Source organism: Cohnella herbarum, assembly GCF_012849095.1.
Taxonomy (GTDB): Bacteria; Bacillota; Bacilli; order Paenibacillales; family Paenibacillaceae; genus Cohnella; species Cohnella herbarum.
In genome coordinates this window covers 7624801-7670000 of sequence record NZ_CP051680.1, presented here as the reverse complement: position 1 = coordinate 7670000, position 45200 = coordinate 7624801, and the positions used below count along the sequence as shown (strand labels likewise).

Genomic DNA, 45200 nt, shown 5'->3' with positions numbered 1-45200 from the left:
TCCAGCGTGCCCGTGCCGTTGCCGTCCGGATTCTCGATGACCAACTTACCTTCCGCGCCTTCGCGGTTAAACTCTACTCTGAACACGTTGTCCGCGACTTGAACGATGTCCAGCACGACCGGTTTAACGATGAACGGCGGAGTCACCGACTTGTCTTTGAACTTCACGTTAAAGGAGTGCTTGGAAGAAACTTCGATGTTGCCCGCCAAGTCGGTTACCCCGACGAGATAGAATCCATAGTCGATTCCCGTTGCGAAGTACTCCTTGTATACCGATCTGACTGCCGCTTCCGCGTCCAGCGTGGCGACCTTCGAGCTCGCGTAGGTCGAATCTTCGGCCATGTCGAACGTCAGATAATCCTGAAGGTTGCCGTTGCTTGTCGAGGCGACCTTGTTGCCGTTCACGTACAGAACGACGTCTCTCTTGCCTTCCAAGTCGGACTTATCCAGATCGTGCGTGTCGAACACCGGCTCGGAGTAAACGAATTGCAATTGTTCGCCGATATGACCAACGCCGGCTCTGAACAATTCGAAGTTGCCGAGATTTTCGCCGAGTCCTTTTGCGCTAAGCGACGATACGCTTGGAGCGGTCGAATTTACCTTGTTGACCGCGAGCAACTCCGGATTCACTTCGTCCAGAATTCGGATCGGCTTCACGGCCGTATTAACGGTGAATTTGCCAGTGGCATCCTTCACGTTACGAACGGCTACGTTGACGGAAACGTCCTTCGTCAAATACTTATACGTAGTCGGACCCGTCTTCGACGTCTGAAGCTCGACCGCCAGCGTTCTTTCGGCATCCTCGGAACTTACCGGATTCGGGTAGCTGCCCAAGTCCGTATCCACGAGGTTCGTAAAGCGCGCATCTTCCGGCAGATTGATCGTGACCACCGTCTTGTTGTTCTCGGTATTGGCGACAATGTGATCGTCAAGCCACCATTGCGCTGCGCCGCCAGGATACGTCGTCTCGATCTTGCTGAGCTGATTGCTGTCCTGCAGCGTCGGAGGAGCGGCAAGCCTATACTTCGAATCGCCGTCGATGATTTCCATGTAGTAATTGTTTGGATTCGTTGCGCTAGCTCCGTCTACGACTTTGTTAAAGGTAACTTTAATATTGCGGTAATCTACGAACTCGATCTTCTCGACCGCCGCTCCGCCTACTTGCACGGGCGGGACGTAATTGACCGTTACTTCATACTCTTCTTCCAGGTACGTGATCGTCCGCGTGTTAGATCCCGCCGTGAGCGGAGGAGAAACCTGAAACTCCTTCGTTACTTCGTCTGAAAACGTGACGCTGATCGTCGTGGAGTTAACGGCCGCCGCGCTGACAACCGTAATCTCTTCGCCCGGATCCTCCTCGTTCTGAACGTCGAAGCTGTCCCATTCAATCGCATTGCCCTCGGCATCGTAATAAGTGATGTTGCCGAGTTCGCCTTTCTGAGCTTGCGTAATCGCCTGACCGTTGAACAATCCTTGAAACCCATTCGTTTGGCCTTCCAGATTAAAATACAACTTCCCATCCGCTTCATCCAATGCCCGCTGGATGCCGTCAACCCCATTGAAAAGCGCTTGAACCGAATAAGCTTTCTTGCCGATGACTACGGTGTTTGCAGGCAATGCCATTGCCGTTGAGCTGAATAGCATTGTGGCTACTGCAGTTAGAGTTGCGACCTTGGTTGCTCTTCGCACGAAAATATCCTCCCTGTTATACAATGATTTTTTATAATTAAATGTACGATGACATTTAATCCGAAGCTTTCTACGCGTCGTAATCCTGAGTACGGTCCGCGCTTACATCAATCGTGAACGAGTTAATGACGTTACCGGAAGCACCCAGGATCGAAACGATCCTCGTACTGGAGCCGGTATTGAGAGCGATGCTCTCTCCGAAGCCTTTCGTCAATGAGGAGCCTTCCACTTTGAATTTGACGCCTGCCGAAGCAGAATTCACGGTGATATTTTTCAAAGTAGGCAAGTCTTCCGCGACGTCTACCGTCACGTTCGCCGTCAAAGACGCCGGCTCTGGATTCGGAGCCTTGAATACGTAGTCCTTTTGATTATCGTTGGCGACGTCGGCATTTACGGAGCCCAGTTCGTTGGCGTCGGCATCCAAGATCGTCACTATAAGTGCGGCTTGCCCAGTTACCAAGGTGATCGATTCTCCAAACGGTTTGACCAGATCCGAGCCTTCCACCCTAAACTTCGCACCGACCGTCGACGATTTCACGGTGATGTTCTTAAAGGTCGGCAAGTCTTTCGCGACTTCTACCTTAATGGTTGCAGTTTGCTCCGACTCTCCCGGCTCTTCGCCTACATATTCAAACGTATAGGCTTTGCTGTTATCGCCGTTTACGTCAGCCATAACAAACCCTATTTCATTCCCGTTCGTATCCAGGATCGTGACCTTAAGAGTAGTTGCGCCAGCGTTCAGAGCGATGGACTCACCGAACGGCTTAACCAGAGCGGAGCCTTCTACTTTGAACTTTGCGCCGACCGTCGCCGAATCTACCTTAATATTTTTCAGGGTTGGCAATTCTTCAGCCACGTCAACCGTAATGTTCACCGTTGCCGAGTTTGCCGCTATCACTTTGACCGTCACTTTGCGTTCAGCTGCCGCGAGACCACGCGAATCCGATACGTTATAAGTAAGAACGTAGTCTCCGACTTTGGACGTATCCACTAGATTCTCGCCGGTCTTCACGATCCGGCTCGTGATATCCCCATCCTCGGGATCATTTGCCGTTACTGCGGGAGCCTGGAAGGCCCCCCCTACCCGAATCGTAATGACGCCATCGTTCTTGCCGTCCGGTTCAACGACCGTAATAACAGGCTTTTGGTTTTCCACCTGGAGCGTGTAGTTCTTCCTGTTGTCGCCTGCTACATCAACGATGACGAAGCCGAGCTCCTTGCCTTCGTTGTCCAGAATCGTGACCTTGAGAGTAGCGGCTGCGGTATTCAACGTAATAGACTCCTTGAAGGACTTAACCAAAGTCGATCCTTCCACTTTGAACTTGGAGCCGACATCCGCCGAATGAACAGTGATTTCCTTAAAGGTCGGTAAATCCTCGGCCACGTCTACCTCTATGTCCGCCTTGACGACATTCGGCGCGGGCGCTTCTACTTTAACCCTCACTATGCGTTCCGCCGCGGCCAGATTGCGGCTATCCGTTACGTTATATTTAAGGACGTACTCGCCGACTTTGGATGTGTCGACTAGATTTTCGCCGGTTTTCACGATCTTGCTCGTAATATTGCCATCTTCCGCATCAACAGCGGTTACTACGGGAGGCGTGAATTTGTCTCCGACTTTCAGCTTTATCCACCCGTCATTCGATTCGTCCCGTTCATCGACCGTAATAACCGGTCTTTGGTTCGGAGTAGGCGTTGGAGTTGGACCAGGACCTCCTCCTCCTCCACCATAGTTAACTTTGACGTCGAATGTAAGCTGGCCATCGGCATAACCGTCTTTCTTCGCGGTTACGGTAATTTTGACCGCACCCGATTTCAAGCCCTTCACTTCGATATTCGGGCCGTTCACGGTAGCCGTCGCCACTTTGTCGTCGCTGCTCTTTACCGTAACCTTCGCGTCTTCCGGCTTTGTTTTCACGGCGACCTTAGTCGTGAAATTCACGATCACGCTTTGTTCCTTAATAGCTTCGATCGTTACTTTTTCCTTCGGCGCCTTCGCCTTCAACGCGCTTTTCAAAGCGAACACCGTTTCCGCTCTCGTGATCGACTGCTTCGGCTTAAAGCTTCCGTCGGAGTAACCCTTAATGAAGCCGGCCTTGGCTACAGCGCCTATGTACCCTTTGCTCCAACCGGAGAAAGCGGTAAAATCGGCAAGCTGGGAAGCTTCTTCCTCGTCTTTCTCCAATGATGCAAGCCGGGATACGATAGCGGCCGCTTCTTCGCGTGAAATGTTGGCGATCGGTTTGGCCGTTCCATCCGAATAACCATTCAAATATCCGGCTTTGCTCGCAATCGCGATTTCCTTGTAGTACCATGCGCTTTCCTTAACGTCTTTGAACGATATCGCGGCAGGTTCGGTCAATTGGAACGACCGGTTTACCAAAGCCGCGAATTCCGATCTGGTGATTCCATCATCCGGTCTGAACGAGCCATCCGAATACCCTTTCACCAGTCCCGCTTCATACCATTCGGAGATATCCGCTTCTGCCCAATGTCCTTCGATGTCGGACAATTCGGACGATTGGGCGTTTGCAAATCCCGTGGGAATCGCAACCGCAAGTAGCAATGCTGCCAACAGAAGTAAGGGAATACTACGTCCTGTCCTTTTCCTCATGCGTTTCATTCTTAAAGCTCCTCTCGTAGGTTTGATACTCAAAATGATACAAAAAGTATCATCTGGAGCCATATTAATATACAAACTGTAACATCGTCAATCTGTCACGGGTCACTAAATTTTTCACTTAATGTCATGTATTACCACAAAAAAGTCATGGTGACTACCGTCACTTGACATATAGCTTACATATTACTTTTTGCATGACTTTACTCATGACTTGTCATATAATCATGCAAAATACTGCGAATTACCGATTGACGAACAGGACACTCCAAAGCCTACGTAGAAGTAATATGGTTTTAATTGACTGAGGACTTTCTTGGAGTGAAACGAACGAACGCCTTTTAAATGTCAAAAAACCCGGCATTTAATAAATGCGCGGGTTTCTCTTTGCATTTTATTGGATAATCAACCAAAGCAATAAATAGTAAACTCGTAATATCCCAGTCAACATCGTTCCTGATTACCCCTTGTTAACCGGTAATTCAACTTCCATGGTCGTCCCCACGTTTACGATGCTCCGAATCTCGATCTTCCCTTTGTGCGCTTCAACGATTCGATGGCAAATCATAAGACCTAATCCGGTTCCGCTTTCCTTCAGCGAGAAGAAGGGTTCGCCGATTCTCTCCATCCGATCCGCGGGAATTCCGACTCCTTGATCGGCAATTTTAGTCGCAATCGTATCCTGATCCTTCATATATATCGTGATTTCGACCATCCCGCCATTCGGCATAGCTTCTATTGCGTTTTTCAAAACATTCATGAACACTTGCTTAATCTGGTTGGGTTCGCATTCTATGGAGAATCGAGGGGAAAGTAACGTCAAATTCATCTGCACGTTAAACATTGTCGCCTGAGGTTGCATGAATACAAGGACTTGTTCGATCAAATCCCGAAGGTCGCATACGACGAAATGCATAGTTTGAGGCTTGGCCATCCCGATAAACTCGTTCACGATATCATTGATCCGATCGATTTCCCCGAGCATGATATCGACGTAATCCGTATTTTTCTCGCGAAGAAGCTGCATGAATCCTCTCAGCGATGTCAGAGGATTCCGAATCTCGTGCGCGACTCCCGCGGCGAGCTCCCCTGCGATCGATAGCTTGTCGGATCTCCGTATCATTTCCTCCGTTTTTTTCCGTTCCGTTAAATCACGAATAACGACTTGCACGATAGGATGTCCGATGTGCCTATGCACGCAGACCGACGAAACCTCGACATCTACGATCTCGCCATCTAAGCATTTAATCTTCATCTCGATAAAATCCATATAATCATTGGTTTGAACGACTTTTTCCATCCGTTCTAATATGAGGGGGAGGTAGCTGGAGCAAAAAAAATCGATCACCGGATATCCGACGAAATCTTGCGGCCCTGATCCCCGCAACAATTTAATCCCTCTATTATTAATGAACGTAACGATGCCGGCTTGATGCAAAATAATCGGTTCAGGGGATAGCTGAAGCACGCGGCTGTATTCCCGCTCCTTAACCTCGAGCTCTGACACCGCCTTCTTGCGATCCGTTATATCGCGACATAATAATTGAACCGACTTAACCCCTTGGAATACGATCTGAACCATCGTGCTGTCGACATAGATGATTTCGCCGTCAAGCCGGATGAGCCTTTCTTCTTTTCTTTCCGGAACTTTACCTTCATTAAGAAACTTATGAACATCATCCGCCAGACTTTGCCGATCATCCGGATGTACGAAGCGCTCAATGCGTTGGCCAATGATTTCATCTGGATGGTTAGCTCCGATAAGTCGTACCGCAGCCGGATTAACGAAAACAACGACGAAACCCTGATGGACGACAATCGGCTCCGGGGAACATTCTACTAAGACACGGTAGCGTTCCTCGCTCTCCCTAATCTTTTCCTCTGCTAGCTTCCTGCAAGTAATGTCCCTCTCGATAACGATAAGAGCAATCAATGCGCCATCCGCATCGTTTACGGGAGAGATCGTAACGTCCGTATAGAACGCCCCGCCGCTCTTGGTGATTTTCTTGGCTTCTATGACCGTTACTTTCTCTCCCTTGGCAATCCTTTCGAACACTTGTAGCGCCTTTATCCGCTCTTCGGGACTTAAAGGCATTTCATTGCCGATAATTTCATCCCGGGTCCAGCCGTGAAACTCCTCGAACTTCTTATTAACCTCCAATACTTTCCCAGCCGTATCAATCACGTACACGGCATCGGAAGTAAGGTTTAAGAAGGAATCTAGCACAAGCAACTTGTTTCTGACATCGGAGAGCAGATTGTTGTTGTTAATTGTCATCACCCGTGACATAGATTGGTATAATAGACTATTAATTCACCAATCTTCGACATAATCCTTGTCGATCTCCTTAAGATGATGAAATAAATTCCAATTATTTCTTGTAGCTGATCAAAATAGCATTACTGATTTTCCGTCCAGGCGTCGTTAAATACTTCCCGTCCGCGTACAATCCGCTCGATGCCCCTCCATCCAGATTCATGGCTTGGTGGGCTCCCGCCTGCTTCATGATTTCCGCGAGTTGAGGGATGGTCGCTCCGCCCAACGTAAGAAGAATAAGCTTATGGTCACGGGTAATGCCTAACGCGCTGCGCGCGCCCCCGCCCGTTAATATTTTCGGATCTCTAAACCCTTCCTCCACGACATTAAGCGCGACAATCCCATCCTTCACCAACCGAGGGCCCGCTTGTACGCCGCCTTCGATCTTGATTTGCTTATAGTCTTCCTTATATTCCGTTCCTGAGATGAGCTTAACGAGCTTGTTCATATCGAAAGTGAACATCGTTCTCCGATCGCTTAAACTCTTGTGCTTATGCTCGCCTTCGCTAATCACGTTACCGTAAGGAACCTTGAAGGCCTGTTCCGTATACGCATCGAAGAAACTGCCGTTAATCGCGACTACAGCACCGTTTTTCTTCGCAATGCTATTAAGGTCTTCGACTTTACCGATTTCGTCCTGCGCCAATCCGATACTTAAGCCGATGCCGGGGTGAAGCAAGGATATCGTAACCACTTGAGCGCTAAACGTATTGCGTCCAACCTTAAACGTCCTCTTCTCGGTCTTGATCGGTTTGTCGCGATTCGGATTTTGAGTTTGCTTGACGACGGGTATTTCTTCCGTTTGTTCTCCCGAGGTCACGCTAACGGACGCCGAGTTCGCGTTCCACGTCGTCTTCATATTCAGTTTCTCGGCAACGAATTTCAACGGCACGTATTTGACTCCGTCCGCGATATAAGCACCATCCGTCAGCGCGACCCCCTCATTGTTGACGATAGCTTCTTTATTTCCTATCGATAGAACAAGATTGGTTTCTCCATGGGTGATTCCCAATCGTTTATCCGTGGAATTCCACTTTATATTCGCTCCCATTGCGGTAAGGAAAGTAGTTGGTACATAAATAGAAGCAGTCGCGGGATCCAAGTAACCGAATGATTTGGTCCCGGTAGAGGCCGAGCCTGTAGAAACGAAACAGAAGCAAAACAAAAGCAAAACGCTAGCGAAAAACTTGTTCATGATCATATAACTCCTTGTTCTCTTGTTGTTGGTCACTCCTTTTCTATCGGATTTTCTGAAAATACATTGAACATCGGCATAGAAAAACCCCGACACTCGGCTTGAGATGTCGGGGCTGGCCTTGCTCTATCAGTGAGAATATTTCGAAATAACCGAATCCAGGATGTCCGCAATCCGCGAATAGCCGGCATTTAACTCGTTAGCGTTAAGCGATATCCTTACGAAGCTCTCGTCCACGTCCATCGACTCAGCGAGCATGCTCATGAAACCGGTAGCCTTGCGATCGATTTGCAACAGCAAATCCACTCCATCAGGCCGATTGTTAAGGAAGATAAGTTCGAGCTCATCCAATCTGCCGCGGTAACGTCCGCTCGTCGGCACCCATTCGAATTCTTGAACGAAAGGCAACGCGGCGCGCATGCGAGGAGCGTACAACGATTCGGCATTTTTCAACCGGAACCCGAGGGTATCGATCGCATCCAGCACGGTTTGCTGATGATCCGAAGGTTCTACTTGAATGTGGTCCGCATCGGTAGGATCTACTGCGGATTGAATGTCCGCCGCCGTCTTGATCCATACCGGAGTCCGCCCCAGAGTAAGCGGAGTATTCCCCGGAAGGACGAAAGTAAACGGAATTTCCTTGAACTCTTCGACGCCGATCGTTATAGGCTGGGAAACGCGGATGCTGCTGATTTCCGAATTTTTGTGTATTTTCGTGTCGTTCATTTCTTGGAGATACGTGGTCATTACCGATAACAGGATGCCATCCACTTTTTGCTCGATCGATCCGCCCTGAATCCGGACGACGCCGCGTACTTCTTCTCCAGGATAGTAGGATGATTTCTCAAGCACCGTATCCACTTTCGCCGAACCGATTCCTACGCTTGCCAACATTCTTCCGAAAAATGACATCCTTCTCATCCCGACCCTTCATAAGTATTGGTACATGAAAGGATATACGAATCAATTCGCCAAAGGATTCGCACTATTAAAAAATCGAAACTATAAATTAAACAGCCTTGAAAACCGATTCCACGGGACAAAAACGAACGGGAACGGAAGGGAAAAGAACGCCTAGACGATCAGCCAGCAGCCTCATCCCCGGTTGTTCGCTTTCTAGATGGCCCAGAACGAGTAACGCCTGGCGACGTCCGATCTCGATTGCATCCCTCACGTACTCCGGCGTCTCCCATTCCGGTCCTTCTCCGTAGGCAACCAAATCCACGTTATGCTTCTCGAACAGGGGAACAGAATGCTCAATCCCGCCACGATATCCCACTAATAGACCGACTCGGCGGCATGGCATCGCTAAGTCGCCTGCAAGGCGAAGGGTAGCGAGACCTAACCGTTGCTTGACATGTTCCGCGACGACTCCAACGGTGCTAGCCGGCAGATGGACCACTGATGCGGCGGGAAAATGTTCGATTTTATGCTCCTGCCAATCCAGCGCTTGAATGAGCCCTTCCATGATCCCGTCCGGGCTAGCCCTATGCAATGAATCATGCAAACGATAAATCGCGATCCCGCTATCTTCGATGAACCGCTTCTTATCGGCATGCACAGACTCATGATCCGAACAGGTTTCTCCTGTTTCGCGATGACTATAGAACACTCCTTCGTGCGTAACGACCAGATTGGCCCCCCATATCCGGGCTTGCTCCAAGACGCGCCGAGTCGCCATGAACGCCACGACGATTCCCTTAACTTCCGACAACGGGTTCCCAGCGATCAACCGGTCAACGCTGTTGGGGATCTCTCCGATCTGCGCGGCGAGCGCATGGATGACGTCTTGAATTCGGATGTTCATCCTGCCGCCTCCTATACTCCGGAATAAGCCATAAATCCGCCGTCAACCGGGACCGTTATGCCGGTGACGAATGCTGAAACGCTATCGTCCGCGAGCCAGATTAGCGCACCGAGCAAGTCCTCCGGCCGGCCGAACCTGCGCATCGGCGTATGCGCGAGAATCTTATGCGACCGCTCCGTTAACGAGCCGTCTTCCCGCGTTAATAACTTTCGGTTTTGCTCGGTTAGGAAAAAGCCCGGAGCGATCGCGTTAACCCGAATCCCTGAGTCCGCCATATGAACGGCCAACCACTGCGTGAAGTTATCGATAGCGGCTTTCGCCGCGCTATATGCCGGCACTTTGGTCATAGGGCTGGGAGCGCTCATCGAGGACAGGTTGATAATATTCGCTCCCGGGCGGCCTAGCATTTGTTTGGCGAAAGCCTGCGTCGGGAGGAGCGTCCCGAGGAAGTTCAGATCGAACACATAACTGAAGCCCTCCTCGGTCAAGTCGAAGAAGGTACGGATATCCGTTCTCTCCGTATCTCCCGGTTGAAACGTCTCGTTCGTCGTACTGCCCCCCGGATGGTTGCCCCCAGCCCCATTAACGAGAAGGTAGCACGGACCTAACTGCTCTTGAACGAGCTTCGCCGCACCGTTCACGCAGTCGGCATCCAGCACGTCGCAGACGAACGCTCGCGCTTCTCCCCCCGCCAGGCGAATCTCCTCCGCTACTCTTTGCCCTTTGTCCTCCGTCCGGTTCAGTATCGCCACTTTCATTCCTTGGCGGCCTAACTCCTTGGCCATCTCGGAGCAGAGAACTCCGCTCCCGCCCGTCACGACGGCTACCTTGTCTCGTAAATTCTCATGGATTGGAATGCTCATGGTAACTTCCCCTTTAGCTCGCGTTCATGGAATCCCAAACTCCCCACAAATACATAATGCCTAGCGCTCTGTCATATAAACCGTAACCAGGCCGGCACTGCTCATCCCAAATATGCCTTCCGTGATCCGGTCTGGCATATCCGGTAAATCCGGTTTCATGGTAAGCCCGCACGATACCGGCAATGTCTACCGTCCCATCCGACGTCCGGTGAGACGTTTCGATAAAATCCCCGTTATCGTAAACGCGGACGTTCCGAATATGGGCGAACGGGATATGACCCGCGAATTCCCGCACCATTGCCGAAATATCGTTCCGCGGATTCGCTCCAAGCGAGCCGCTGCACAATGTGATGCCATTGCTTGGACTGTCGACCAGCCGAAGCAATCTTCGCAAACTATCCGGCCCCGTGATGATTCTTGGCAATCCGAAGATCGGCCATGGCGGGTCGTCCGGATGTATCGCCATTTTGATCCCATTGCTTTCCGCTACGGGGATAATCTCCTCCAGAAAGTATTGCAGGTTACTCCATAAATCCTCCTCCGAAACGCTCGAATAGGCTTCGAAGAGCGGGGTCAACTTCTTAAGTCTTTCCGGTTCCCAACCCGGCATCGTAAAATCAAGATCGTTCGCGATCCGATCGACCAACTCGCGCGGATCCATGCCGTCGACTTTGGCTTTCTCATAGAAAAGAGCCGTCGAGCCATCCTCTAGCTCCTTAAACAAATCGGTCCGTACCCAATCGAATACCGGCATGAAGTTATAGCAGATCGTTTTCACGCCTACCTTAGCCAGCTTTTCGATCGTTTTCTTGTAGCGATCGATGTATATATCCCGCGAGGGCAATCCAAGCTTAATATCCTCATGAATGTTCACGCTCTCGACGACTTCGAGATGCAGGCCGTACGAATCCGCTTGTTCCTTATAAGCCAAAATTTTGTCCATCGGCCATTCTTCGCCCGCGGGAACGTCATGAAGCGCCCATACGATCCCTTCCACGCCGGGAATTTGCTTGATTTGCTTCAGCGTGACGGTATCGTTCCCTTCCCCGTACCACCGGAATACCATTTTCATTCGACAACCGCCCTTTCGTTCTAAGCAGTTAGTAGATTAAGCGATCGTAATCGTCCGCGATTCCCGATTTGCGATAGAAATAAGTATTCACGATATCCCGCCATTCCCCGGCATGCTCGGCCTGATGCAAGAGCCGCTCCCTCACTTGGAGATATATCCCTTCGTCGATCTTTTCCTTGATCGAATCCCATTGCGCCACTAAATCGACGGCCTGGTCCGCACCGTTGAAATGAGAATCGTATATATGTTGAATAACCGTTTTGCCGGATTTCAGCACGTGCGTGTAAGATACGTGATGGAAAAAAAGCAGAAGCTCATCCGGGCATCGTTCCGGAGATTCGTATAGGTCCGATTGCGGAGAATGGTACTGTCCCGCGTAACCCGTACCCGATCTTACCGTGCGGTCAACCCCGATGCCGTAGCGATCCGCATAGTGATAGGTACCCCATTTGGAATATTCATACCCGTCAACGTTAGGGCCGTAGTGATGTCCGGGATTGACCATCCAGCCTACACCAAGAGGCGCCGTATAGGCCTCGTAGATACGATGAGAGTCGCTGAGCATCTTCAGAATAATCCCTTCGGTTCCCATGTCCTGCCCGAAAGTCATCCGAATCCATTCCCGAGAAATCTGCTCCGAGCTAAGGCACGGATTCCATGTCAACCGGGCATAGCCGTACCAATTGGCCTGAGCGAGAATATGCCCGGTCCAATTCATGTCATCCCCGATATTCCCTACCGCCGCAAGACCTCCCCGTTTCCTTCCGAACAGTCTTCCGCTCGCAACCTCCGAGACGGTCGAATGTTCCCCTTGAGCATAAGTATCGAATTCGAGAATTTCCTTCCACTGCGGAACCAAGTAGCACAGGTGTCGCTGCTGGCCTGTATACTCTTGCGTAATCTGCAGTTCCAACAGTTGATTGGTGCGCGTTAACCCGCCCAGCAAAGGAGAAACGGGCTCGCGAACTTGGAAATCCATCGGCCCGTTCTTAATCTGAAGCAGGACGTTGTCCCGAAACGTACCATCCAGCGGCATAAAATGGTCATATGCGGCTCTAGCTCTATCCGTCGATCGATCCCGCCAGTCCTGCAAGCAGTTATAAACGAAACAGCGCCAGATCACTTCTCCGCCGTATGGTTCCAGAGCCTCGGCCAGCATATTTGCACCGTCCGCATGATTGCGACCGTAGGTGAACGGCCCCGGCCGGAATTCCGAATCCGCTTTGACCACGAATCCGCCGAAATCCGGTATATGGCGGTATATTTCCTTAGCAGCCCCGCTCCACCACCGGCGTACTTCCGGCACCAAAGGATCCGCCGTTTCCAGCCCGCCGATCTCGATCGGACTAGCGAAATTTACGCTTAAATAGAGGCGAATGCCGTAACCGCGGAAGATGTCCGCAACCTTCGCGACATCTGGCAGGAACTCCTCGGTAATTAGCTTCGATTCTTGAACGTGAACGTTCACGTTGTTAATCGAGACGGCGTTGATCCCCCCGGAAGCGAGCAAACGGGCGTAATCCCTAACGCGGCTCAGATCCTCAATGAACCTGCTATCTCGATAAAAAATGCTTCGCCCCGCGTAACCGCGCTCTATCGATCCATCCATGTTATCCCAATGGTTGATCATTCTGAGGCTGTTTCGCGGAAATTCTCGCACGCTCGCAGTTTCGATATCTTCCCCGGTCTGCATCATTCGAATCAAGTGGAAGACGGCATATAATACCCCTTTGTCCGTCTCCGCCAATAGATACACCCGACCGTCTTCCGATGCGAGCACGATATAGCCTTCATTACCCAGTTCGGCAATATCGGCCGCTTCGACAAACGAGCCGAGGCCTAGTCCCTGTAAGCTGTCGAAAGTTCCGGCCACGATCGCCGGACCGTCTTCCGATATTCCGATCTCTAGCGGTTTTGCTCCGAGCATCGAGGTCAAAGCAAGCTTAAGTTCGGCACGCGCCGACTCTATTAAAGCGGATTCCCCAATGAGAGCGATCCGGGAACACCGTTTCAAATAAGCATCTCGCGAGATATCGTCGTCAATATAGGAATACCTCAACCAACATTCGTAACCGCTTCTATCGTTTTTAAGATTCATGCTGACATTCCTGCCTTTCGATATATCAATGCAAAAGAGCCTCCCCATACAAGGAGGCTTAGAACGGGCTTAGCTCAACCAAATCTTAAACCGTCCGCTTAATGCCAATACGGCGAACAAATAAAGGCAGTTGTCGTAATAACGCCGGTCCCCCGTGCGTACGGGGGTATTCCAGAACAACTGTACGCTTGCCTTTGCATGCGCTCCTTCCGGATGGGCAAGCGACCCCATGGCGTTCGTAGCGACGAGACCGACGGGATGAAGCGATTTTTCCTCGAACGGTTCGCCCGAGATTTTATAACGCCTGTAGTCATCGGGTTGCTTGTCCGCGAAGAACGCTTGGATACGATCGGTTTGTTGTCTCATCCACTCATTAGAACCGAACCATTCCGCATCGAGTCCGATATTGGCGGCAACCCGGTAGGAATCGCTGAAAAAGTGTCCGTACCCGCGTTCGTCGTTCGGCGTACCATCGTAGAACGAATACTCCGGAGCTAGACCGGTTTCCTGGTGGCAAGCCACCCGCAAATAATCCCTGCTCGCCGCCGCGGCTTCCTTCCAGAACGTCCGATCTTCCTCGTTTGCCCACAAAGAGAACAGCTCGTAGAAATGCGGAATATGGTAAGACGGATCGGTATATTCGCAGTTCGGTATAAACTTGATCAATTTGTTGTATGGGTTCCACATCGGATACCCGATCCCGTCTTCCCCCTTGTGAACGCACGCATGAAGCAATTCCCTAGCCTTCGCGCCGTAATCCATCGGGGAAGGACCGTCGCCCCACCGATTCGAGGCGAAGAACAACGCGAGAGCGAAATACTCTTCGCCGTCCGGCGCGGGGCCATGCGCCCGCTTCGTGCCGTCCTTATTACAAGACCAAGCGAAGTATCCCGCGTTCTCTCCGGAAGACATAAACATATGCTTATACGTCCATCTCCATAACCGATCGAAAATGTCCTTATGGCCGAGTTGCACGGCCATCATCATGCCGTAGGACATGCCTTCCGTCCGAACGTCGTCGTTCCCGGTATCGAGCATATAACCCATGTCGTCTCCGACGGGATAATAGATTCTCGTAGCTTCATTGTCTCCGAACAAGAGCTGCCACGTCTGTTCGACTCTGACGGCAATATCCTCTTCGTCGTATCCGTAATCGAGCAGAAGATTGCGATAATTGCCGGAGTAATAAGCGCCTTCGTGCTTCGATGCTTCCATTAATCCTACACTCCCCCTACTTATTCGGATACAACGCCCCAGAAGCTCGGTTTTGGCTGGTGCTTCTCATCGAACAGCAACGGCCAGTTTTTCCGACCCCGAACCGGAAAATCGTCAAGCCAAGTGTAATCGTCCGCAGCCCCCCAGAAAGTGACTGAATCAATGACGTCCCGGTATTCCCGAAGCATACTGAACACAACTTCATACTTTCGAGCTTGCAGCTCTAACATCTCTTCGGTCGGAGCGGTCAGATCTGCCCTCCTGTCTTCGAACCGGAAAACCGACACGTCCATCTCGGTCAAGTGCAGCACCAAGCCAAGCGATGCGTATCTTTCGATCGCGGCCCGGATCTCATCCAGCCCCGGATCATACAAGTTCCAATGAGCTTGCAAACCGACGCCATGTACCGGCACGCCTTGGCTGCGCAGGGATTGCAACAGAGCGTATATCTTTTCCCGCTTCATCGGATGCGACTCGTTGTAATCGTTATAGAATAGCAGCGCTTTCGGATCCGCTTCGTGAGCGAATTCGAAAGCTTTGGCAATAAAGCTCGGTCCGGCAATTTCAAGCCACTTGGAAGAGCGGAGCAGCTCCGCCCCTTCGTCCGCAATGGCTTCATTGACGACATCCCAAGCATAGATATCCCCTTGGTAACGTTTCACGACGGTATCGATATGGGATTTCAGACGGGCAAGCAGCGTATCGCGGCTAACCGATCCTCCATCGCTGTCCTGGAACAGCCAATCAGAAGTCTGATTATGCCATACGAGCGTGTGCCCTCTCATCTTCTTTCCATGTTCTCGTGCAAAACCGACGATTTGGTCGGCTGCTTCGAACGTATACGTATCCTCCGCGGGATGAAGACTTATGAACTTCATCTCATTCTCGGCGGTAAGGCTGTTATAGTGACTGGCGATCAGTTCCCCCGCTTCGACGATCGTACGCGGGTTGACCGCGGCTCCTATATCGAAATAACCTTGGAAAGCTTCATGCAATTTAGGAATGCTTCGGTTAATATTATCTGCCAAATCTGCTCATCCTCCCGTTAACCCTTCACGCCGCCGACCATCATCCCTTTAACGAAGTACTTCTGCAAGAACGGATACATGACGATCATCGGAACCGAAGCCACGATCGTCATCGTCGATCTTACCGCGAGCGGCGTAACCGCGTTGGCTGCCGCTTCCGGATTTGAAAATGCACTTGCCGCCGACGAAGAGGCGCTTGAGTTCTGTAGAATTTTTTGCAGTTCGTATTGCAGAGTACTAAGTTTGATATTCGACGAGTTATACAAGAATACATCAAGCCAAGAGTTCCACTGATATACCGCCGTGAACAACGCCACCGTCGCAAGAACAGGCAGACAAAGAGGCAGTACGATGTTGAAGAACGTCCTGAATTCTCCCGCTCCGTCTATTCTTCCCGACTCAAGAATGCTTTCCGGAAGTCCGTCGATGAATGATCGGATAAGAATGAGGTTGAAGACGCCGATCAATCCCGGCCAGATATAAACCCAGAAGCTGTCTATCAAGCCTAAATCGCGAATGTTCAAATAGTTCGGAATAAGGCCCGGGTTAACGTACGCGGTCAGGACGAAAGCGATCGTGATGAACTTACGCAACACGAATTCTTGCCGACTGATCGTATACGCTACCATTGCCGAACAAAATACGGTTGTTATTGAACCGATAACCAACCGAAGAATCGAGATCAACGTCGCATGGAATATCGTCGATTGACTAAACACGAATTTGTAATTTTCAAACGACAAGTCTCTCGGCCAAATATAGATGCCACCCCTAATCGAATCCATCGCTCGGTTCAACGATAACGCAAGAGTGTTCAAAAAAGGATACAAGGTGACAACCATCAGTAAGCAAAGGAAGGTGATATTTAATATGTCGAAAATTCGGTCTCCCATTGAAGCGTTCCTTCGGGGAAGCTTCTTAGGGGCAGTTCCTGTAGCTAAGTTCGCCATCCGGTAATCCTCCTTTAGAACAATCTGCTCTCTCCTGCACGTTTTGCAATATTGTTCGCGATGAACAGCAAGACGATGCTGACGAGACTTTTAAACATACCTGCCGCGACAGCCAGGGAAAAGTTGCTTTGGTTAATACCGTAAGTCAGAACAAATATGTCAATGTTCTCGGAATAATCGATGTTCATACCGTTTTTAAGCAGGTATTGCGCCTCGAATCCCGATTCCATCAAATTACCGATGTTTAATATAAGCAAGACGACGATAACCGATTTGATACCTGGCAACGTAACGTTCCACATTCGTCTGAAACGCCCCGCTCCATCCATTTCAGCCGCTTCGTACTGCGCGGGATCAATCGTTGCCATCGCAGCCAAGTAGACTATCGTATTCCACCCGAGGTCTTTCCAAACGGTCCCAAGTCCTAATATGGTCCAGAAATCTTTCGGAATGCCGAGGAACAAAATTTCTTGGCCTTTCTCGATCATGCCTAATTTAATCATTAACATATTGATAATGCCATCCGGCGCGAGCGTCGCTTGAATAATCCCCGCGGCGACGACCCAAGATAGAAAATGCGGCATGTAAGTAACCGTCTGTACGACACGTTTAAATATCATTCCACGCAATTCGTTGAGCAAGAGCGCGAGGATAATTGCGGTAATAAAACCAAGGGCGAGATTGATCCCGCTCTGTGCAAGCGTATTTCTTAATACGCGGAGAAACCGTTCGTCTTGAAAGAGAAACTTAAATTGATCCAAACCGACCCATTCTTGTTCCGAGAAGCTTTTGGCCGGTCTATACTTTTGAAAGGCTGTCGTCCAGCCCCACAGTGGCAAATATTTGAAGAGAAAGAGCCATATGAGAAAAGGAACGGACATCAAAACGAGAATCCTTTGTTGCACAAGTTTTTTGAAGAAAAGCTTTATTCCCGTCGGCTTTAGGTCAGACGCGATGGAAGTCGTTGTAGATTTGATGTTGCTCGCCATATTCATTCTCCTTCCGGACCGGTCTTTGCTTTGTGGAAAGCGAAAGCCGGCTTATGCGAGCCAACAGCACGTATAAGCCGGTCTTTCGCTTTATCATTATTATCGATTATTTGGCAGCTTCAATAGCAGCTTTAATTTGCTCCGTATACCATTTTTCATAGCCAGCCGTGTCAAGCTTGCCGAATGCGGTCAAATATTCTTCCCATACTTTATCGAAGTCGGCCGGTTTCGCGAGCACGAGCTTCGGATAGAATTTCTTCGTTACTTCGTCCTTCGTCGTTTCCCAAATTTGTTCCGGTGAACCTTGCGTTTTCGGAATGCCCCATGCAGGGTACCACGCGCGGTCGTCCGGAGCAGCGAAGAGCTCAGAGTACGTTTTGACGCCATATTTTTCGAGAATCGTTTTGTCCGCATCCGTCAAGCGCATTTGGAATACTTCCGGTTGGAAGCCTGGTGCGAACGCGTTGCCATCAGAAAGCGTGGAATTCGCGCCGTATTGCGGCCAATCCCAGTTAAAGTATCGGAAGCCGAAGCTCAAATTGAACGGCTCGTCGATTTTTTTGATTTGCTCAGCCGTACGGTAGAAGCGACCTTTGTCGTCCACTTCGTATGTTTCGCCTTTAATACCCCAGCTCTTAAGGATTTGGTTTTCTTCTTTCAGCAGATTATCCCAATATCCCATGATCCGCTCTGGATCTTTCGCGCTTACGCTGATACCGATACCGCGGTTCTTAACGAATCCCGGAGGATCCAAAAGCTGGTCTTTACCGCCATCCCACGTAAGTGGCATCGGGAAGTATACGAAATCGTCTTGCGTTGGATCTTGTCTTGCCGCATCTACCAGAAGGTTGCGGGCATTGGCCGATTGCCAGCCATAGTCAAAGAATCCGAGGACTTTCTTAGAAGAAAGCTTTGCAAGATATTGATCGTAATTGTCTACGAAGGATGCTTTGTCGAATAGACCTTTAGCGTTCAAATCGTTCAATTTTTGCAACCAACGCTTCGTGGAATCGGTCGTGTAATACGTTTTGGCTTCGAACGTCGTCATATCGACTTCGACGTTACCGTCGTTAGGATAACCGTCCAAGTGCATAGGCACGTTGGAGGTCGCGAAAAATCTCCAGTCGTGCGTCAAGGAAATCAGTCCAGTCAAATCTTCGTCTTTATGTTTGGCGACGTAGTCTTCAATCAGCTTCGTGTATTCATCCAGCGTCTTTATCTTCGGATAGCCCGCTTCTTTCAATACGCGGCGTTGAATCCAAAATGCGCCTTGGTTGATTTCAGGATCCGGCACGAAGTCGCCGACTTGGGCTGAGATCGGGAGGTAGTAGATTTTTCCATCCGCCGCTTTCATTTGGTTGAGGAACGGACCGTATACACGCTTGATGTTCGGGCTCTTTTCAATCAGATCGGTCAGGTCCATAAACGCGCCGGCGTCAACAAGCTGATCAATACCGGCATCCGGGTTGATGACATCCGGATAATCGTTAGAGGCGATCATCGTACCGATCTTAGCTTTCAGGTCGCCTACTAAATGTTCGATTTTAAAATTGACGCCAGTTTGATCCTCGAAAGCTTTACCGATTGTCGTCTCGTTCGTGTTCACGTCCGGCGCATTGGCTACGCCAAGAAAGTAAGAGAAAGTAACTTTATCAAGCGGTTTTTCCGATGCGGCTGCGCTTTCTGTTGCTGCAGGAGCGCTGCTGCTTGCAGTACTGGACGCGTTGTTCTTGCCATTGTTGCCATTAGAGCAAGCAGCAGTGAACACTAATACGGCAGCCATGCAAGTCAATAATAATTTCTTAGCCAATCGATTCGAGCCCCTTTCAAAGATGTTTTTTATTTTTGTAAGCACTTTCATTATAAAAGCAATCAGGGGCTTTGTTTACCCAATAAACTATAGTTCATACTGTGAAAAACATATATGACTTTATTATTCGACCGTAATTTGCAATCGAATGGACGTTCCCTGTCCAGGCGAGCTGTCGATCTGGAGTCGAAAACGATCGCCGTAAATCAGTTTTAGTCGATAGATGACATTTTGCACGCCGATCCGCTCTCCGATGACTTCCTCGCTTTCCAGATAGGAGTAAATTAGTTTCACCCGCTCCTCGTCCATCCCTATTCCGTTGTCCATTATCGTGAATATCAATTTGTCCTCTAGCCGTTCGATATGAATATCGATTTTCCCACCTTGCTTAAGCGGCTCGATGCCATGTATGCTCGCGTTCTCCACCAGAGGCTGGAGCGTCATCTTAGGGATTAACTCCAACAGGCTCGCATCGTCTGCTTCGATCCGATAATTCAGCTTATCCCCGAATCTGTATTTCTGAATTTGAAGAAAGCTTTCAACCAATTCCAGTTCGTCTTTGACCGTTACTAAATCTTTGCCCCAGGATAACGATTTGCGGAAAATTTTCGCCATGTGATGAATGATCTTGGCGGTCTCCTCTTCGGATTTCATTAAGCTCCTCATACGGATCGTTTCGAGCGAATTAAAGAGAAAATGCGGATTGATCTGGCTTTGCAAGGCATGAAGCTGGGTCTGATTCCGTTTCAGCTCCAACTCTTTCTTCTGAATATCCGCTTTGTACACGTCGTGGATTAGACTACTGATTTGCGAAGTCATTCGATTGAATTCCGTCGTTAACTGACCGATCTCGTCCTTCGTTTCCTCGTTGTCGATCGTTTCGAAGCTATGATTTTTCACGCGTTTCATATGTTTCAGAATCCGAATAAGACGAACGTTCAGAGAACGCGTGAACCAAATAATGATCAACGTCGGAACGAGCACATTCGGGAGCGCCATATAAATGACGAATTCTCTGGATTTGCGCACGTCCTCGAGTACTTTCCATTCTTGGAATTCACCGCTAATACGCCAGCCTTCGAGATATTCCACGGATGGAAAGTTCTCTTCAAGCACGATCGCGCCATCCTCCGCCGCATGATGAGCCTTGTCCCCTTGCTCCTTATTCTCATTCGGCGAGGATTCATACTGCACCTCATCATCCGCGAGCAAGATTACGTTTCCTTCAAACATTACATTGCTGAACATTTGCTTGATCAACTCGGGGTGGAGATCGATTTTGATTACTTTCTCATAGTGGGTTTGTCCGACAGCACTGCTCATCTTGCGAACGATGCTGATCGACGGTTGCGTGGTCGAGTTAGTATCTCGCACGATGATCGGATTAGAGGTTCTGGAGCTCTCCAGTCTCTTATACCAGTCTTCTTTCTCTATATCCGAAATCGCAAGAACGGACCCCCCGTAAATAATCGTATTGTTGTCCGTAAAGAGACTGATATTCTGGATCGCTCTGTACACCGGCGCGTATTTCTCCAGCATATCCGTAATATAGGAGTGATAATTCATAACATAGTCCGAAGGGATGTCATATTGCTGGTCCAAATATTCGTTTAATATCGAGTCATTGTACAGAACGGTTGAAATTCCGACGACCACGTCGATCTGATAGAGAAATTCATTGCGCATCTGCTCGATAGCCAGCGACAAATCGTCCATCTTCTGCTTCTTGACGTTATTCGTCGTAATATTGTAAAAGATGACATTCGTCAGGATGACCGGGACAAGGACGGATAAAAAGTAAATGATCAGCATTTTGTTTCTAAGCCTAATATTATCTAGCGCGCCTCGTACCCTCATGATCCATGTTCCCCCCGCGATGCCTATGCTTTCGAGATCATGGCATTCTTATATTCGGTCGGCGTTTTTCCTTCCACCTTCTCGAATTGACTTACGAAATAATCCGCGTTGCCGAACCCGACGTTCGCCGCGATCTCGTACACCTTCTTATCGGTTTGCCTGAGCTGCTTCTTGGCTTCGTCAATCCGGATATGAAGCAGAAATTCATTGAAGTAAACGCCGTATGTTTTCTTGAAGAGTTGACCTAAGTAGACCGGATTCATGAAAAAAAGCTTGGAAATGCTCTTCAAGCTCATATTCTCGTTGTAATGACTTTCGATATATTGTTTGATTTTCCCGATTTCGCCTTTCCCCTTGGAGCTTCTCAATTCCGTAATATAGTCGGCGCATTCGGATAAGAAATCAACGAACAACCGTTTAATCCCTTGAAGCGTTCTCGGCTCGTGATGCCAATGCATGATCGGTTTCAAAGTACCGATCGTGCTCTCGTTACCTTGCATCGTCTGAATGACGCGGGTGATCCCATGCACGCACCTCGAGATGGAAGCCGTAATCGATTCCGGGCTATAGCTTTGCTCTTGAAATGCCGCGAACATCCGGGTCACGAGCATAAGCATCTTATCGCCGTCATGCAGTTCCAGGCTTTCTATCAATCCGGAGTAAATCGCGGGCTCGATTTCTTTGACTTGCAACACGACGCCCTTCGTGTCTTCATGGAGCGTTACGCTTTTGGCGTCGAAAACGTATTTATGCTCCATCGCGTCTAATGCGGTCAAGTACGATTTTCGGATAAGAGCAAGCGTAGGCGACACTTCTCCCACGTAAACCCTAAGAACCCCCTCGATCTTGCCGCTTACCGTCCGAACAAGCTCCTCCGCCAGCCTTCCGGCGCCTTCCGCTCCGGTGACGAACGCAAGAAAACCCAATTCCGATAAACTCCGCGCGTATAAGAAAGGCTCTTTGCCTTGAATATGTCTAGCCAGAATTGCTTCGGCCGCTTCCTTTGCCTGCTCGACCCGATTCACGCGCTCGGCTTCGTTTAATGCCATCGGAGCATCGTTCAATTCCAACGCAAAATAACGCAAAGGCTTATCTTCCGGCAGGCCCAACGATTGGGCGGCTTCCGACAAGCTTTTATCGTCCATCTGACCCGACAGAAGTTTCTCGAACATTGAGGATTGAATGACGCGATTGTCGGCTTGCGACCAACTCGGCGTACTGTCTATTTCTTTCGAGATACGCTCCAGCGTATCGATCAGTTCGATCTCGTCGATCGGCTTGAGTAAATAATCTTGAACGCCGAATCGAACCGCATGCTGCGCATACTTAAAATCTCCATAGCCGCTAATGATGATGAATTTCGTCGACTTGCCATTGCGTTTCCGTACCGTTTGAATAAGTTCAAGACCATCCAGTACGGGCATGCGAATATCGGTGATGACCAGATCTGGCGCTAGCCGTTCGATCAGATGAAGCGCTTCTTCGCCGTCATCCGCTTCGCCGATGATTTCATACCCGTACTTTTCCCACGGAATAAGCACCATCAGTCCTTTGCGCGCGAAAATTTCATCGTCTACCAAGATCACTTTTTTCATTAGGCCTCCAACTCCCCGCACCTCAATGTAATCGCTTCCATATTAAGAGTCAGAAGATGGATACACGCTGAATTGTGGAATCCAATCTTATCTTACTCAATGGGGTACATTTTTGTATACCTAATAAAATATAGAAAATTCTTCGTGAACTTTACATCATTGGCAAACTAACACGCGCGACAACCCCGGCATTGCCGCCGGGATTATGGCAAGTTGCGTAACCGACGCAAGAAGCTGGGAGATCAACCTTTAACGGATCCCGCGGCAATCCCTTCGACGATCCGGTTGCTAAGCAATAAGAAAGCGAGCAGGATCGGTAAAATACTGATCATGAGCGTCGCTCCGACCGCGCCCCAATTGGTCGTATATTGGCCGACGAAATTTTGCACGCCGACGGTGAGCGTCTTCAGATGATCCGAACTTATGAACGTGTTGACGAAAATAAATTCGTTCCAATTATAGATCATATTGATAATGGCAGCGGTAACGATAACGGAAGCGGTCATCGGAAGTACGATCTGGAAAAACACCCGGTTCACGCCGCAACCGTCCATGACGGCCGCTTCCTCGACCTCCCGCGGGAGCGCGTAATAGAATCCAAGTAAAATCATAATGGTAATCGGCAAATTGAACGCCGTATACGAGAGGACGAGGTTAGCCTGGTTATCCGTCAGATGAAGTTTCTGGAACAGATTAAATAAAGGTATTAACGTTGAATGAACGGGAATCATCATCCCGACCATGAACAGTCCGAGCACGAACGGGCGCAGCTTCCATCTCATCCTCGTCATCGCGAAAGTGACGAGGCTTGCGAGAAGGATAGTAAGAATGACGGAGACGACCGTAATCCATACGCTGTTAAAGAAGTATTTGCTGATATTGCCTTGCGACCATACGCTTTCATAGTTCTCCCAGCGCGGTTTGGAAGGCAGCGCGAAAGGCGGGAGCTCGAATACTTCCTGGCTGTTCTTCAACGAGAAGAAGAAGAGCCAGACGAGCGGAAGAATCTGAAGCACGGAAGCTAAGATGAGCACGACGTACAACAGTCCGTAGACGATTCCGCCCCCGATCGAACGGGATGCAGGGTTCTTGCGTCGTTTAATGGCCGTTTCGGCGGTTGTCATTCGGTTCTCCTCCTATTAAGAATATTGTATCGTGTCTTTAGTCGCGGTTAATCTACGAATGACCCACGTAGCTACCAGGCAAATGAGCAATAGGAAGAAACCGATTGCGCTACCGTACCCGAACTCGAAACCCCGGAATGCTTTATGGTACATGTAGGAAGCCATAACCTCGCTCGCTCCGTTCGGCCCGCCGTCGGTCATGACGTAGATCAGGTCGAAATATTTTAAGGAACCGACAACCGCAAGCACTATCGTTACTTTGATCACCTCGGAAATAAGCGGAACCTTGATTCGCACGGCAATCTGCCACGGGGAGGCACCGTCTATACGAGCGGCCTCGATAAGCGACGCGGGAATGCTCTTGAAAGCGGCATAATAGATCAAGATATAAAATCCGGCATATTGCCAAAGTATCGGAACGAACAGAGCGCCGAGCACGATTGCGGGATCGGCAAGCCAATCCGGCGTTTCCTTGACCCCGAAGGTTGTAAGCAGATCATTGAGTATCCCCGTCGTCGGATGGTAAATTTTCAACCACAGCTGGGCAATCGCGACGGACGACAACAGCATCGGAATCAGATAGATTTTCCGAAAGAGATTTGCTCCGCGAATGTTGCCCGATAAAACCAACGCAACCGACATATAGACGATTAGAAATACCGTTGATAGAACCGCGAACAGGAAGGAATGGTTAACGCTGCTCCAGAACTTCTCGTCGCGCATTAGGGTAGCGTAATTATCCAAACCGATAAAAGCCATCGGGCTGATTCCGTCCCATTCCATAAGTCCGTAATATCCCGTCAGTACGATCGGCAAATAAATAATGGCTACTATTAATAGTAAGGATGGCAGCACGTAGAGAGCGATAATCCATTTGTTCGACATGACTTTTTCCATTGATGGCAAACCCTCCTTATGCTATACGAAGAAGAAGGACATAGCCGGAACGTTCCGGTACGTCCTTCCCCTTTCATTGCCTATCTTTATTTCCCGGCTTTCAAAGCATCCTCTTGCTTCTTCGCGAACTCCTCCGGCGTAACAGCTTTTCCGAACAAAGCCTGCACCAGGTTATGATGTTCTTCGGAAGCGACCGGCTTCATCTGAACGTCCGCGTAAAGCGTAACTTTCTTGGCCGAGTTTAACTCGTTCAACAGATCGATGAACATCTGAGGCAGCTTAACCGTAGCCGTGTCGACTTTCGTTGCCGGGATAATGCCGGCATCGGTGACGGAGTGCTCTCCCCACTTCTGAACGAAGAAGCTGACGAAATTTTTGGCTTCCTCTTTGTATTTGGACTTCTCGGACACGAAGAGCCCTACGCCTACGCCGCCTACCCAATCGGACACATCGCCTTTACCGCCTGCGGCCGTCGGGAATTTGAAGTAACCGATTTTGTCTTTGAATTCCTGCGGCACGTCCGGATTCGTCGTATAGTTCGGCACTTCCCATGTTCCCATCGCGTACATGGCCGCTTTGCCGTTCATGAATTCGGATTTGGCTTCGTCGTTAGACAAGCCGTTAAAGCCTTTGACGAATGCCTTCATATCGACGAGCTCCTGCGCTTGCTTAGCGGCTTCGATCAAGGATGGATCGGTGAACGTGTTGTTCGCGATCGATTCGTCCAACAGATCCGGACCTCCCAAACGGTCAACAAGGTACATGTACCAGAACGAAGCCGTCCAAGCATCCTTAGCTCCAAGCGTAATCGGCGTAACGCCTTTATCGTTCAAGGTTTTGATAATGTTCTTAAGTTCGTCCAGAGTTTGCGGCGGTTGCAGATTGTTCTGGGAGAAAATCTCTTTGTTGTAGTACACCGGAACGATGTTCAATTCTACCGGCAGACCGTAAGTTTTACCGTCGAAGGCATAACCGTCCGTAGTTCCCGCTACGAATTTATCTTTCAGATCGCCTTGGAGAAGATCATCCAGCGACGTGAACATGTTTCCTTTGACGTATGGCTCCATAAATCCGGCAGCCCAAGTAAATCCAACGTCCGGAAGATCGTTCGAAGCCGAAAGCACCTTCAGCTTGTTCTTGTATTGCTCGTTCTCCAGTACCTCCGTATTAATCGTGACGTTCGGGTTGGCGGTTTGATATTCCTCAATAATTTGCTTGATAACCTTGTTCTGCGCGGAGTTGCTCCCGTCCGGCCACAAGTGCATCAGCTTAAGGGTGATTTTCTCTCCAGACGGTTCGTTGCTTCCATTGCCGGCGCTCGCCCCTCCGTTTGAATTACCGTTTTTGGAACCGCTTCCACAAGCGCTAACGATCAAGATCAAGGCGAGAATTAGCGCGAATGCTGTTAGCTTTTTTCTTTTCATCTTTCTTTCCCCCTTAATGGTATGAGAAGGTGTATGCGCTTCCTTCTTGAACCAGTGTATCATCGGGCAACCGACGGAAATAAGGGCACAACGATTGGATAAAAGTCCACTATTTTTGGATTTCCGTTCCAGGCTCCAACATCTCCGAACGAAACTGCCCGGGGCTGCAACCTTCGTATTCCTTAAACAATTTGTGAAAATATTTCGTTGTCTGATAACCGACGCGTTCGGCAATCTCAGCTATGGGTAACTTCGTTAGAAGCAACATTTCCTTGGCTCTCTGCAGTTTTCTCCGGGTTACGTATTCGCTGAAGTTCATGTGCATCTGTTCCTTGAATAAGGCGCTGAAGTAACTCGGATTTAACTGGATATGATCCGCGACCTCCCGCAATCCGAACATTTGCCCGAGATGTTCGTCCACGTACAGGAGCGCGTCTTCGACCGGCTTGCGGACGGTCGAGTATTCTTCCGCGCTCAGCTTTAAGTCCGCGATCTTGCTCATCATGTTGATGCGATTGCGCTCCTCCCCCGCTTCGAGCGCCTGTTCGACCGCGGAGAGAAACTTCTCCTTGCTGATGGGCTTAAGCAAGTAGTTGACGACGCCAAGCTGAATCGCTTGCTGCGCGTAATCGAATTCCGCGTAACCCGAAATCAGGATAACGGATGGTTTATGCGTCAACTGTTTATCCATGATTTTACCGATCAGGTGCAGTCCATTGATCTCGGGCATGCGAATATCGGTAACGATGAGGTCGATTTCCCGATCCTCCAATAACTCAAGGGCAGCATGACCGTTATCGGCCGTTACGATCTCATAATGCCCGTTCTCTTTCGTTTCGAGTATTCTTTTGAGCCCCTGCCTCGTTCTCGGCTCGTCGTCAACGATCATAATCGTTTGCGTTCTCATAAAGGCCTCCCGCTCCGGTTGGAATGGTAAGAATGACGCTCGTTCCTTCTCCGACTTTGCTGTGAATGGATATTCTGCTTTGCGCTCCCGCTTCGTCCGCATAATAGAGCTTGATTCGTCGATAGACGTTGCCGATTCCCATTCCGGATTTTCTCGCGGACGGGGCTTGACCTTGCTCCAAGCTTTCGGTAATCGACCGTAAGGTCGCTTGATCCATCCCCGCGCCGTTATCCTCGACGGTGATCTCCAGCTCGTTATCGTTGTTGGTTCGCATTACCGATACCGTCACCGTTCCATCGCCGACTTTATTTTCCACGCCGTGCAATATGGCATTTTCTACGAAGGGTTGAATCAGGAGTTTAGGCAGCATCGCCGAGCCGTATTCCGCTTCCGTGCGAATGTTCCAATTCAATCTCTCTCCGAACCTCATTTTCATAATCAGCAAGTATCTTTCGATATGCTCCAGTTCGTCGTTCAGGCTCACCCATTCATCCTTGTTCGGCCCTACGATCGTATATCTGAATAAGTCCGACATGGCGACGACGAACTCGGCCAGCTCGTCCTCCGATTTCTCTTGAAGCGACCAGTATAAAGCCTCCAATGTATTAAACAGGAAATGCGGATTGATCTGGGCTTGCAGCGCCTTAAGCTCCGTTCTGCTTTGCAGCAGCTCTTTCTCGTATACGAGACGGATCAACTCGTTGATATTATCCACCATCTGGTTATAAGTTCGGTTGAGCTCGTTGATCTCGATCGTCGACGAGACGACATCCGTCGGCTTCAGCACGCCAAGCCGGGCGCCCCTCATCGTCTTGATCAGCTTAAATACCGGGCGAGTGATGATGGTCGAAAGCAGTAGGGAAAGCAAAATGAAGAGGATCGTTCCGATACCTGCCGAAACGACGATCGCCGTCCGTAGTACGGATATCCCTTTGGTGATCGCGCTTATCGGAGTGAGGATGAACAACGTCCATTCGGTCACCTCGGACTGCTGGCGCACGAGAACGTAGGATTGATCGTCAATATTTACCGTCTGGCTTTCGGTTTCCGACCATTCGGCGGTATCGGCTTCGGTAATGGACGGATCATTCGACGCGATGATCTGCCCGTCGTTGCCGACGAGCAGCATCGTTTCCCGCTCTCCTTCGCCGGACAGCGGTTCTTGGAAAGTAAATACGTCGCGATTAATTCGGGCCAGCAAATAACCTCCCGGCGAGAAATTGTTATCGATCAAGCTGATTCTGCGAATCGCCAACACGGAATTGCTATCCGAAGGGTCGATGCCGAACCAGATGATGCCGCCTTTCTCCGCCGTCGCCCGGTCGATCCTTTCTTCGCTGATTTTGTCTTCCAGCTTGGCTTCGTCGAGCGGAAAAATCCTCCTTCGATCGAAGCTATAGAGTTCAACCGATTTTACGCCGTCCGCGTATGTCTGTACGATATTCATGATGGGGGGGAGCGCCTGGCGTTCGGTGAATGTTGCGGGGTGTCCGTTCTGTTCTTTAAGCAACAAGCTTTGAACGTAGGAATCGGTCGATACCAAAGTCGTCAGCGAGTCGATCTGCTCGAGAATCCCTTCCAGCCTGCCGTTCGCTTGAACCGCGGTTTGTTGGATGTGTACCTCGGCCTTGTTCTTGAGCAAAGTGGATACGGAATCGAACGTGACGATCCCGACGACCGTAAGGATAATAATCATCACGAGGAGAAATCCGAACAGCATCTGATTACGAAGGGTATTGAACTTGGAAATCTGAGGCAGCCTCACCTGGATCGACCTTCCCTCCTGTACGCGGTTTATTTTACGGTCGGGTTATATGCTATTCCAAATAAAAAGGGAGAAAGTAAGGCTCAAACCCACCTCCTCCCTCCCGTATCTACCTGTTAATGACCTCGCGAGACTCCCCGCGCAAGGCGCGACGGCGCGTGATGGCTGTCAGCCTCTATTACTCTTCCAACCACAATACGCTTGTTACGCCGCGCGGGTAATACTTGCTGCCGATAATTTCCCCGGACAGAATCTGATCGCTCCAACTGTAGTACGACAGCTCCGGGTGGGTCAGCCATCCGACATGCGCCGCATCCGCTGCGGCTCCCGATTCGCCTAAGGAAACGCCCATGATCTGGCGGGCGATAAACTGGCACAAATAGATTTTGCTAAGCCATGAATTGTTGCTTGTGGATGAAAGCTTCCATCCTCCGTCTTCGAATAAGCAAACGCCGGGAACGAGCACCGTGTCCAAGTGGGTTCTCAACGCTTGCAAGTAGTCGCCGAAGCGTCCTGTCGGATCGAGAGCTTCCAGGCATCCGGTCGAATAAGGGAAAATAAGTCCCTCGATGGCCGGGATGATGCGCGAATCGTTCCCTTCGCCGATAACCGCCGGAATGTAGCCGTTATCCGTCAGCTCAGCGGTAAGCGTCGAAGCGCAACGGTCCGCTTGTCGGCCAGCCTCATCGGCAAGAGCCTTGAGGTCGCGAGCGTTGAACAGCTTCTCCAGAGCTACGTAAGCGGCCCAACATTTGCCCGCCATGTAGATATTATTTCTCGATTGCCCCAACGAAACGTCCAAGCTGTCATACGTCGTAATCTCGGCTCCGCCCATCGTACGCGAACTGTCCAGGCTCATTAAGCCGTTACGTTTACTCGGATCCGGATGGTCGCGGTTCAGCATGCTCTGGAAGCAAGCTTCAAGCAGCTCCCATCGTTGGCCGAGCCACTCCTCGTCCCGGGTTTGCTCGACGTATACGGCCGCGCATAGAATCCAGTTCACCAACTGCTCGTGCGTCATGTGCGAGAAACAATCGTCCAGGCCGAACATCTCGTAGGAAGAGTACGAAGGCCTGGAGAACACGTTCCCTACGCCCATGTCGTGCGTAAAGCTCAGTCCGCCGGGATGCAGCGTCTCCTCCCCGGGGAATCGAACCTCGTCCCGATAACTGTATCTGTCCGTGAATTGATCCAGTACGTTCTTGACCGTCCATGGATTCATCTTCATCTCGTAGAACAACTGATCCACCGTCAGATCGAACGTATTCATCATTCGATATTCGCCTTCGTTGACGACCCACACCGGCTTCCCTTGCTTGTCCGCCAGCAACTGCGTGTTGCCGTAATAGCTGCGGAAGGCGTGGCGCATCATGAATTTCTGGTCATCGCTAAGCGAGGCGTTCGCGATCGTCTCGTCCGAACGCTCGCAAGCTTCCGTCAATCTGTCGAAGCCCGATAGGGCGTACTTCGCGACCGACTCAATATCAGAGAACAATCGGGTGTAGTAATAACTCGTCTCCAATCCCGCGGTCGCAACGCCTCCGCGATAGAAACAGATGGCAAAACGAGTCGTCTTCAACTCTCCAGGCGGCACGTCGATGACGATGGTGCCGGTCATTCCAAGACCGAATGTCCAGTTTTCTTTCAGTTTGGCGCCCAATATTCTTTCCATGCCGAACCCGAGCGCGGAGCTTGCCGTCGGATCGTCCGTAGCGATCGCCGTTATCAGCCCTTGTCCGAATCCGACAAGCTTGCCATCGGTCGTATCGTCTAACCTGCGCATATTCGAGTAGGGATCGTTACCTTTATAACCGAAGAACGCTTTACGGCTTTTCGTTCCGGATCGGTTATCGATCGTCAACTCGGCGAACACGGCAGGAAGCAAAGCATCTTTGAGCTCTTCATCGGAAGCCGTCGAAGGATCGGGAACCGAACGCGCCGGCGAATACAAGCGAAACGTCAAATCTCCGGCTTTCCACGTATCCGTTCCAAGCCGGAACTCCCGCTCGATATCTTCCTTCTGGAAAGCGACGATCCTTACTCCGTCTTTATTATCGTTCGTTTCCTTCTCAACGTCGTATCTCTTGCTATCGTCCGTTGCGTTCTCGAAGAACGGCAAAGCGTAATAGAGCTGATTCCCTTGATCCGCTTCGATGCCGACGTACACGCTCTGATCGGCCGGATTACCGAGCTCCAAGCCTAGACCGCCCTTGGCTCCGCGAAATCCAAGCGTAAAACTGGCGAAAGCCCCGATAGGCGAATGATGAGCATTATAAAACTTGTTCATTCGTAAAACACGCTCCTCTGCTTTTATATGGCTTTCTACCAAATTAACACCCGGCCCCCTTATAAAACCATACTCATTTCGCGCTATTTATTTATCCAAATCGAGCTAACCTCAAGTATAATAAAAAAGCGGTTACAAGTATCGGACGGAGGATATCACCATGGACAGCAGTATTCGCACAGGGCAAAAGAACAGCGTAACGGAGCAGTTTATTCCCGATCTTAAAGCGACCCACCACATTTCCTTCCTCCATGTCAGGGAAGTGAATTCGGATTGGATTTACCCTTCTCACGAGCACAAACAGCACGAAATCAACTACGTGATGAAGGGCAGCCAGGTCATGTCGATTAACGGGAAAGCCTATCGTCAACAAGCTGGAGATTTCGTGCTGATCCGTCCCGGAGATATTCATTCCAGCAAAGTGGGAGCGGCGGAAGGCCTTACTTATTTGTGTTTGCATTTCGAAATTGACGACAGACCGCTGCTGCATTTGCTCCGATCGACCCCGCTATCGCTAATCCCGGGTACATCTCAGGATGGTAAAGCGATGCAAACGATACTTGAACGGCTCGCCGCATTAGTCCTATCCGAACAACGCTTCGTTCTGTCAGTACGCGCCCTTGTTCAATCTTTATTTTACGAAGTCATCGCGCAGCTCTGCTTAACGCTCTCTACGTCGATCGACAACCAAGACGACGGAAGACCGCCCCACTCGGAGACGGCCCATCGCATCGAAGCTTTCATCCAAGCGGCGGCCAAACAGCCGATCTACCACGGCCAGTCCGATCAAGATCGGTTGCTTATCGGACAAATCGCCCAGAAGCTCGGAATAAGCGAATCGCACTGCAATCGATTGTTTAAGAAGGTGTACGGCATCTCTCCCCGGCAATATTTATCCCGAATGATCCAAGACGAAGCCACGCGGCTGTTAGGGGATACGGACCTGAGCATCGACCATATTTCCAATCTGCTCGGCTATGCCGATATCGCTCATTTCAGCAGACAATTCAAAAGGTGGACCGGCGAATCACCCCGTCGTTACCGCGACAATAAAAAGGATTCGACCTACGCCTATGATCGTTCCCAGCCTTAAGAAGACGAAAATCCCGCCCCCTCGGACGAGGAGTCGGGATTTTCGCTATCATTTTACGCTGAAACCTTTACCGAACCTTCGCCCAATACTCCTCGAGAACGTCCTTCACTTTCACGACCTGACCGTTCGAACGGAGGCTTCGTTCCATCGCTTCCATTAAGGCTAACGTCGTTACCGCCTCCTCTACGTTCGGCATCGGCGTTACGCCTTGATCGAGGCATTCGGCGAAATATTCGATGTAATTCTGGTATTCCCCCGCATGGTGACTAATACCTTCGAAGCGGAAATAGTAATCATGCATGTCATCCATCTTGTGCAACGCGGGCTCTTCGCCTTCGAAGCGCGTATGGTAGCGCAAGTTCGGATATTCTCCCCGAGTCGTGCCTTTCGTCCCCCGAATCGTGCAGCCCATGGCCGTCTCCGCCGCCAGATCCAAGATCGGAAGCGTGTAGCTTCCCGATACCGTTGCGATCCGACCCCCGGAGTCGCGCATCAGAAACCGCATCGTATCCCATGTCTCCAGTCCGTATGCGGCATTGTTGGCGCTACTGCGGCCGAAGCCAGTCACTTCCTGAATGTCCGGCAAGTACCAACGAACGAGATCGACGGCATGGATAATGAAGTTGTACATCCAGCTAAAGCCTTTTTGCCTGCTCCAAGCTTTGTCCAGAAACCATCTGCCGTCCGTAATATAGTAAGCTTCCACGGTCTCGACCTCTCCGTTGCGCCCCGCTTCGAAATCCTTCCGTTGCCTCTTCATCGGTTCGAAGAACCGCGAGCTTTGACCGACGAATACGTGTTTGCCCGTCCGTTCCTGAACCTCCATCAATTCCTTAGCCCCTTCGAGGGAAGGCAGCAACGGCTTCGTGCACAATACGTCCTTGCCTGCTTCCAAAGCTTGGCACACGTGCGTAAAATGAAGCTGATCCGGAGTATAGATCGCAATCACGTCGATATCCGGGTCTTCCAGAAGCTCGTTGTAATTCGTCGTCCATTCGTGAAAATCGAACTCCTGCGCCCGTTGCTCGCATAACTCCCGGTTCAAGTCGCATACTTTCGCCAGCTTCCAACGGCTGCTGTTCAACGCCGCGGACATGATGCTGCGGCCTTCCCCCAAACCGACTACGCCCATACGATAAATTTTGCCTGCCATGAATATGTCATCCTCTCTGTGCTTACGCCAACCAGCCCAGCCGGCTGCCTATCGAATCCCGAATCTTCCTATCCTTTAACCGAGCCCGAAGTCATGCCCGAAATAATATATTTCTGACCCAACAAGTAAATTACGATGACCGGCAACGTCGTCAGTACGATGTCCGCGGATACGAGATTCCAACTGACTTGAAACTGCCCGAAGAAATTATAAACCGCAAGCGTCATCGGCCATTTGCCCGAATCGTTCAAATAATACAGCGGAATGACGAATTCGTTCCACGCGTTCATGAAATTGAGAACGCCGACGGTCGCCAGCACCGGGGCGAGCAGCGGAAGCACAATCGTCCGGAACAACCGGAACGGCGAACAGCCGTCGACGATTCCCGCTTCGTCTAATTCCCTCGGTACCGATCCGATGTAACCATGGAGAAGAAATACGCTGAACGGAAGAGATATAACCGTGAGCAACACGATAATGCCGAGCTGGGTATTGATGATATGCGTGAATTGCATCACTTTCGTCAACGTTACGAAGTTGATCGGCATCGCGATTCCTAGAACCATGAAGAAGTAGAAAAATCGGTTTAACTTCGATGGATTACGAGCGAAAATATAGGCGGCAATAGCGGCTAGCGCAATGCCGAATACCGTAGCCGCCGCCGAGTAAAGCAAGCTATTGGAGAAGGAAGAGATCAGCTTGCCTTTCTCGATGACGACGGAGTAATTGTCCCATACCCATCGGGTCGGCAAGCTAAGCTTCATGGACGCCGCTTCCGTTTGCGTTTTGAACGAGTTAACGACGATCAGCAGCAGCGGAGTCAGCATCGTGAGGCTGAGTATCCAGGCTAAACCGTTTACGAGCAAGCTTTGAACCTTTTTGTTCATGACCGTTCATCCTCCCCTTTGGTCATCAAGCGGATGATAAAGTAACCTGCGATGGTCATAAACACGAACAACATCGTGGATAATGCGGTGCCAACGCCGTAGCGGCCCATGGAGAACTCTTTGAATATGGCCGTATATACGACGTCCGTCGCATAACCAGGACCGCCGTTCGTCAACACGTAAACCGCTTCGAATACTTTCAGCCCGTACAGCAAATTAAGCACCGTCGTAACGACCAGGGACGGCATGAGCAGCGGGATGGTCACGTACCGGAACTTGTGCCACAGGTTCGCTCCGTCGATGGAAGCCGCTTCATAGTACGATTTGGATATCGATTGCAGGCCGGCTAGCAGGATGATCATAATGTATCCCACGCCTTTCCACGTATCGACGGCGATGATCGATTTGAACGCCCAGTTCACGTCTACAAGCCATTTTTGAGCTAGGAAGTCTAACCCGACGTACCGTAAAGTTTCGTTAAGCAGCCCCGTCGCTGGATTAAGCACCGATTTGAAAACCAAGCCTACGACGAGCATCGGGATAATCGCGGGCATGAACACCATGACCCGATGGAAACCCTTCATTTTAATTCCTTCATTTAAAGCTATCGCAAATAGAAGGCCGAGCGCCGTCTTCAGGACGACGGTCGATACCGTAAAATTCAATGTGTTATAAACATAGCTCATATAATGCTCGCCTGAAGAAAACAACGTCTTGAAATTATCCAATCCGATAAAGTTGATCTCGTCGGAAAAGCTGTTCCAATCCGTCAAGGAGTAATAGAAGCCCATAACCCCCGGAACGACGAGAAACAAAGTATAGAGAGCGATTGTCGCAAGCGTAAAATAGAACGGATATGTTTTGTTTCTCAACATGATGCCATCAACTCCGAATGCAGAATGAATCCGTTAACGCGTGACCCTAATCCCGTCTTTTCAATCTTTCGGGATCAGGGTCAGCGGTTTCAGTCAGCTCATTTTTTTTGTTACTTGTTCCAGCCTTCGTCCTTGGCGATCTTGGCCATGTCGCTTCTGCGTTTGTCGATGCTCTTCAGCACGTCGACCGGTTCCGCGGCGCCGCCGAACATGCCGACGATGTCTTTCCCCATATCCATCCATTGCGGATTGACGTAGTTCACGTAATCTTGGATGTCCGTGCCTTTCACCGGATACGTCTCATGCAGCTTCTTCTGCTCGTCGCTGTATTTGTCCTTCAGTCCGGAGAAGTTCAAATTAGAGAACGTCGGCGTATTGTCCAGAAGGTATTGCAGGTTTTCCGGCTCCGCCAAGAAGCCCAAATACTGTTTCGCTTCCTCGATATGCTTGCCGCCCGAGTAGACGAACTTGCTCGGACCGCCCGGATTGACGTAGTAGATCTGGTTGTCCGCAAGCGGGATGACGAAGAATCCGAAATCCGTCGCTTTCAGCTCCGGATTGATCTTCTCGATCTGTTGCGGGAGATCCTGGGTCATGAGCGCCATCGCGAACTTGCCCGATGCCATCTGATTCGCCATATCCGCGAACGTATCGGAAAGCGCGTTATCCCCGAACAAACCTAAATCGTACATTTCTTTTAACTGCGTAAGCGAAGTCAGCATCGGAGCGCTCGTCTCGAAATTCGTTTTGTTCGCGTTTAAATCTTCATATAAGTTCGGTTGCAGCTTGTCGTATTGCGGGCCCGGCTCGGCGAACCAGAGGACGTGGTGCCAGCCGTCCGCTACCGGCTCGTACAACGGCGTGATGCCGGCTTTTTGGATTTTCAGAGCCGCGTCTTTGAACTCCGCGTACGTTGTCGGGACGTTGAGGCCTTGCTCCGCGAACACTTTTTTGTTGTATACGATAACGTAGCTGTTCGAAGTATCCCAGATCGTCTGCGCGTACACTTTGCCGTTCAAAGTCAATTGGTCGACGGAAAGCGGATCTTCCCGCTTTACCCACTCTTGATCGCTAAGATCGACCGCGTTTTTCTGGGCGTTATAGTTCAGGCTGATTTCGCTCTTGCCGCTTTGTCCGCCGAACAGATCGGGACCTTCGCCGGAGTTCAGCTTCGTTTTCAGCACATTGAAATATTGATCGGCGGGAATGATTTGATAGTCGATGTGGATTCCCGTCTTCTCTTCGAACTTCTTAGCCAATTCCATTTCCGCGTCTTTGATCCAATCTTGGCTGGCGAGATAAGTCAGCGTAATATCTTTCTTCGCGGCACCCGAGTTGGACGCCGTTTCCGTCGATTCGCCCTGAGAAGCCGATGGCGTTGCCGATTGCGACGCGGACGGTTCCGAATTGTTGTTACCTCCGCATGCCGTCAACAGCGCGGATGTCAAAATAATCGAAGTACAAACTGCCGTAAATCTTTTCACATGATCACTCCCCTTGTCGTATACAGCGATGAATCCGTTTACATAGCATCGATGTGATCGCCTCGCCTTCCTAGCGGGCTGTTCTCATTATAGATTCGGAACAAAGGGGAAACCATGGAGAAAACGGTTACATTTTATGCACTTATTTAACCGTCTCTCGAAACCGCTTTTGACAAATCAAGAAACCGAGCACACAATGGGAAGGTGAAAACGGTACCATCTCGGCTATACGGAGGACAACATGTGGAGCAAACTCAAAAACATCCAAACGATTCTCTTCTCGACCTATACGTTGATCATCATCGTCGTATTTACGATTCTTGTCGCGTGGGTATACCTGTGGGTGTCGGGACTAATCAAAAAGAACGCAACGGATTCCCTCGTGAACGTCGGACAATCGATGCAGGATCAAATCGATTCGGAAATCCGCAAAATGAACGATGTGTCCCTTAACGTTATGTACTCCAATCTTGTCAAAAATCAATTTCGGAAATACTTAACCGATCTGGAGAAGCTGCCCCAAAAGCCGGTCGAAGGTTTGCAACAGCCCGTCACACTGCCGGGAGCGTCCGCCAATTCCGTTCAGAGCGCGAAGGAACTCGCGGAAATCCTCACGGCGGCAATGGGACCTTCGCGCGCGGCGGAGCAAATATACCTATACGACTTTAATAGCAAAGTGTACGGCAACGGCTTCGACAACGGGGAACGCTCTTACGATCCGAATACCGCTCCCTGGTTCCAAGCCGTCATGTCGACCCAAGGAAAGTACATTACCATTCCCGTCGAAGACGAGGAAATGTCCAAGTTCATCTCGTCGCGGGAAAAACAGTATTCTCTTTCCTTGTTTCGGCAATTTTACGACAACTACAACGTTCCGATCGGAATTGTCGAGGTCAAGCAATACTATAATCGGATTTTCAAAAGCGTACTGAGCTTCGTCAAGCAACGGGCCTACGAAGAAAACGTGCTCGTATTCGACGACGTCGGACAGATCATCTATCCGCTCAAAGCGGATCGCAGCCTATACGATCCGTATATTCGTCAGCTAGGGGAAGGGCAACCTTCGGCGGAGAGCGCTTATGAATCTTTCCGCAATCCAGTTACCGGAGATCGGGAGCTACTGTCCAATCACCGCTCGGATTTGACCGGCTGGAACACGGTCGTCATCGTATCCGAGAAGAAGCTGCTCGCCCCTTTGGCCGATTTTACGCGCAAAACGCTGTTCGTCGCCGTCGGAATCCTGCTGTTCGCGATGCTGCTGTCTTTCGTCGCGGCCAAGAAAATCACTTTTCCGATTTATAGAATTCTCCGCACGGTGCGGAATATTCGCTTGGACGATCTCGGCTCCGGGCGAATCGCGTCCCAGGAACTGAACAGCGGGCTTAACGAGCTCGATCAGCTGCACGACGCGTTCTTGAACATGAGCTCGAGATTGCGCCAATCGATGGACGAACTTCTCTTGTCCCAATCCCAGGAAGTGCAGTCCAGACTAATTGCTCTGCAATCCCAGATGAACCCTCATTTCCTGTATAATACGCTTGCGACGATCAGCGTCATGGCCGAAGAAAACATGAACGAGCAAATCGTGTCGATGTCGGAAAACATGTCGGATATTTTGCGTTATATTTCATCCGATCTGTCGGTTGTCGAGCTGCAAACGGAAATCTTGCATACCCGCAAATATCTAGAGGTCAACGAAATCCGCCATGGCAAGAAGCTCGTTTACTCGTTCGAGATCGACGAACCGTTAACCCGGGTCATGATCCCTAAGCTGGTCGTTCAGCCGCTGGTCGAAAATTCGCTCAAGTTCGCGACAAGACAAGAGCCCCCCTGGCATATCCGGATTTCCGGCTTCGCGGAGGATAACGCTTGGCGGGTCACCGTATCCGACAACGGTCCGGGCTTCAGTCCGGAGAGCTTACGGAAACTTCGCGAGCAGATCGACGAAACTTACTTGACTAACGTTACCCCGGTGCTGCAGTTGGGCGGCATGGGATTGCTAAATATATTCATCCGCATGAGACTGACGTACGGTTCGGAATCCGTGTTCCTCTTCCGGAATCTCCCGGACGGAGGCGCGGAGATCACGATCGGCGGACCTATGGAAAGAGGGGAACGACATGAAGAACGCTGAGCCTACGATGCGAATCGTCGTAGCAGAGGACGAGGATTTGATTCGCAACAATCTGGTCAAGAAAATCGAAAGCTTCGACTCCGGGCTGCAAGTCGTCTACGCCGCTCAAGACGGGAAAAGCGCCTTGCAATACATTCGCGACAACTCCGCCGACCTCATCGTAACGGATATCCGCATGCCGGTCATGGACGGGCTTGAATTGATCAAGTCGCTGCACTCCCATTATCCGCACGTTCGCAAGATCATCACTACCGGATACGCGGATTTCGAGTATGCCAGGCAAGCGGTACGTTACGAAGCGAGCGAGTATTTGCTTAAACCGATTAAATCCGGAGAGCTGCAGAAAGCGATCTCCCGGGTACAGGCCGCGATCGAGAACGAGAAAACGAAGATTAAGAAAAACGTCGAGGGAATCCGCCCGCAAGGAACCGTTTCATCCGAGGATATCGTGGAACGGGTTCGGATATACTTGCGCGAAAATTTTACCGGAGATATCAGCTTGGAGGAAATTTCCAGGCAATTCAACTTCGCGCCATCCTACTTGAGTAAAATTTTTATCAAGCATACGGGAGAACCGCCATCCAAATATTTGATCTCCTTACGCATCAACGAGGCCAAATATTTGCTTGCCAATCATCCGGGGTTATCGGTTAAAGAAGTGGCGGAACGCGTCGGTTACCCCGACCAATTTTACTTTAGCCGACTGTTCAAGCAAGTGACGGGATGCACTCCGAAGGAGTATCAGAAGTGAGGGAGGTTTCCCCCTTCCTACTCGCCATATTTCTGCACGCTACCCGGTTAGTAATATTTTCCTTGCGCATACATCCCTAATTCTTTATAGTGGGAATGTCGAATTTCTTCATATCTTGTCAGAATCTAACTCAATGTCGGGACGGTGCGTCATGGTTCAACAGCGGGGAATTGTATTGGCAATTATTCTAACTTTGATTACCTGCGGAATCTACGGGATCTATTGGTTTATCGTGCTTACCAACGATGCGGGAAAATTGAGCGGGGACTACTCGTTCACGGGAGGCAAGCATTTCCTTCTGACGCTGGTTACATGCGGAATTTGGAGTTTTGTATGGGCCTATCAGATCGGCAAAAATATCGCGGAAGCGCAAAGACAACGCGGCATGGTACCGGTCGATAATTCGGTTCTGTACGTCGTCCTGACCATTTTCGGTTTGAGTATCGTCACGTACGCTCTGGTACAATCCGATGTTAATAGATTGGCTTAAGCTAAAGCTGAATCCGAAGAGGCGCTCCTCGTTAATATGGGGCGCCTCTCTTGGCGTTGCCGGTCTGCTCTACCTCAAAGTATGGTTACCGCTGACCCATATCGGCATTCCTTGCCCGTTCCGCGAGCTAACCGGACTTTACTGCCCGGGGTGCGGAGCGACGAGGGCCATCCTCTCGCTGTTGGATTTGGATGTGCATCAGGCTTATCGATACAATCCGTTGATTTTCATCCTTCTCCCCTTATTCGCGCTCTATTTCATTGCCCATAAGAAACGGCTTCGGATTATGAGCAACGGAGTCATGGCCGTCATGCTGATTCTAACTTTGGCTTTCGGACTGCTAAGGAATATACCCGCCTATGCTTGGTTAGCCCCGGCTGCGGGACAATTCTAAGTTAGCCGGTCTCATCGACCGGCTTCATAACGTTCATACGGCTTCCATTGGGACAGCGTCGATACCGATTTCTGGGATGGCCATGGGTTTGCCGTAACCCACTTATCCGCATTCGCCGAGGCCTCGCTCCATATCGCTTCAATATCTTCGTAAGAGATTCTCGGAATAGAGGCTGCAGTATCGGGTTTCGCCGCCGAATGCGATTCCGACTTCATCCGCGTTGCCTCTTCGACCATGCTCTCTAGACAAGCTTCCATGATCTTCTTGCCCAGCTCCGGACTAGCTTCACCGGCGTCCGCGCCAAGCGCCAGTCGTCCGCCGGATCCCTGCAGATCCGCTAACGTAGCCTTATCCATCTCTATTAGTTCCGGCCGAATGTACATGAGCTGCGAGATTTCGTACTTCCCCGCATGATCTCCTTCGTAAAGACCTTCCACGAGTTCAGGATCGCTGCGTACCCATACCTCGACGGCCGAAAAACGATTCATGAAGAGATCGGCAACCTGCCGCAAATCAAATTGGTTTCCCCCGCTATGTCCGGACAGGACTACGATCTTGCGAAATCCCGCATTTACGAACGTTCTCAATTGATACAGGAACAGTTGAAGGAAGATTGAGGGAGGCACTCCGGTCATACGCGGATTTTCTTCTCCGACTTCATCCTCAAGCCATCTCGCATGATAACCGGCTTCGTGGATATGATAACCCATGGATGGCGCGACTACGCCGCCGACCCTCTCGGCCGTTCGCAAGCAGAGCCATTCCGCTTTGAGCGTATCGAGGCCGAACGCGCTGACTTGTCCGTGAGGCTCGCACAGTCCGAGCGGCAAATAGACGATCGGACATTCGTCCAATCGTCTATTGAACTCGTACGGCAAGAGCTCGGACCACAGCGTTTTACTGCCAGTACTTGGTTTCATAGAAATTTCTCACCCATCTGTGATGTTGTCGGATTTCTTCGAACGCTTCCTCGGGCAACGGCTCGCGATCGACGGCCGCGATATTCTCGTCCGCATACCGCGGGACGTGCATAGAGCTTATGGCCGCGGTAACCCCCGGATGATGCAGCACGAATTTAATGGCCAACTCCGCAAGGCTCTCTGCGTATTTAGGGACGAAAGCTTCCTTCAACCGGTTGACGCGTTCGATATACAAGCCGCGAGGCATGTAATCGAAATAAGATTTGCGGAAATCTCCTTCTTCGAATAGGGTATCTTCTTTCAGAAATCCCGTCAATCCGCCTTCATCCAATATACATCTCGCGATTACCGCGACGTTGTTTTCCTGACAGATCGGGATAAGGCAATCCAGAGGCAAAGGGTCGAAAATATGAAATACCGTCTGCACGGAATCGATCTTTCCGCTTTGCACGAGCGGCAGCACGATATCATGCCGCTGATCGGGCAGAGATACGCCGATGCCGCGGATTTTGCCTTCCTGCTTCAGTTGCAGCAACTCATCCATCCAATAATCTACGCGATCCCATTGCGGCCAATATTGGTGGAGTTGAATGAGGTCGATCGTGTCGACGCCGAGCAGCCGAAGCGAGGTTTCCGTACTTTCTCTCAGCCAGCCTTGCGGAAAAGCCGACTCCACGGGGATCGGTTTACCCCAACCTAGATTGCCCGGGCCCCTCGATTGAATCTTCGACGCGATGAAGGGCTTCTTGCCCTTCCATTCGCGCAGCGCCAAGCCGAGAATACGCTCCGACTCGCCGTAGTTACGTGCGGTATCGATAAAATTAACGCCCTTCTCCAAGCTATGAAGTACCGAGCGAACCAAATCTTTTTCGTCGTATTGTCCGAATACGCCGCCAAGTCCCATCGCGCCGAATCCCAGCCGGGACACTTCGGTTCCTAATTTGCCGAACGCATTATATTTCATGGTTTCATCCCCTTCGCTCTATCCCTCTAATCACGCGCGCAATAATTCCTTCAATTTTCTTCCCGGATTCGCTAGCGCTTCCAACTCCGGCCTCGCTTGTTTCTCGATGAGCAATTCCGCCAATCGGAATTCCTTCGCGAATGCTCCCGTCGGACCCATCGCGCTCACGGAGACCAATCTTCCGTCGCCCGCTACGTGGAAGAAGAGCTTGCCCGCGTCGCCCAAATTCCGCATAACGGTCGTATCCGTAGGCTCGGACAATCCCGCTACTTGCAAGGTTTGGTCGTACTGATCCGACCAGAACCAAGGCAATGCCGAATAAGGTACCGCCGCGCCCAGCATATTGCCCGCGACGTGCGTTCCTTGATCCTGAGCGTTGCGCCACGCTTCCAACCGAATTCTTTTACCGCCATAGAGCGGATGCGGGAAAGAACAGCAATCGCCCGCGGCGTAAATATCCGGATCGCTCGTTGCCAGCATCTCGTTTACCTTCACGCCGTTCTCGATTTCTAATTCGCTGACAACTGCCAACGCAGTTGCGGGTATGGCCCCGATCCCCGTCACGATCGCATCGCAGCGAACGGCCGATCCGTCAGCCAACGAGATGACGTACTCTCCGCCGACTTCCTTGTCGACGCTCTCGATCATGACGCCGATCTTAAAGCGGACTCCCGCTTCGCGATGCCTTTGTTCTACCAGCTTGGCGATTTCCTCGGGAACGCCGCGCATCAGAATGCGAGGCGCCACTTCCACGAGCGTAACTTCGCAGCTTTTCTTTACCGCGCTGGCGGCGACTTCCAAACCGATAAACCCTCCGCCGATAACCGCAACTCTTTGGCCGGGCTGAATCCGTTCCCGAATTCGAATCGCATCCGCGAACGTGCGAAGGTATAGCATCTCCTTCGCGGCATTCCCCTGGACGGATAGTTTTCTTGGATTAGCCCCCGTTGCAAGCAGCAATCTCTCGTAGGGTAATTGAATTCCGCTAGCTAGCTCGACGGTATGGACTTGCCGGTTAATCCGAACAGCGACATCGTTCGTATGAAAACCGATGTTCTGTTCTATTAATCTATTGCTATCGAGGATCGTAATAGGAACCGGTTCGGCTGCGTCTACCAGCTGATGCTTGGAAAGGGGAGGGCGTTCGTAAGGATGCCGTCCCTCGTTGCCGATCATCGTAATCGCGCCCGTCCAGCCTTGCGTCCGAAGCTCTACCGCCGCGCGCGCACCCGCTTCGCCAGCCCCAACGATAACCATTCCGTAGTCCTTCATATCCGAGTGCTCCTTCGACATCAAATCTGGATAAATACTTTATCGTCTTCGATTTTCACGGGATAGGTTTTCAGATCCACGCATACCGGCGCTCTCTTGGCCTGACCCGTCGGAATGTCGAAGCGTCCGTTATGTTTCGGGCATTCAATCAAGTTACCCATAACCAATCCGTTGGACAGATGGAACTTTTCATGCGTGCAATACCCGTCGGAAGCGAAAAAATCTCCCTTTTCCGTACGATAGATGGCGAACGTCCGGTCTTCATGGTCAAACCGAATGACGTCTTCAACCTCGATATCGTCCACTTCGCAAGCTTCGATCCATATTCCATTGCTCATAACCTTCACTCCTTACGATTAATCTAGTTGATTAGACATATCACATGACGGATTATACGAATTCGCTGCTTCTCGCCTCTCTTGTTATAATTACGCTTCGACCTTGATGTTCAGATCATGCTCGATCCCGTACATGTATGGCCGCGCCGTACTCGGGAGCGGTTTGACGACGACGTACGCCGGATCGTGCTTCTGCTTGCGCAACGCCGTGACGACCTCCTTCAATGCGGCCCAAAGTCCCGGCCTTGCCGCCGGACAATCGTCCTTCATCTCCGCATGCAGCTTAGCCAGCGCATGGTACGGTACCATTGGAAACATATGATGCTCGACGTGGTAGTTCATGTTCCAATAGAGAAAACGACAGAGACGGTTCATGTAGATCGTCCGCGAATTCAATCTGTGATCTAGTACATCCTCGTATAAACCAAGATGCTGCGTAACGCCAAAAGTAATGACGATTATGCCTCCGTAGAATGAAGGCAAGAAGATGAACATCGCCGGCAAAATACTTCCCGCGTAGACGCAGGCTCCGATGATCGCCAAGATGATTAGCAAGTATACCCGCGCTTCCCAGAACGTCTTGTTATGCTGAGACTCCGGAATATATTCCTTCTCCTGCGACTCCAACTTGCCGAACGTATGGAGAATAAAACGTTTGATCTCGACCGGACCGCCGTACAGGTGGAAAATCTGCATCATGAGAATTCGCCATACCGGAGGCCTCTCCGTAATGATCTCCGGGTCGCGACCGACGATAATCGTATCGGTATGATGGCGCGCGTGGCTCCATCGCCACGGAGTCGCCGATCTCAGTACCATGAAGGAAGCGATCTGGTAGATGACCTCGTTCATCCAGGGCGTCTTAAACGCCGTACCGTGTCCGCACTCGTGCCAGCGGGAATCTCCGGGCGTCGCATAAAGGATGCCGTAAGCGAGA

At 50.5% G+C, this 45200-nt stretch carries 36 protein-coding genes (2 of these 36 only partly in view); 5 read left to right on the top strand and 31 right to left on the bottom strand.

Features of this window, described 5'->3' with window-relative positions; all coding sequences use genetic code 11:
- The 22 genes from HH215_RS32210 to HH215_RS32105 form a co-directional block, all read right to left on the bottom strand.
- Positions 1 to 1688: the 5' portion of a hypothetical protein gene (locus tag HH215_RS32210; protein ID WP_169283629.1), read on the bottom strand. It extends 1684 nt beyond the left edge of the window; only the first 1688 of its 3372 coding nucleotides appear in the window; the start codon lies at positions 1686 to 1688; the stop codon falls past the left edge of the window.
- 70 nt (positions 1689 to 1758) lie between these two features.
- Positions 1759 to 4311 carry an S-layer homology domain-containing protein gene (locus HH215_RS32205; protein WP_169283628.1) on the bottom strand — a complete coding sequence of 851 codons (2553 nt, stop codon included), beginning with the start codon at positions 4309 to 4311 and terminating at the stop codon, positions 1759 to 1761.
- A 457-nt stretch (positions 4312 to 4768) separates the two neighbouring features.
- Complete coding sequence (locus HH215_RS32200; protein WP_169283627.1) at positions 4769 to 6586, bottom strand: PAS domain-containing sensor histidine kinase; 1818 nt, start codon at positions 6584 to 6586, stop codon at positions 4769 to 4771.
- A gap of 94 nt (positions 6587 to 6680) precedes the next feature.
- Positions 6681 to 7820, bottom strand: a complete 1140-nt coding sequence (locus HH215_RS32195; RefSeq protein ID WP_169283626.1) for a phosphodiester glycosidase family protein — start codon at positions 7818 to 7820, stop codon at positions 6681 to 6683.
- Between the two features lie 129 nt (positions 7821 to 7949).
- Entirely contained in the window at positions 7950 to 8732 is a 783-nt protein-coding gene (locus HH215_RS32190) for a sporulation protein (protein ID WP_169283625.1), read from the bottom strand.
- A gap of 97 nt (positions 8733 to 8829) precedes the next feature.
- Positions 8830 to 9627 (bottom strand): Nif3-like dinuclear metal center hexameric protein, encoded by a 798-nt coding sequence (locus HH215_RS32185; RefSeq protein WP_169283624.1) that lies wholly within the window; start codon positions 9625 to 9627, stop codon positions 8830 to 8832.
- A gap of 11 nt (positions 9628 to 9638) precedes the next feature.
- Complete coding sequence (locus HH215_RS32180; protein WP_169283623.1) at positions 9639 to 10490, bottom strand: SDR family oxidoreductase; 852 nt, start codon at positions 10488 to 10490, stop codon at positions 9639 to 9641.
- A 13-nt stretch (positions 10491 to 10503) separates the two neighbouring features.
- The gene (uxuA, locus tag HH215_RS32175) at positions 10504 to 11562 is read right to left on the bottom strand and encodes a mannonate dehydratase (RefSeq protein ID WP_169283622.1); all 1059 of its coding nucleotides are present in this window, start codon (positions 11560 to 11562) and stop codon (positions 10504 to 10506) included.
- Between the two features lie 28 nt (positions 11563 to 11590).
- Entirely contained in the window at positions 11591 to 13660 is a 2070-nt protein-coding gene (locus HH215_RS32170; RefSeq protein WP_169283621.1) for an alpha-glucuronidase family glycosyl hydrolase, read from the bottom strand.
- A 69-nt stretch (positions 13661 to 13729) separates the two neighbouring features.
- Positions 13730 to 14875, bottom strand: coding sequence for a family 8 glycosyl hydrolase (locus tag HH215_RS32165; protein ID WP_169283620.1), 1146 nt, complete (start codon positions 14873 to 14875; stop codon positions 13730 to 13732).
- Between the two features lie 20 nt (positions 14876 to 14895).
- The gene (locus HH215_RS32160; protein ID WP_174887648.1) at positions 14896 to 15903 is read right to left on the bottom strand and encodes an endo-1,4-beta-xylanase; all 1008 of its coding nucleotides are present in this window, start codon (positions 15901 to 15903) and stop codon (positions 14896 to 14898) included.
- Positions 15904 to 15920: 17 nt separating this feature from the next.
- Positions 15921 to 16853 carry a carbohydrate ABC transporter permease gene (locus tag HH215_RS32155; protein WP_169283619.1) on the bottom strand — a complete coding sequence of 311 codons (933 nt, stop codon included), beginning with the start codon at positions 16851 to 16853 and terminating at the stop codon, positions 15921 to 15923.
- A 14-nt stretch (positions 16854 to 16867) separates the two neighbouring features.
- Positions 16868 to 17848 carry an ABC transporter permease gene (locus HH215_RS32150; protein WP_169283618.1) on the bottom strand — a complete coding sequence of 327 codons (981 nt, stop codon included), beginning with the start codon at positions 17846 to 17848 and terminating at the stop codon, positions 16868 to 16870.
- A 100-nt stretch (positions 17849 to 17948) separates the two neighbouring features.
- Complete coding sequence (locus HH215_RS32145; RefSeq protein ID WP_169283617.1) at positions 17949 to 19652, bottom strand: type 2 periplasmic-binding domain-containing protein; 1704 nt, start codon at positions 19650 to 19652, stop codon at positions 17949 to 17951.
- 123 nt (positions 19653 to 19775) lie between these two features.
- Entirely contained in the window at positions 19776 to 21509 is a 1734-nt protein-coding gene (locus tag HH215_RS32140; RefSeq protein WP_169283616.1) for a sensor histidine kinase, read from the bottom strand.
- 23 nt (positions 21510 to 21532) lie between these two features.
- Complete coding sequence (locus HH215_RS32135; protein ID WP_169283615.1) at positions 21533 to 23104, bottom strand: response regulator transcription factor; 1572 nt, start codon at positions 23102 to 23104, stop codon at positions 21533 to 21535.
- A gap of 242 nt (positions 23105 to 23346) precedes the next feature.
- Positions 23347 to 24228, bottom strand: a complete 882-nt coding sequence (locus HH215_RS32130; RefSeq protein ID WP_169283614.1) for a carbohydrate ABC transporter permease — start codon at positions 24226 to 24228, stop codon at positions 23347 to 23349.
- 15 nt (positions 24229 to 24243) lie between these two features.
- Positions 24244 to 25125 (bottom strand): carbohydrate ABC transporter permease, encoded by an 882-nt coding sequence (locus HH215_RS32125; RefSeq protein ID WP_169283613.1) that lies wholly within the window; start codon positions 25123 to 25125, stop codon positions 24244 to 24246.
- 86 nt (positions 25126 to 25211) lie between these two features.
- Positions 25212 to 26549, bottom strand: coding sequence for an extracellular solute-binding protein (locus tag HH215_RS32120; protein WP_169283612.1), 1338 nt, complete (start codon positions 26547 to 26549; stop codon positions 25212 to 25214).
- 109 nt (positions 26550 to 26658) lie between these two features.
- Complete coding sequence (locus HH215_RS32115) at positions 26659 to 27456, bottom strand: response regulator transcription factor (protein ID WP_169283611.1); 798 nt, start codon at positions 27454 to 27456, stop codon at positions 26659 to 26661.
- On the bottom strand, positions 27428 to 29221 hold the full coding sequence (locus tag HH215_RS32110; RefSeq protein ID WP_310735521.1) for a cache domain-containing sensor histidine kinase: 1794 nt from the start codon (positions 29219 to 29221) through the stop codon (positions 27428 to 27430). Before HH215_RS32110 ends, HH215_RS32115 begins: the two co-directional genes overlap by 29 nt.
- A 178-nt stretch (positions 29222 to 29399) precedes the next feature.
- Positions 29400 to 31508, bottom strand: a complete 2109-nt coding sequence (locus HH215_RS32105) for a glycoside hydrolase family 52 protein (RefSeq protein ID WP_169283610.1) — start codon at positions 31506 to 31508, stop codon at positions 29400 to 29402.
- Positions 31509 to 31668: 160 nt separating this feature from the next.
- Between HH215_RS32105 and HH215_RS32100 the strand changes: the two genes are divergently transcribed.
- Positions 31669 to 32601, top strand: coding sequence for an AraC family transcriptional regulator (locus HH215_RS32100; protein ID WP_169283609.1), 933 nt, complete (start codon positions 31669 to 31671; stop codon positions 32599 to 32601).
- Positions 32602 to 32668: 67 nt separating this feature from the next.
- On the opposite strand, the gene HH215_RS32095 is transcribed toward HH215_RS32100, so the two are convergent.
- From HH215_RS32095 to HH215_RS32080, 4 genes are all read right to left on the bottom strand, one after another.
- Positions 32669 to 33754: a Gfo/Idh/MocA family protein gene (locus HH215_RS32095; RefSeq protein ID WP_217362264.1), complete on the bottom strand. Its 1086-nt coding sequence runs from the start codon at positions 33752 to 33754 to the stop codon at positions 32669 to 32671.
- Between the two features lie 68 nt (positions 33755 to 33822).
- Positions 33823 to 34641: a carbohydrate ABC transporter permease gene (locus HH215_RS32090; RefSeq protein ID WP_169283608.1), complete on the bottom strand. Its 819-nt coding sequence runs from the start codon at positions 34639 to 34641 to the stop codon at positions 33823 to 33825.
- Positions 34638 to 35516: a carbohydrate ABC transporter permease gene (locus tag HH215_RS32085; RefSeq protein WP_169283607.1), complete on the bottom strand. Its 879-nt coding sequence runs from the start codon at positions 35514 to 35516 to the stop codon at positions 34638 to 34640. Before HH215_RS32085 ends, HH215_RS32090 begins: the two co-directional genes overlap by 4 nt.
- A 110-nt stretch (positions 35517 to 35626) precedes the next feature.
- The gene (locus HH215_RS32080) at positions 35627 to 37000 is read right to left on the bottom strand and encodes an ABC transporter substrate-binding protein (protein ID WP_169283606.1); all 1374 of its coding nucleotides are present in this window, start codon (positions 36998 to 37000) and stop codon (positions 35627 to 35629) included.
- A gap of 241 nt (positions 37001 to 37241) precedes the next feature.
- Between HH215_RS32080 and HH215_RS32075 the strand changes: the two genes are divergently transcribed.
- The 4 genes from HH215_RS32075 (at position 37242) to HH215_RS32060 (ending at position 40769) form a co-directional block, all read left to right on the top strand.
- Entirely contained in the window at positions 37242 to 39134 is a 1893-nt protein-coding gene (locus HH215_RS32075; protein ID WP_169283605.1) for a sensor histidine kinase, read from the top strand.
- Positions 39121 to 39885, top strand: a complete 765-nt coding sequence (locus HH215_RS32070; RefSeq protein ID WP_169283604.1) for a response regulator transcription factor — start codon at positions 39121 to 39123, stop codon at positions 39883 to 39885. The genes HH215_RS32075 and HH215_RS32070 overlap by 14 nt, the downstream gene beginning before the upstream one ends.
- Positions 39886 to 40036: 151 nt before the next feature.
- Positions 40037 to 40375, top strand: a complete 339-nt coding sequence (locus tag HH215_RS32065) for a DUF4234 domain-containing protein (RefSeq protein ID WP_169283603.1) — start codon at positions 40037 to 40039, stop codon at positions 40373 to 40375.
- Positions 40356 to 40769: a DUF2752 domain-containing protein gene (locus HH215_RS32060; RefSeq protein ID WP_254450292.1), complete on the top strand. Its 414-nt coding sequence runs from the start codon at positions 40356 to 40358 to the stop codon at positions 40767 to 40769. The genes HH215_RS32065 and HH215_RS32060 overlap by 20 nt, the downstream gene beginning before the upstream one ends.
- A gap of 11 nt (positions 40770 to 40780) precedes the next feature.
- Here HH215_RS32060 and HH215_RS32055 read toward each other — a convergent pair whose 3' ends face one another.
- From HH215_RS32055 to HH215_RS32035, 5 genes are all read right to left on the bottom strand, one after another.
- Positions 40781 to 41689, bottom strand: coding sequence for a creatininase family protein (locus HH215_RS32055; protein ID WP_169283602.1), 909 nt, complete (start codon positions 41687 to 41689; stop codon positions 40781 to 40783).
- Positions 41667 to 42653, bottom strand: a complete 987-nt coding sequence (locus HH215_RS32050; protein WP_169283601.1) for an aldo/keto reductase — start codon at positions 42651 to 42653, stop codon at positions 41667 to 41669. The genes HH215_RS32055 and HH215_RS32050 overlap by 23 nt, the downstream gene beginning before the upstream one ends.
- Before the next feature lie 30 nt (positions 42654 to 42683).
- Complete coding sequence (locus tag HH215_RS32045) at positions 42684 to 43925, bottom strand: NAD(P)/FAD-dependent oxidoreductase (protein WP_217362263.1); 1242 nt, start codon at positions 43923 to 43925, stop codon at positions 42684 to 42686.
- A 20-nt stretch (positions 43926 to 43945) separates the two neighbouring features.
- Positions 43946 to 44263: a MocE family 2Fe-2S type ferredoxin gene (locus HH215_RS32040; protein WP_169283600.1), complete on the bottom strand. Its 318-nt coding sequence runs from the start codon at positions 44261 to 44263 to the stop codon at positions 43946 to 43948.
- A 90-nt stretch (positions 44264 to 44353) separates the two neighbouring features.
- Positions 44354 to 45200, bottom strand: the 3' portion of a protein-coding gene (locus HH215_RS32035) for a fatty acid desaturase family protein (RefSeq protein WP_169283599.1). Its footprint extends 245 nt past the window's final position; 847 of the gene's 1092 nt are visible here — the last part of the coding sequence; its start codon lies off the right edge, out of view — the gene reads right to left on this strand; it ends in the stop codon at positions 44354 to 44356.

What these genes read in the sequence shown, in the direction of transcription:
- HH215_RS32205 (WP_169283628.1), bottom strand. Translation starts at nt 4,311, where the DNA reads ATGAAACGCATGAGGAAAAGGACAGGACGTAGTATTCCCTTACTTCTG.
- HH215_RS32200 (WP_169283627.1), bottom strand. Translation starts at nt 6,586, where the DNA reads ATGACAATTAACAACAACAATCTGCTCTCCGATGTCAGAAACAAGTTG.
- HH215_RS32195 (WP_169283626.1), bottom strand. Translation starts at nt 7,820, where the DNA reads ATGAACAAGTTTTTCGCTAGCGTTTTGCTTTTGTTTTGCTTCTGTTTC.
- HH215_RS32190 (WP_169283625.1), bottom strand. Translation starts at nt 8,732, where the DNA reads ATGTCATTTTTCGGAAGAATGTTGGCAAGCGTAGGAATCGGTTCGGCG.
- HH215_RS32185 (WP_169283624.1), bottom strand. Translation starts at nt 9,627, where the DNA reads ATGAACATCCGAATTCAAGACGTCATCCATGCGCTCGCCGCGCAGATC.
- HH215_RS32180 (WP_169283623.1), bottom strand. Translation starts at nt 10,490, where the DNA reads ATGAGCATTCCAATCCATGAGAATTTACGAGACAAGGTAGCCGTCGTG.
- uxuA (WP_169283622.1), bottom strand. Translation starts at nt 11,562, where the DNA reads ATGAAAATGGTATTCCGGTGGTACGGGGAAGGGAACGATACCGTCACG.
- HH215_RS32170 (WP_169283621.1), bottom strand. Translation starts at nt 13,660, where the DNA reads ATGAATCTTAAAAACGATAGAAGCGGTTACGAATGTTGGTTGAGGTAT.
- HH215_RS32165 (WP_169283620.1), bottom strand. Translation starts at nt 14,875, where the DNA reads ATGGAAGCATCGAAGCACGAAGGCGCTTATTACTCCGGCAATTATCGC.
- HH215_RS32155 (WP_169283619.1), bottom strand. Translation starts at nt 16,853, where the DNA reads ATGGCGAACTTAGCTACAGGAACTGCCCCTAAGAAGCTTCCCCGAAGG.
- HH215_RS32150 (WP_169283618.1), bottom strand. Translation starts at nt 17,848, where the DNA reads ATGAATATGGCGAGCAACATCAAATCTACAACGACTTCCATCGCGTCT.
- HH215_RS32140 (WP_169283616.1), bottom strand. Translation starts at nt 21,509, where the DNA reads ATGAGGGTACGAGGCGCGCTAGATAATATTAGGCTTAGAAACAAAATG.
- HH215_RS32135 (WP_169283615.1), bottom strand. Translation starts at nt 23,104, where the DNA reads ATGAAAAAAGTGATCTTGGTAGACGATGAAATTTTCGCGCGCAAAGGA.
- HH215_RS32130 (WP_169283614.1), bottom strand. Translation starts at nt 24,228, where the DNA reads ATGACAACCGCCGAAACGGCCATTAAACGACGCAAGAACCCTGCATCC.
- HH215_RS32125 (WP_169283613.1), bottom strand. Translation starts at nt 25,125, where the DNA reads ATGGAAAAAGTCATGTCGAACAAATGGATTATCGCTCTCTACGTGCTG.
- HH215_RS32120 (WP_169283612.1), bottom strand. Translation starts at nt 26,549, where the DNA reads ATGAAAAGAAAAAAGCTAACAGCATTCGCGCTAATTCTCGCCTTGATC.
- HH215_RS32115 (WP_169283611.1), bottom strand. Translation starts at nt 27,456, where the DNA reads ATGAGAACGCAAACGATTATGATCGTTGACGACGAGCCGAGAACGAGG.
- HH215_RS32105 (WP_169283610.1), bottom strand. Translation starts at nt 31,508, where the DNA reads ATGAACAAGTTTTATAATGCTCATCATTCGCCTATCGGGGCTTTCGCC.
- HH215_RS32100 (WP_169283609.1), top strand. Translation starts at nt 31,669, where the DNA reads ATGGACAGCAGTATTCGCACAGGGCAAAAGAACAGCGTAACGGAGCAG.
- HH215_RS32095 (WP_217362264.1), bottom strand. Translation starts at nt 33,754, where the DNA reads ATGGCAGGCAAAATTTATCGTATGGGCGTAGTCGGTTTGGGGGAAGGC.
- HH215_RS32090 (WP_169283608.1), bottom strand. Translation starts at nt 34,641, where the DNA reads ATGAACAAAAAGGTTCAAAGCTTGCTCGTAAACGGTTTAGCCTGGATA.
- HH215_RS32085 (WP_169283607.1), bottom strand. Translation starts at nt 35,516, where the DNA reads ATGTTGAGAAACAAAACATATCCGTTCTATTTTACGCTTGCGACAATC.
- HH215_RS32075 (WP_169283605.1), top strand. Translation starts at nt 37,242, where the DNA reads ATGTGGAGCAAACTCAAAAACATCCAAACGATTCTCTTCTCGACCTAT.
- HH215_RS32070 (WP_169283604.1), top strand. Translation starts at nt 39,121, where the DNA reads ATGAAGAACGCTGAGCCTACGATGCGAATCGTCGTAGCAGAGGACGAG.
- HH215_RS32065 (WP_169283603.1), top strand. Translation starts at nt 40,037, where the DNA reads ATGGTTCAACAGCGGGGAATTGTATTGGCAATTATTCTAACTTTGATT.
- HH215_RS32060 (WP_254450292.1), top strand. Translation starts at nt 40,356, where the DNA reads ATGTTAATAGATTGGCTTAAGCTAAAGCTGAATCCGAAGAGGCGCTCC.
- HH215_RS32055 (WP_169283602.1), bottom strand. Translation starts at nt 41,689, where the DNA reads ATGAAACCAAGTACTGGCAGTAAAACGCTGTGGTCCGAGCTCTTGCCG.
- HH215_RS32050 (WP_169283601.1), bottom strand. Translation starts at nt 42,653, where the DNA reads ATGAAATATAATGCGTTCGGCAAATTAGGAACCGAAGTGTCCCGGCTG.
- HH215_RS32045 (WP_217362263.1), bottom strand. Translation starts at nt 43,925, where the DNA reads ATGAAGGACTACGGAATGGTTATCGTTGGGGCTGGCGAAGCGGGTGCG.
- HH215_RS32040 (WP_169283600.1), bottom strand. Translation starts at nt 44,263, where the DNA reads ATGAGCAATGGAATATGGATCGAAGCTTGCGAAGTGGACGATATCGAG.